The sequence below is a fragment of the Roseibium sp. genome (genome assembly GCF_048260565.1).
Classification (GTDB): domain Bacteria; phylum Pseudomonadota; class Alphaproteobacteria; order Rhizobiales; family Stappiaceae; genus Roseibium.
The window spans coordinates 627,658-685,328 of record NZ_JBLXGP010000002.1; the positions used below are offsets into that span (position 1 = coordinate 627,658).

General features: G+C 62.0%; 42 protein-coding genes (2 of these 42 only partly in view). 19 read left to right on the top strand and 23 right to left on the bottom strand.

Features of this window, described 5'->3' with window-relative positions; genetic code table 11:
• Both ACN0SO_RS07310 and ACN0SO_RS07315 read right to left on the bottom strand, forming a co-directional pair.
• Positions 1-1,737, bottom strand: partial view of a YbcC family protein gene (locus tag ACN0SO_RS07310; protein ID WP_417676054.1) — the 5' portion only. It extends 639 nt beyond the left edge of the window; only the first 1,737 of its 2,376 coding nucleotides appear in the window; the start codon lies at positions 1,735-1,737; its stop codon lies off the left edge, out of view.
• 14 nt (positions 1,738-1,751) lie between these two features.
• Complete coding sequence (locus ACN0SO_RS07315) at positions 1,752-3,338, bottom strand: proton-conducting transporter membrane subunit (RefSeq protein ID WP_417676056.1); 1,587 nt, start codon at positions 3,336-3,338, stop codon at positions 1,752-1,754.
• A gap of 288 nt (positions 3,339-3,626) precedes the next feature.
• Here ACN0SO_RS07315 and ACN0SO_RS07320 point away from each other — a divergent pair, with 288 nt between their 5' ends.
• Positions 3,627-4,523 (top strand): LysR family transcriptional regulator, encoded by an 897-nt coding sequence (locus tag ACN0SO_RS07320; protein WP_417676058.1) that lies wholly within the window; start codon positions 3,627-3,629, stop codon positions 4,521-4,523.
• A 58-nt stretch (positions 4,524-4,581) separates the two neighbouring features.
• Here ACN0SO_RS07320 and ACN0SO_RS07325 read toward each other — a convergent pair whose 3' ends face one another.
• Complete coding sequence (locus ACN0SO_RS07325) at positions 4,582-5,610, bottom strand: GlxA family transcriptional regulator (RefSeq protein WP_417676060.1); 1,029 nt, start codon at positions 5,608-5,610, stop codon at positions 4,582-4,584.
• Between the two features lie 109 nt (positions 5,611-5,719).
• Here ACN0SO_RS07325 and ACN0SO_RS07330 point away from each other — a divergent pair, with 109 nt between their 5' ends.
• Positions 5,720-6,976, top strand: a complete 1,257-nt coding sequence (locus tag ACN0SO_RS07330; protein ID WP_417676062.1) for a flavin-containing monooxygenase — start codon at positions 5,720-5,722, stop codon at positions 6,974-6,976.
• Positions 6,973-8,043, top strand: a complete 1,071-nt coding sequence (locus tag ACN0SO_RS07335) for a class I SAM-dependent methyltransferase (protein ID WP_417676064.1) — start codon at positions 6,973-6,975, stop codon at positions 8,041-8,043. Before ACN0SO_RS07330 ends, ACN0SO_RS07335 begins: the two co-directional genes overlap by 4 nt.
• 209 nt (positions 8,044-8,252) lie before the next feature.
• Here ACN0SO_RS07335 and ACN0SO_RS07340 read toward each other — a convergent pair whose 3' ends face one another.
• The 4 genes from ACN0SO_RS07340 to ACN0SO_RS07355 all read right to left on the bottom strand — a co-directional run bounded on the left by ACN0SO_RS07340 (position 8,253) and on the right by ACN0SO_RS07355 (position 17,628).
• Positions 8,253-11,612 (bottom strand): autotransporter outer membrane beta-barrel domain-containing protein, encoded by a 3,360-nt coding sequence (locus ACN0SO_RS07340; protein WP_417676066.1) that lies wholly within the window; start codon positions 11,610-11,612, stop codon positions 8,253-8,255.
• Positions 11,613-11,960: 348 nt separating this feature from the next.
• A complete protein-coding gene (locus ACN0SO_RS07345) occupies positions 11,961-15,746 on the bottom strand; it encodes an autotransporter domain-containing protein (RefSeq protein WP_417676068.1) in 3,786 nt (1,261 codons plus the stop codon).
• 350 nt (positions 15,747-16,096) lie between these two features.
• Positions 16,097-16,900 carry a helix-turn-helix transcriptional regulator gene (locus ACN0SO_RS07350; RefSeq protein WP_417676069.1) on the bottom strand — a complete coding sequence of 268 codons (804 nt, stop codon included), beginning with the start codon at positions 16,898-16,900 and terminating at the stop codon, positions 16,097-16,099.
• A gap of 398 nt (positions 16,901-17,298) precedes the next feature.
• The gene (locus ACN0SO_RS07355; RefSeq protein WP_417676070.1) at positions 17,299-17,628 is read right to left on the bottom strand and encodes an ArsR/SmtB family transcription factor; all 330 of its coding nucleotides are present in this window, start codon (positions 17,626-17,628) and stop codon (positions 17,299-17,301) included.
• Between the two features lie 79 nt (positions 17,629-17,707).
• Here ACN0SO_RS07355 and ACN0SO_RS07360 point away from each other — a divergent pair, with 79 nt between their 5' ends.
• Positions 17,708-18,904 (top strand): MFS transporter, encoded by a 1,197-nt coding sequence (locus ACN0SO_RS07360; RefSeq protein WP_417676072.1) that lies wholly within the window; start codon positions 17,708-17,710, stop codon positions 18,902-18,904.
• Positions 18,905-19,592: 688 nt separating this feature from the next.
• Here ACN0SO_RS07360 and ACN0SO_RS07365 read toward each other — a convergent pair.
• Positions 19,593-20,312 carry a spermidine synthase gene (locus tag ACN0SO_RS07365; RefSeq protein ID WP_417676074.1) on the bottom strand — a complete coding sequence of 240 codons (720 nt, stop codon included), beginning with the start codon at positions 20,310-20,312 and terminating at the stop codon, positions 19,593-19,595.
• A 78-nt stretch (positions 20,313-20,390) separates the two neighbouring features.
• Positions 20,391-20,948, bottom strand: a complete 558-nt coding sequence (gene moaB, locus ACN0SO_RS07370) for a molybdenum cofactor biosynthesis protein B (protein ID WP_417676076.1) — start codon at positions 20,946-20,948, stop codon at positions 20,391-20,393.
• 184 nt (positions 20,949-21,132) lie between these two features.
• On the opposite strand from moaB, the gene ACN0SO_RS07375 reads away from it, so the two are divergent.
• The 3 genes from ACN0SO_RS07375 (at position 21,133) to ACN0SO_RS07385 (ending at position 25,432) form a co-directional block, all read left to right on the top strand.
• Positions 21,133-22,353, top strand: a complete 1,221-nt coding sequence (locus tag ACN0SO_RS07375; protein WP_417676078.1) for a PLP-dependent aminotransferase family protein — start codon at positions 21,133-21,135, stop codon at positions 22,351-22,353.
• 42 nt (positions 22,354-22,395) lie between these two features.
• A complete protein-coding gene (locus ACN0SO_RS07380; protein WP_417676080.1) occupies positions 22,396-23,046 on the top strand; it encodes a ceramidase domain-containing protein in 651 nt (216 codons plus the stop codon).
• 91 nt (positions 23,047-23,137) lie between these two features.
• Positions 23,138-25,432, top strand: a complete 2,295-nt coding sequence (locus ACN0SO_RS07385) for an NADP-dependent malic enzyme (RefSeq protein ID WP_417676082.1) — start codon at positions 23,138-23,140, stop codon at positions 25,430-25,432.
• A 50-nt stretch (positions 25,433-25,482) separates the two neighbouring features.
• Here ACN0SO_RS07385 and ACN0SO_RS07390 read toward each other — a convergent pair whose 3' ends face one another.
• Positions 25,483-27,051 carry a putative bifunctional diguanylate cyclase/phosphodiesterase gene (locus tag ACN0SO_RS07390; RefSeq protein WP_417676084.1) on the bottom strand — a complete coding sequence of 523 codons (1,569 nt, stop codon included), beginning with the start codon at positions 27,049-27,051 and terminating at the stop codon, positions 25,483-25,485.
• Positions 27,052-27,529: 478 nt separating this feature from the next.
• Between ACN0SO_RS07390 and ACN0SO_RS07395 the strand changes: the two genes are divergently transcribed.
• Positions 27,530-28,888: a DEAD/DEAH box helicase gene (locus ACN0SO_RS07395; RefSeq protein WP_417676086.1), complete on the top strand. Its 1,359-nt coding sequence runs from the start codon at positions 27,530-27,532 to the stop codon at positions 28,886-28,888.
• A 671-nt stretch (positions 28,889-29,559) separates the two neighbouring features.
• Here ACN0SO_RS07395 and ACN0SO_RS07400 read toward each other — a convergent pair.
• Positions 29,560-31,242, bottom strand: a complete 1,683-nt coding sequence (locus tag ACN0SO_RS07400; RefSeq protein ID WP_417676088.1) for an electron transfer flavoprotein-ubiquinone oxidoreductase — start codon at positions 31,240-31,242, stop codon at positions 29,560-29,562.
• A gap of 332 nt (positions 31,243-31,574) precedes the next feature.
• On the opposite strand from ACN0SO_RS07400, the gene ACN0SO_RS07405 reads away from it, so the two are divergent.
• The 4 genes from ACN0SO_RS07405 to ACN0SO_RS07420 all read left to right on the top strand — a co-directional run bounded on the left by ACN0SO_RS07405 (position 31,575) and on the right by ACN0SO_RS07420 (position 34,676).
• Positions 31,575-32,513 carry a uracil-DNA glycosylase gene (locus tag ACN0SO_RS07405; RefSeq protein WP_417676412.1) on the top strand — a complete coding sequence of 313 codons (939 nt, stop codon included), beginning with the start codon at positions 31,575-31,577 and terminating at the stop codon, positions 32,511-32,513.
• A gap of 147 nt (positions 32,514-32,660) precedes the next feature.
• Positions 32,661-33,431, top strand: a complete 771-nt coding sequence (locus ACN0SO_RS07410; protein WP_417676090.1) for a PilZ domain-containing protein — start codon at positions 32,661-32,663, stop codon at positions 33,429-33,431.
• 159 nt (positions 33,432-33,590) lie between these two features.
• Entirely contained in the window at positions 33,591-34,448 is an 858-nt protein-coding gene (locus tag ACN0SO_RS07415; RefSeq protein WP_417676092.1) for a S49 family peptidase, read from the top strand.
• 36 nt (positions 34,449-34,484) lie between these two features.
• Entirely contained in the window at positions 34,485-34,676 is a 192-nt protein-coding gene (locus tag ACN0SO_RS07420; protein ID WP_346915501.1) for a hypothetical protein, read from the top strand.
• Positions 34,677-34,703: 27 nt separating this feature from the next.
• On the opposite strand, the gene glyS is transcribed toward ACN0SO_RS07420, so the two are convergent.
• Positions 34,704-36,845 carry a glycine--tRNA ligase subunit beta gene (gene glyS / locus ACN0SO_RS07425; RefSeq protein WP_417676095.1) on the bottom strand — a complete coding sequence of 714 codons (2,142 nt, stop codon included), beginning with the start codon at positions 36,843-36,845 and terminating at the stop codon, positions 34,704-34,706.
• A 363-nt stretch (positions 36,846-37,208) separates the two neighbouring features.
• Between glyS and ACN0SO_RS07430 the strand changes: the two genes are divergently transcribed.
• Entirely contained in the window at positions 37,209-38,720 is a 1,512-nt protein-coding gene (locus ACN0SO_RS07430) for a putative bifunctional diguanylate cyclase/phosphodiesterase (protein WP_417676097.1), read from the top strand.
• Here the strand turns inward: ACN0SO_RS07430 and gltS are convergent.
• From gltS to ACN0SO_RS07455, 5 genes are all read right to left on the bottom strand, one after another.
• On the bottom strand, positions 38,717-39,931 hold the full coding sequence (gltS, locus tag ACN0SO_RS07435; RefSeq protein WP_417676099.1) for a sodium/glutamate symporter: 1,215 nt from the start codon (positions 39,929-39,931) through the stop codon (positions 38,717-38,719). The two genes, ACN0SO_RS07430 and gltS, sit on opposite strands and share 4 nt — an antisense overlap.
• Before the next feature lie 67 nt (positions 39,932-39,998).
• Positions 39,999-41,957: a DUF2207 domain-containing protein gene (locus ACN0SO_RS07440; protein ID WP_417676101.1), complete on the bottom strand. Its 1,959-nt coding sequence runs from the start codon at positions 41,955-41,957 to the stop codon at positions 39,999-40,001.
• Positions 41,958-41,968: 11 nt separating this feature from the next.
• The gene (locus ACN0SO_RS07445) at positions 41,969-42,526 is read right to left on the bottom strand and encodes a LemA family protein (protein WP_417676103.1); all 558 of its coding nucleotides are present in this window, start codon (positions 42,524-42,526) and stop codon (positions 41,969-41,971) included.
• A gap of 96 nt (positions 42,527-42,622) precedes the next feature.
• The gene (locus tag ACN0SO_RS07450; protein ID WP_417676414.1) at positions 42,623-43,552 is read right to left on the bottom strand and encodes a glycine--tRNA ligase subunit alpha; all 930 of its coding nucleotides are present in this window, start codon (positions 43,550-43,552) and stop codon (positions 42,623-42,625) included.
• A gap of 145 nt (positions 43,553-43,697) precedes the next feature.
• Entirely contained in the window at positions 43,698-44,936 is a 1,239-nt protein-coding gene (locus ACN0SO_RS07455; RefSeq protein ID WP_417676105.1) for an MFS transporter, read from the bottom strand.
• Between the two features lie 394 nt (positions 44,937-45,330).
• Here ACN0SO_RS07455 and nadA point away from each other — a divergent pair, with 394 nt between their 5' ends.
• The 3 genes from nadA to nadC are packed head-to-tail and all read left to right on the top strand — an operon-like array spanning position 45,331 to position 48,954.
• On the top strand, positions 45,331-46,413 hold the full coding sequence (nadA, locus tag ACN0SO_RS07460) for a quinolinate synthase NadA (protein ID WP_417676107.1): 1,083 nt from the start codon (positions 45,331-45,333) through the stop codon (positions 46,411-46,413).
• Positions 46,414-46,455: 42 nt separating this feature from the next.
• Positions 46,456-48,066 (top strand): L-aspartate oxidase, encoded by a 1,611-nt coding sequence (locus ACN0SO_RS07465; protein ID WP_417676109.1) that lies wholly within the window; start codon positions 46,456-46,458, stop codon positions 48,064-48,066.
• A gap of 27 nt (positions 48,067-48,093) precedes the next feature.
• Positions 48,094-48,954 (top strand): carboxylating nicotinate-nucleotide diphosphorylase, encoded by an 861-nt coding sequence (nadC, locus tag ACN0SO_RS07470; RefSeq protein WP_417676111.1) that lies wholly within the window; start codon positions 48,094-48,096, stop codon positions 48,952-48,954.
• Positions 48,955-49,016: 62 nt separating this feature from the next.
• On the opposite strand, the gene ACN0SO_RS07475 is transcribed toward nadC, so the two are convergent.
• A complete protein-coding gene (locus ACN0SO_RS07475; RefSeq protein WP_417676113.1) occupies positions 49,017-50,189 on the bottom strand; it encodes a cell wall hydrolase in 1,173 nt (390 codons plus the stop codon).
• Positions 50,190-50,482: 293 nt separating this feature from the next.
• On the bottom strand, positions 50,483-51,379 hold the full coding sequence (locus tag ACN0SO_RS07480; protein ID WP_417676115.1) for a DMT family transporter: 897 nt from the start codon (positions 51,377-51,379) through the stop codon (positions 50,483-50,485).
• A gap of 148 nt (positions 51,380-51,527) precedes the next feature.
• Between ACN0SO_RS07480 and ACN0SO_RS07485 the strand changes: the two genes are divergently transcribed.
• Complete coding sequence (locus ACN0SO_RS07485) at positions 51,528-51,815, top strand: winged helix-turn-helix transcriptional regulator (protein ID WP_417676117.1); 288 nt, start codon at positions 51,528-51,530, stop codon at positions 51,813-51,815.
• A gap of 24 nt (positions 51,816-51,839) precedes the next feature.
• On the opposite strand, the gene ACN0SO_RS07490 is transcribed toward ACN0SO_RS07485, so the two are convergent.
• From ACN0SO_RS07490 to ACN0SO_RS07505, 4 genes are all read right to left on the bottom strand, one after another.
• Entirely contained in the window at positions 51,840-52,823 is a 984-nt protein-coding gene (locus tag ACN0SO_RS07490; protein ID WP_417676119.1) for an NUDIX hydrolase, read from the bottom strand.
• A gap of 32 nt (positions 52,824-52,855) precedes the next feature.
• The gene (locus ACN0SO_RS07495) at positions 52,856-53,362 is read right to left on the bottom strand and encodes a tyrosine phosphatase family protein (protein WP_417676121.1); all 507 of its coding nucleotides are present in this window, start codon (positions 53,360-53,362) and stop codon (positions 52,856-52,858) included.
• 61 nt (positions 53,363-53,423) lie between these two features.
• Complete coding sequence (locus ACN0SO_RS07500) at positions 53,424-54,098, bottom strand: YfbR-like 5'-deoxynucleotidase (protein WP_417676123.1); 675 nt, start codon at positions 54,096-54,098, stop codon at positions 53,424-53,426.
• A 24-nt stretch (positions 54,099-54,122) separates the two neighbouring features.
• Positions 54,123-55,040: a YgfZ/GcvT domain-containing protein gene (locus tag ACN0SO_RS07505; protein WP_417676125.1), complete on the bottom strand. Its 918-nt coding sequence runs from the start codon at positions 55,038-55,040 to the stop codon at positions 54,123-54,125.
• A 161-nt stretch (positions 55,041-55,201) separates the two neighbouring features.
• Between ACN0SO_RS07505 and ACN0SO_RS07510 the strand changes: the two genes are divergently transcribed.
• On the top strand, positions 55,202-56,536 hold the full coding sequence (locus tag ACN0SO_RS07510) for a dihydroorotase (protein ID WP_417676127.1): 1,335 nt from the start codon (positions 55,202-55,204) through the stop codon (positions 56,534-56,536).
• Positions 56,537-56,823: 287 nt separating this feature from the next.
• On the top strand, positions 56,824-57,671 hold the 5' portion of the coding sequence (locus ACN0SO_RS07515) for a L,D-transpeptidase (RefSeq protein WP_417676129.1). The gene runs 385 nt beyond the window's last position; only the first 848 of its 1,233 coding nucleotides appear in the window; the start codon lies at positions 56,824-56,826; its stop codon lies beyond the right edge, outside the window.

Genomic DNA, 57,671 nt, shown 5'->3' on the forward strand with positions numbered 1-57,671 from the left:
CAACCACGTCTTCACAAGGCCGATGTCGCCGCCGCTGGTGCCCGTGTCCTCGTCGAAGAGCGATATTTCATCCGTCGTCGTATCGTGCAGACCGGCCATGAAGCAGGTGTCGGACGGGACCTCGATGCCGTGCTCGACAAGCCCGGCGCGCGTTTCCGGATCGTTGAGCAGCGCCGCAAGCAGCCGGGCCGACACCTCGCCGGAATAGCCGCCGCAGGCGCCGCAATGGTACGCGCTTTCATGCGGGTTGTTGGTCACATGGGCGCCATGGCCGACAAGAAGCACGATCGGGGCATGGCCTTGGGTGAGGCCCATCGCCTTGAGGACCGTTGCGGCCGTTTCCGCCTTCGTCTCCGCGCTCAGGGCGGGGTCGAGACGCGGCGCGAACGAGACCCGAGTCCTTTTGCCGGACAGGCCAAAGGCGTCCCGGATCAGCTTCAGCCCGTAAAACGGCCCGGCCGCCTCGACAAAGGCGAAGGAGGAAACCGCGGCCTGGCGGAACCGGTCCAGCGCCCGAACCGCCCGTTTGCCGATGCGGGTCGCGTGCTCCTTGCCGGCCGCGCAGCGGCTTGTCGACGACAGGCCGGGTTTCAGCAGGACGGGCAGATGGTTTTCGACGACGTCCGAGCCATGGTCCGTATGAGCGACGGGCAGGCCGAAGAACCCGGCGAACCCGAGGGTTTCGACTGACGGGCTCTGGCTTTCGAGGGCGCGCCGGATGACTTCCGAGCGAACATCGATGCAAAAGGCCGCCTGGACGGCGGGGCGGACTTCCCGCCGGGGCGAAGCGCTCAGTTTCCGGCCAAGATCCCTTTGGAAGGCCCGTTCGGCCGCGTCCTGCAAGATGGCATCGACCGCCTGGTCGGGCGATGGAGCGACAGGCGCCGCGTGTGCTGCGACCGTTTCACGCCAGCTTTCGCCGGTCTCCGGAACATGGGTCAACAGGGCTTCCTCCCAGATCAGCCGGATCGCCAGCAGATCGGCAAGCGTGCTGTCGGTCCTGCCGTCCAGTTCGGCCTGCCACAGCAGCCAGCGGGCGTGTTGCGCCCATCCGCCGAGATCCATAAGCAGCCGGTGGAACAGGGTCTCGGCCGCCTCAAGACTGACACCGAGCCGGTCCGTCGACCTCAGGACCGCCTGTTCGAAGGTGTCCGGGGCCGAGGCCACATGCGCGCAGAAGCCCGACAGCCCGGCAATTTCCGGCGTCAGGTCGCAGCTCGCCCAGGACCGCCACGCGGCATAGGCGTTTACGCCCGGCTTTGGCGCCCAGAGGGCCTGTCCCCGATCGAAGAAGCCTGCGGCCCAAAGTCCGACCGATTTCTCGATGACCGAAGGCCAGTCGATTCCCGTGGCGGATGCGGCCAGGTCGGCGATGGTCGGCAAGGGCTCCGGGGCAGGGGCCGCCACGGACGCAAGCTCCTTGAGCTGACTGAGGCTCGAAGGCGTTAGCGGCGACGGGTGTGCCTCAAGGGCCGCGCCAAGGTCCGCATCGGTGATGCGACCCGCAGCGATATCTTCCGCATAGGATGTCCGGGGCCGGGTGATGCTGGCGCCTGCGACGCGCGCGAGCCGGGCCGAGGCCGTCGCGAGGTCTTCGCCGGTCTGGCCGAGAAAGGGATTGACCGCGACCGTCGCATCGAGCGGGAAGGCCGGAGGGATGGCGCGGATGGCCGCGGCGGCGGCCTCGAGAATGCCGGAGATCCGTGCCGCTTCGAACTGGGTGTGTTTGATGAACATCGAAGATCCCTCGCTTACTTGGATTTGGCGACCCGGTATCCGCCGATGAAGCGGTCGAGGAGCGCGTTGAGGTAAAGCCCGTTTGCCACGTGCACCCGAAGGCCGGCGGTCGCCGGATGGTGCGCCCACAGCGGAAACAGGGATTGGGCGAAGGCGACGAGACCGAAGGAGAAGACCGTCAGCACGATCAGCGCCCATTCGAGCGGTCCCGCAACCGGCGTTTCCGGCAGGGCCGCACCCCAGATCCGGTGGGCAACCTGCTGAAACGTGAAATAGGCCAGCGCGACGGCTCCGGCAGAAACGGAGGTGCGGTAGGTCAGGTCGGCCGGCGCCGTATCCGCAAGGCCCTGTGCCACCAGATAGGCCACACCGAAAACAAGCACGGCGCCGAGGGCGAGGGCCTGCGGTGTCTTGGGACCGGCGACGACGGAGAATGCGACCGAAACCGCGGCGTAAAGAACCAGGGCAATTGCGAAGGACTTCGCCACATTGGCAAGGCTGGGCACGGCGATCGGGCCGGGTCTGCGCAGGCCGGCGACGGCTTCGACAGCACCGCCGGAGGACAGGAAGGCGTGGGCCTTGTAGAGGGAATGCGCAACGATGTGCAGCAGCGCCAGCGGCCACAGGCCGAGCCCGCACTGGAGCAGCATGAACCCCATCTGGGAGATGGTGGACCAGGCGAGCGCGGTCTTGACCGCGCTTTGGGTCAGCATCACCACGGCGCCGAAAAGAGCGGTCAGACCGCCGATGGCGACGAGTGTGCCCATTGCGCCGGGGCTTGCCTGAACGAGATCCGCCGTCCGGATCAGAAGGAAGCCGCCTGCATTGATGATGCCCGCATGCAGAAGGGCGGAGACCGGCGTCGGCGCCTCCATGACTTCCGTCAGCCAACCGTGCAGCGGGAACGCCGCTGTTTTCAACACGGCTGCGAGCACGAGAAAGACGACTGCCAGATGCGCGGGAAGCGTGAGGTGGGGGTTGGCGAGCTCGGTCAGCCGGGTAAACTCTCCTGTACCCAAAGCCGCCGCAAACAGGATGGTGCTGAGAGCAAGCGCAAGATCGCCGGTGTGCCACACGAGGGCGAATTTGGTCGAGGCCCGCCGTGCGGCGGCCCGCTCCGGGTAGAACAGAAGCAGCCTTCGCACGCAAAGCCCGATGCTGACGAACCCGAGCACCAGAACCGTCATGCTTCCCGACTGGACCAGGACCAGGACGGCGGCGAGCGCGGCCAGCATCAATCCGTGAAACGCGCCTTCCCGTGCTTCGCCGTCGAGGTAGCTGCGGGAATAGCGCAGGACGATCCAGCCGATGAAGGCGACGAGCATCGTCATGGTCGTGCTGATGGCGTCGAGACAGAAGACAATCGGAAACGGACCATCGAGCAGGGAAAGGCGGGTCGGCCCCGCGACGAGCAATTGCACCGTTCCGGTTGCCGCAAGCACCAGCGCCAGAAGTGCTGCCCCTTCGGACAGCCGGGGCAAGGCGGCCGGGCGACGGCCGCTGCGAACCGCCGCGACAAGGGATGTCGCTATAAGCACGACAGGCGCCAGGAGGGCCAGAGGGAAGAGCTGGAGGAGGAGCGGGGAGAGGAGGGGCGACATGGAAGCCTCGCGGTCGGTTCGTGGATCGCCGTGGATATATCGTCTCGCTTTTATCTATAAAAATACATATTATCTTCGATATCGTTCTATATTTTAGAAGAGTGAATGTGCTGAACGAGGTCGACAACAAACCCTGATTTCGTCATCCCGGACGAAGCGCGAGCGTAGATCCGGGACCGGAGAGCCTCGGCTTTGATTATGTAATGTATTGAAAACGAGAGGCTTTTGCCTCGCCGACCCCGGCTCGCGCTTTCGCTTGGCCGGGGTGACAGTGGAGAGGAGAGAGCTTTGTCGGCGGTCTGGCTGAACCTTCATCACCTGAGACTGTTCCGCGCGGTCGCCCGCGACAGCACGCTGACCGGCGCGGCGCGCACACTGAACCTGTCGCAGTCGGCGCTGTCCTCCCAGATCAAAACGCTGGAAGCCTCGCTCGGTCACGATCTCTTCGAACGCCGGGGGCGCGGGCTGGTCCTCACGGAAGCCGGCCGGATTGCCCTCGACCACGCCGAAGCGATCTTTCGCACCGCGGACGATCTGACGGCGACCTTGAGCAACGCCGGCTCCGGGCGCAAGGCGCTCCGGGTCGGGGCGCTGGCAACGCTTTCGCGGAACTTCCAGATCGGCTTCCTGGAGCCGCTGATCGGGCGTTCCGATGTGGAAGTGGTCCTCCGCTCCGGAGCGCAGGCGGACCTGCTGCGCGCGCTGGAAGCGCTTTCGGTCGACGTTGTCCTGACGAATCTCGTCCCGGCCCGCGACGCATCGAGCCCCTATCTCGTCCATTCCCTTTCCGAACAACCGGTCAGCCTGATCGGCCTGCCGCCCGCCTCGGGATCGGCGGACCGGCCCCTAGCGGAGCTGCTTGCCGACGAACCGCTGATCCTGCCGACCCCGGAATCCGCCTTGCGGGCCTCTTTCGATGCGCTGGTGGAGCAAATGGGCATTCCTGCGAAAATCGCGGCGGAAGCCGACGACATGGCCATGCTCCGCCTCCTGGCCCGTGCGGGGGCCGGTATTGCCGTCATTCCCCCGATTGTCGTCAGAGACGAGCTGTCGACGGGAATGCTGGTTGAACTGGGACGGCTTGGAGGGATAAAGGAGGAATTCTTCGCCGTAACCCTGCACCGGCGCTTCCCGAATCCGCTCGTTGCAGAGCTGCTGCAGACGTTCAGGAACAGGACGGATTGAAGGTCCGGGCCTCCGGGAAACGACGGGGCAGCCGGAATTCAGGGCGCCCTTTACGGTTTCAAACAGTTCCAACCGCAGACACAGAGCGCCACTTCCGGCGATAGACGGAAGCGGATACGCCGACCCGTTTTCGAAAGGCTGACCGGAAGCTGGACGGTTCCGAATAACCGACCTCCGCCGAAATATCCTCGACCGACATGTCGGTCGTCTCGAGCAACTGTTTGGCTTCCTCGACCCGCAGGCTTTGAACATAGTCGGCCGGCGACTGGCCGGTTGCCCGGCGGAACCGGCGCAGAAAACTCCGTTCCGACAGGCCGCTGCGCGAAGCCATCTCCGTCACCGGCATGGGGCAGGCGTAATTGTCCGCCGCCCAAAGCTGGGCTTCGCACACAATCCGGTCCTCGGTCTGGCGTCCGGCGGTGAGCGATGCATAAGTCATTTGCCCGTCGCCATGCGGTTCGATCAGGTGAAGCTTGGCTATGCGACGCGCCGTTTCGGCGCCCGCGAACCGGCCGATCAGATAGAGCAGCAGATCTTCCCACGCCGATGCACCGCCTGCGGTGATCACCCGGTGCCCTTCGCCGGCCGGCACAAGGATGCGCTCGCGCCGGACTTTGACCAGAGGGTAGTCGCGGGCGAGCATGTCTGCGAATGCCCAATGGGTCGTTGCTTCGTTGCCGTCGAGCAGACCGGCCTCGGCCAGCAGCAATGCCCCCGAACAGACCGAAGCCACCGTCGCGCCGTCCTCGTAAGCCGTGGCGATCCATCGGGACAGGGCGACGAGATCCTCGGGCAACGGCAGGCTCGGATCGAATAGCAGTTCCGGCACGATGACAAGATCGGGCTTCGGATGCTCGTCCAGGGTCGCGTCGGGCGTGATCCGGCGACCGTTGATGTCCCAATAGGGCGCCCCGTTCGCAGTGATGTAACTGACTGTGAAGGTCGCAGGTGACGGGGGGGTGCCGTGCAGGGCCTCCCAGTCCCGCCCGACGGAAGCCAGGACGTCGAGGATGGAAAAAACGGTCGCGGTTCCGGCACAGGATGCGCCGATGATAACCGAAACAAGCGGATTTTTATGATCAGGCATAGGAATCTTGTCCGATAATCACCGGTTCCTTCGTTTCTTCTTCTATCGAATTTCGCCCCCGTCGTCCATCTCCTTGGCCCTCGAACGGGTCATCAGAAGGAGATCTCCCATGAAACCGACAAGCGAAACCCCGGTCATCGTGATCGGCGCGGGCGTATCCGGGCTTGTCTGCGCGAAAACCCTCGCCGACCGGGGTGTTCCGGTCACGGTGCTTGAAGCACGGCAACGGATAGGCGAGCCATGGCGGTCCCGTCATCCCGCGCTCCGCCTGAACATCCATCGCCGCTTTGCCCGACTGCCGGGTCAGGACGCGCCACGCTGCGACGGCCCCTTCCTGAGGCGCGATACCGTCGTCGCGCATCTGGAACGCTATGCGGACCGGCTTGGCGCGGAAATCCGCTTCGGCACGGACGTGACCGCCCTAGCCCGCGAGGGTGGTACGTGGCGCATCGAGACGAATGTCGGCGAATTTCATGCCGCGCATGTCGTCATTGCGACCGGACGCGACCGGTTTCCCCACATCCCCGACTGGCCGGGGCGCGCCGGCTTTACAGGCGCATTCCTGCACGCGGCCGACATTGGCGATGTGTCCCGGTTCAACGGGAAGCGGGTGCTGGTGATCGGGGCCGGAAATTCCGGTTCGGATGTGCTCAACCACCTGTCGCGGCATGCACCGGCGGAAGTCCTGGTTTCGGTCAGGCATGGCCCGGCGATCGTTCCCCCGCGCATCTTCGGCTTTCCGCTGCACCGGATGGCCCGTCTGTTCGCGGCCATGCCCCTGAGCCTCGTCGACCCGGCCTTCCGGCTCACGCAGCGCTTGTTTCTGGGCAATCTCGCCCGCTACGGCCTGAAGAGCCATCCGGAAGGCGGCGGCACGCGGCTTTTACGGGACGGTGTTGCCTTCGCCATCGATGACGGCTTCGTCTCGGAGCTGAAAAGCGGGCGGATGCAGGTGGTCTCCGAGGTCGTCCGCTTCGACCGGGGGCGTGTGATCCTGGCAGGCGGCGGCGAATGCTCTCCGGACGTGGTGATCGCCGCGACGGGCTATCGCTCCGGGCTGGAGACGCTGCTCGGTCCGCTTGGTGTCCTGGATGCCGACGGTCAGCCGACCCATCCGATGGGGGAGCCGGATCCTGCCAATCCCGGGCTCTGGTTCGCCGGTTTCCAGCCGATCTTTACCGGCTATTTCGACGCAGCCCGTATCGCCGCCGACCGGATCACCGGCGCCATTCTGGCGCAGAGATCGCCAACGGGAGCGCGATCCAAAAGACACACCGGGCAGCGCGCCGCCTTTTCCCAACCGCAACCCGCATTCGGGGGCGGAGAGGCCCGGTCCGATTATCTGAAAACAGGAGAAACGAAATGAACAAGATGACGATTACCGACACACATCCCGAAGCCTTCGCCGAACACATCGGCACGCTTCTGAATGCGGGCGCCGTGGCGACAATGCTGTCGGTCGGCCACCGCGCGGGTCTCTTCACGGCCCTGTCGGGGCAGCCTCCGGCCACGAGCGACGAGATTGCAGAGCGCACCGGTCTGGCCGAGCGATATGTCCGCGAATGGCTGGCCGTGATGGTGACCGGCCGTATTATCGAATACGACCCCGCGGACAGAACCTACGCGCTGCCCGACGCCCACGCCGCCTGCCTGGTTCCCGGTGGCGCGCTCGGGAACCTGGCGGTCTATGCGCAGCACGTTGCCCTCCTCGGCAAGCTCGAAGACCGGATCCTGCACTGTCTCAAGACAGGGGAAGGCACCGGATATTCCGATTATCCCTGCTTTCACCAGATCATGGCCGAAGACAGCGACCAGACCGTGAAGGATGGCCTGTTCGAGGCGATCCTGCCGCTCATTGACGGTATCGACGTGCGTCTTGAGGAAGGTATCGACGTCCTGGATGCGGGCTGCGGCCGGGGCCATGTGCTGATTGCTCTGGCCGAGCGCTTTCCGGCAAGCCGGTTCACCGGCTACGACCTCTGCGCGGATGCGATCGACCATGCCCGCAATCGGGCACACAGCGCCGGGTTATCGAATGTGGTCTTCGAGCAGCGCGACCTCACCGGTTATTCAGAACCCGGACGGTTCGACCTCGTCATGTCCTTTGACGCGGTGCACGACCAGAAGGATCCCGAAGGTCTGATCAACGGCCTGAGGGCCTCGCTCAAACCCGGTGGCATCTATCTGATGCAGGATATCGGCGGCTCGGCCTATCTTGAACAGAACCTGGACTTCCCGATGGCATCGCTGCTCTACGCCGTCTCCTGTGCCCATTGCACACCGGTTTCGATCGGCCAGGGCGGCGACGGACTCGGCACCATGTGGGGCTGGGAAACGGCACAACGGATGCTGGAGGACGCGGGCTTTGCCGCAGTCACCCGCCACGTCCTGCCGCACGACCCGATGAATGTCTGGTTCGTCAGCCGGATTTGACGCTTAGCCGCGGCATGGTTTCCCTGAAATTGCCGGGGGCCATGCCGCTGCTCCATCCGCCCGCTCAAGACGCATCCAGAATCGCATGTAGCAGGCCCGGAAAGCGTCGGTCCAGCTCCTCGCCCCTCTTGGCCCCTTGATCAACCGCACCAGACGGCAGCTATCAGGACGAAAGTTTCGGATCGCAAACGGCCGAAACGGGACGCTTGTCAGAACTTGATGTTGACCCTTGCGTTTGCGCCCTGGTCGCTTGCCTTTTCTCCGAAGGCTCCCTGGTAGGAGAGGCCGAGGGTGGCGCGGTCGGAGAGGTTCAGGGCAACGCCTGCCTCGATGAGGGCCGTGTCGCGGTCGAGAGGCACGCCCTGGACCGTGAAGGGGCCAAGACCGGAAAGCGCCATGCGCTGATCGAACGTCAGATCGCCTATGGCGTGGCGCCAGCCGAGGGTGCCGGTCAGAGCCGCAGAGACACCGTCTGCGGTGGCGAGGGTTTTCGACATGCGAAGGCCGAGCGTGCTTGAACCGAGAAACTGGCTGGAGCCATCCCCGGTCAGCGCCAGGGCCGCGGAGCCCCGCTCCTTGAAGGCGTCGGTCTGCTGATGCAGGAGCGCCAGTCCGGCGAAGGGGGAGACCTGCAGCCAGGGTGTTTCCAGGGAATAGGAGACTTCGCCGAAGACCTGGGCGGTACGGGACCAATAGTCTGCGGTGAGCGTGTCCCGCAGGCTGCCGACGGCGACGGCGCGTTCGCTTGTCACATCGTGCCAGCTGTAGGCCGCGCCGAAGGTGAGACCGAGGTCGGCGAGCCGCACCCCGCCATAGGCCCCGAGGGTGTAGCTGTCCGTATCCGCGGATGAGGCGCGCGCGGAGACGCTGGCCTGGTTCTGGCCGAGACCGGCCAGCACACCGAAGCGGGCCCGGGGCCAGGCGGTTGCCTCCAGGCCGATGAGGGCGCCGCCGGTGCTGCGCGACAGCGTGGCTGCGTTGGGATCGCCGGCGAGCCGGCCATAGGCCCCGTAGGCGCTGCCCCAGGTGCTGAGGTTGAAGCCCGACCCGGCGCCCATACCCGGATCCCCCATGCCGGCCGGACCATGGAAGGCGATCTCGGGTCCCTCCGAAAAGCCGGCAAAGGCATCGTGAATGCGGCTGGTCGCCGTGTCGCGCAGCCGGGCACTGTCGTTGAGGAACATGGCCGGCAGAGAGGCGTGGATCTCCCCGGACAGGCTGTCGAAAGCCGCCCTGGCGCCGTCGGCGCTGAGCCCGACGACTGCGTCGAAAACCCCGTTGCCGGTGGCCCCGCTGCTCACGGCATTGGCGACCGCCCGCTGGTTTGCCGTCCTGCCGACCGAGGCAAAGGACGAGGCATTGCGGGTCAGCGTCAGGGTCACGGCCTTGGCCTCGTATCCAAGCGCAGCATCGAGGAAAGCGAAGTCCTCGCTGACAGCGCCAAACATGCCGGACCGCCCCGTGTCCGAAGTTATGATCGTGTATGTGGTGGACGGAGCATAGCCGGAGCCATCGTCCGTGCCGTTTTCCGCCAGGATCCTGACTGTGGCGCCACCGTCGATGCTCACGCTGCCGGTGGCGTCGATCCTGTCGGAGTTCCCGGCGGCGTCGACTTCCACGTCATAGGTCGAGCCAGCGGCGAAGGAAACGTTGCCGGCGACATTGAGGGTGCCGATGGAATTGCCAGGCGCGATCGTGCTGCCGGCACTCGCGGTCACTCCGCCAATTGTGCCTGACCCTCCGAGGCTGCCGCCAGACAGGGTCACCGCGCCGATGCCGCCGTTGACCACGAGCTTGCCGCCGGAAACCGTGGTGCCGCCGGTGTGTGTGTTCGCCCCGGTCAGGGTCAACGTGCCCGCGCCGGATTTGGTCAGCGAACCGGTGCCGCTGATTGCCCCGCTATATGTAAGCGCGTCACTACGGTTGAAGATGAGAGCTGCATTGTTGGTGATATTACCGGTAAGGCTACCGCTGGTGCCGCCACTCCCAATTTGCAGCGTGCCGGCGGAAATCGTTGTGCCGCCGGAATGTGTGTTCGTCCCGGTCAGGGTCAACGTGCCCGCACCGGTTTTGCTCAGCGAACCGGTTCCGCTGATCGCCCCGCCATATGTCAGGGCGTCACTACGGTTGAAGATGAGAGCCGCGTTGTTGGTGACATCGCCGGTCAGGCTACCGCTGGTACCCCCATTGCCGATTTGCAGCGTGCCGGCGGAAACCGTTGTGCCACCGGTATGTGTGTTCGTCCCGGTCAGCGTCAACGTGCCGGCACCCGATTTGGTCAGCGAACCGGCGCCGCTGATCAAACCGCCATAAGTGGTGCTGCCCGACTGGTTCACCGTCAGCCCCGCACTTCCGAGCGAGACAGTACCGCCGGTACCGGAAAGCGCCGACATCGTGAGATCGTGCCCGTTGAGGTCGAGTGTGCCGCCATTGACCGTGTAGGCCGTGTTTGCTGCGAATGCGCCGGCCGAGCCGGCCCGCAAGGTCCCGGCCTCGACCAACGTGCCGCCGGCATGGGTGCTCGTGCCGGTCAGGGTCCATGTGGAGTTGCCTGTCTTCGAAAGGGCTTCGAAGCCGGTGTACTTGGTGCCGAATTCAGATGTATCGAAGCTCGCGTCCGGGCCGGTATCGCCTCCCAGAACAAGCGTGTCGCTGGTGCCGCCCGCGACGACATTGCCGGTGATCGTCGAACCGGCTCTCAGCTCCAGAATGTTGGTGCCGGAGGTGAATTCGATGGCATTGGCGCGGTTGCCTCCGCTGTGGGAGAGCCCGCCGGAAATCGTGCCGCTGTTGACGATGGTGAGGCCTGCGCCCCTGACGCCGGCGCCGCCTGCGGCGTTCGCCTGGCCGGAGCCGCCGTTGCCGCCCGTAATTGTGGACGATGTGGTGTTGATCACCCTCACGCCGGACACCGAGGTTGAGAGGCCGACCCCGCCGCCACCGCCAAAGCCGACGGATCCGGCGCTGCCTCCGGCGTTTCCGGCTCCGCGCTGACCGCCCTGACCGCCGGCGCCACCCGCGATGTCTGTGGTATTGGTGATCGTCACGGCGGCGTCCACGGCGACGCCATGGCCACCCTCGCCGCCGCCGCCGCCGCCGCCGCCACCACTGGTGTAGATCGTCGTGCCCGCCTCGCCATCGGTGCCATCGCCGCCGTCATTGCCCGTGGTGGCGCTTGTAATCGTTGTCGAAGTGGAGACCGTCTGCCCGTGCGTGCCGCCCGCCCCGCCATCGCCGCCAGCGCCTCCGGGGGCAACGCTGGCACCGGCTCCACCTGCAAAGCCGCCGGCACCGCCACCGCCGCCACCGCCATTGCCCGTAGTCGCTGTCGCGCTCGTCCCGTTGTGGCCGGCGCTCCCGGTCAAACCGCCGGCGCCGCCACGCCCGATGCTGGAAAACAAGACCGCGTCGCTGCCGCCGTTGCCACCCTGGCCGCCCCTGGCCTGAGCGGTTCCGGAACTCATGGCGGCTGCGGCGACCAGCGCCGTGCCGAGCAGAAGAGCGGTTCTGAGAGTGTGTGACGCGCGCGCTCGCGCGAGGCTTGTCGTCTTGCAAGACCTGCAAGACATTGTGTCGTTGATGTCCATCTATCCCCCTCGTCGCGGCGCAAGTTGAGTTAGCGACCGTCTTTTGGCGTGAGAGAGGGAGAGGAGCTATCCCCTGTTCAGGGGTTGTTGTTTGAAATCAAGCCCTTGCCAAGCCAGAGCGCCATCGGCGTCGAGCGGCTGGACACGCGGTATTTGCGGAAGATCCGCTTCACGTGGTCGTGGGTGGATGGGGGCTCTGGTTGTTCTGTTCGGCGATCTGCTTTTCTGTTCGGACCCATTAAACACTTCTTTCAGACGCCTGCCGCGGGGAGCATGGATATGATCCGCCCGATAGAGCGGATGACGCTTGTTCTCAGGGCTTCCTTCGGTTCAGAAGCGGATCGACAGCCGTGCATTCACACCGTGATTCTGCGTATCGCTCCCAAGTCGGCCGGAGTAGGAGAAGTCCAGATCCGCGTTTCCGCCAAGGTTTACGCCAAGGCCGGCATCGACTTGGGCCGTGTCTCTTGAGAAAGGCGCTCCATTGACCGTGAAACTGTCACCGCCCGAGGCGAATGCCTGATTGAAGGCAACGGTTTCTGCGCTTGCGTGCTGCCAGGCAACGCTTGCCTTTGCGGTTGCTTTTGCGCCGAACAGATCGAAAGCCGCCGCGGTTCTCATTCCGACCCACAGGAAGCCGGTGTCGTCGCCCTGACCGGCGGCGGTCAACGCGGCCGAACCGCCCTCCTCGGTAAATCCGCTGCTTGCCAGGTGAAGCCGGGCGACACCGGCGAAAGGCTCCAGGGTGACGCCGCGAACGTCGAATTCATAGCCGGCTTCGGCAAACACTTGCGTGGAATAGATCTGCTGATCGGATGTGAGCGACTGCGAAAGCGTGCTCGTGGCTCTCACGTCACGGCTCACATCGGCATCGTTGTAGGCCGCCGCGACACCGCCTTTGTAGGTCCATCCGTTCCAGGCGCCGCCGGCATAGAGGCCGAGATGAAAGCTGTCGGCTTCGGCCCTGGAATTCAGTTGATCCACCGACACGTCGGTACGGGTGTAGCCGGCCATCACGCCCAGCGTAAGGGCATGAGAGACGGTATGGTCATAGCCGAAGAGGAAACCGCCCGTTGTGCTGTCGGCCTCGTAGGTTCCCTCGTTCCAGCCGTAGTGCCCCCAGTTTCCGATCGCGTTGCCCCACAAACCCGAGCCCGAGGAACCACTGTCCCGGAGCCGGGCCAGCGCCATGTCCCTGGTTAAATCGCTGTCGCTCACCAGCACCGAGCGCAAGGTTGCGTTGATTTCACCGGAGAGGCTGTCGAACGCAACCCGGGCCGCGTTTTCGTCGCCAACAGTTGTCACCACGGACAGATAGACCGGATTTGTGTTTCCCAACGAATCGATCGCCACCGCCGTTGCGGTCTGGTTGACCGTTTGTGCGGCGGCAACCATGTCGATTTCATTGCGAAACAGCGTCAACTGCACGTCATTGCCCGTTCCGGCTGTGTAGTTCAACGAAGCATCCAGGAACAGCAGGTTATCGTTGACGTCCGCGAACGGCCCCACAACGGCGTCATTGCCATCGTTCTCGATAATGGTAAACGGGCCCGTGGGTCCATAGGACCAGTGCGCCGCATCGGTCGGAGACAGCACGAGATCCAGGGTCATGGCGCTGACGTCAACGCCCCCATTGACGATGAGCTTGTCGGCGCTTGGCGTTCCGGACGTGTTTCCGTCGACCTCGATATCGAGTGTACCCGAACCGGACAGATCGCCATTGATCGTCAGGGTGCCGATGGAGTTGCCCGGTGCAATCCGGCCGTTGTTCGTCACGGCTCCCGTTATCGCGCCATGTCCTCCCAGGATCGCATCTTTCAATACCGATACATCGGCGGCAAGACTTGCGGTCTTCCTGGCGGAGGCCGTTCCGACGATCAGCGAACCGTTTTGCAAGGTAACGCCGCCGCCAAGACTGTTTCCGGCCTGATCGAGATTGAGGGTACCGGTACCGATCAGCGACAAATGCTGAGTGCTGTTGATGGTCTGCGTAACAGCCAGACTCCCCCCATTCAGCTTGAGGGAGCCCGAAGATCCAACCTTCAATTCGTGGATGGTCTTGGCGCCGCTGCCGGATATCGTCAAAGCTCCACCGGTCAGATTAAACGAGCTGGAGGAGTTGAGATAAGCGCCGCCGATCAGCAGTTCACCTCCCGACACCTTCGTTTCACCCGTGAAAGAATACGCACCGGTTAAAGAAAGAGAGCCCGCACCAAATTTCTCCAAGGCCCCGGACCCGGAAATTCCTCCGGAAAAACTGCTGTCCGTATCCTGGTCGAAGCGCATCGTCGCACCGGACCCAATGTCGATATCTCCGAGAATGGAAGTCGTGTCGGCGATCAAGGTCCCAGCCTTGATCGCGGTGCCGCCCGAATAGGTGTTGGCACCCGTCAGGGTCAGCATGCCGCTCCCCGACTTCCGCAACATTCCCGCGCCGGAAATCACGTTGGCGTTGGTGACATCGGAGGCTTCGTTGAAGTCCACCGCTGCTCCGTAGGAGACTGCGATGTTGCCCCGGATGGCGGAGCTGGAACCGAACAGGATCCCGCCTTCGATGGCCGTTCCACCCGAATAGGTGTTGGCGCCCGTCAGGCTCAGTGTCCCGCTGCCCGACTTCTGCAACCGGCCGGCACCGGAAATCACATTGGCGTTGGTGATATCGGACGTTTCCTTAAAGTCCAAAACCGCTCCGGAGGAAACCGCAACGTTGCCTCGGATGGAGGAGCTTGAACCGGACAGGATCCCGCCTTCGATGGCCGTTCCACCCGAATAGGTATTCGCACCCGTCAGCGTCAGCGAGCCGCTGCCGGTTTTTTTCAGACCGCCCGCTCCTTCGATCGTGGCGGCATGGGTCGTATCGGCGGTCTGGTCGAATTGCAGGGTCGCCCCGCTCGAGATGGTGGTTGCGCCGGCAATGCCGCCGCCTTCGAGCTTCAGAACACCCGAGGACACGGTCCATGCCTTTGTCGACGTCGTATTGCCGGTTAACGTCCAGGTCGCGGTTCCGGTCTTTTCATAATTGCCGAAACCACTGAACGTTCCGCCGAGGCCTGACAGAGCGAAATCGGCATCGTTGCCCCCTCCAAGTTTCAGAACGTCGTTAGATCCACTATGGGAGATGCCGCCTGTGAGCGTGGCGACCGATCCGCTCGAGGTGGCCTGAAGTTCAAGCGAATTGGTGCCACCTGTAAACGCGATCGCCCTTCCATCCGAGCCAGCGCGCCCCTTATCTGGAACATCTGGAGTGCTCCCTCGCGCACCGCCCGTCCCCCCGGCAATTGTGACTCCGCCGGTCAGGACAACATTGATATTGGTGCCTTTCACCCCGTTGCCCGCATTTCCGCCGTCCGAATCGTAAAGTTCTGCTATGTCGCCGCCGTCTCCGCCATCGCCACCGGAGACGTCGCCCTGGATAACAACGGTGACAGGCGATGAATGACCCGTTACCAGGATGCCGTCTCCACCATCTCCACCGTCGTTATCTCGGCCGTATTTACTGTCTCCGCCCTTGCCACCATCACCACCGGTGACGGTCGCACCGATCGTGTGGGTGCCGCTGGTGTTGTTCAGGGCGAGACCGTAACCGCCGCTCCCTCCGCCTCCGGCGTATTTGCTAAAATTGTCTCCTCCCGCGCCGCCCGCCCCACCGGCAATGCTGCCGCTTGTCACGTTCAAGGAAGAAGAGCCGGTCGCAACGGCGCCAAATCCGCCCCCTCCGCCGCCGCCAGCGCCGTAATTGGAATTCGTATCGGTGCCATCGCCACCATTCGTCCCCTGCATGGAAAGCGGACCGCTTTCCAGCGCGGCGCCGTTGCCGCTATAGCCATGCACGCCGCCATCGCCCCCGTCGCGATCTCCTTTGAGGGAGGCGCCGACGCCGCCAGTGACGCCGGCACCGCCGCCGCCACTGCCTTTTACGACGCTATCAGGAACGATCGCGTTGCCGCCGGCACCTGTTAGTGACGCGGTCCCCGGCAGCTCGCTGGAATGAGCAAAGCCACCTTTGCCACCGTCACCGGGGGCGGCCATGGCGGAAGACACGAGTGCGGAAGACACCAGTGCGGAAGAAAGCAACAGAGCGTTGCGTAGTCGCGAAGGGAGGGTCCGAGTGAACATTGATTTTGTCTCTGAGTGCGTGGCGCGAAGGGCGGACCGGACAGACACGCGGGGACCTCAGCCTTTGCTTCGAAAGGTCGTAAGGCGCTGCATGTTTTTGATTGTCCGGGAGGCAGAGACGAAAGCGGGCGGAGAAAGGGGAAGAGGCCCAGACGGCGTAGCGCTTCAGGCTCGCTGGAGCTGAGGGGGAGGCAAAACGGGGCATGGGGCCTCCCTGGTGGCTTCAGGTGGAACCATGCGGATGCAAAGGGGTTGTTGCTGTCCACACCGGCCCCGCGATTGCCGTTCATCGCGAGGCATGGTCCGAAACAGCTTTGTGCCGTTGCTGGAGGTGAGGCGCTATCCCCTGTTTAGGGGTTATTATTCGAGATCAATCCCTTGCCGAGCCAGAGCGCCATCAGCGCCGAGCGGCTGGACACGCCGTATTTACGGAAGATCCGCTTCACGTGGTCGTGGGTGGTATGGGGGCTCTGGTTGTTCTGTTCGGCGATCTGCTTTTCAGTCAGGCCAAGCAGCAGGCCTTGCAATACCTGCTGCTCGACCGGGGTCAGCGGGGCGCTTGCCACGCCAACGCCTTCTCCCAGCATCTGATGCTTGAAGAACCAGCGAATACCTCGCAACGCGTGGGAGACGATTTCCTGTTCGTCCGGAGTGAAGGGCTCACTGGCGAAGCTGCGATGAAAGCCGATCTGGATTTCCGCATCCGCATTGAGCGGGATGCCGGCCCAAAGGGAATCCTGCCGGTCGAGCGCCTTGTAGTAATTTCTGTAGGAAGGCCCTTCGAACCACTCCGGGGTGGCCAGTTCCTTCAGGCTGAGGACCCGGAAGGTCCCGGCCAGCTCCACGTTGCGCGTGGTGGTGATATCCGGTTCGCCCTTGTCCATTTCCTTAAAAGCCGCGTCGATCGCCGCGCTGGTGTGGTCGCAGGGGGTCAGGGTGAAGAGCGTGCGCGGGCGCCAGCCTTTCATCGGATCGCGCGTCCGGGGCGAGTTCAATCGCACACAGCCGATCCAGTCCGCGTTCTGCGCGTCAATCAGGCCGCAGACCGTCTCCAGCAGGAACCGGCGGGAGGCATGGATGTCACCGACGTCGTAGTCGGCCAGATTGTCCCAAAGCGAATAGATACGTTCGAGCGACATCGGCGTAATCGGCATGAGCTTTCCAAGCGAGACAGAACAGGTCAGTTGCAACGTGTCTGGATACCCCCCATCACCAGCAATAAAAAGCGCCGCATGGATCCTTCCCAAGGTTTTAGATTGGAAAGCACGGCTCTGGAGTTCAGCCGGTCGTGAGCCCTGTTTACGGGTGAATTCCCGGAGCACCTTTTCCCGGTCCCATAGAGCGCACGGATTTGTTCCGCGCGGACGTCGACTTTCCAACTTCCGAACGACCGCTTTCGATCGCCGCGCCCAGGGTTCCCGAGGTCCGAAGTGGGGACGCAAAGCGATCATAGAAGTTAAGGGCAACGCACGTCCGCTTCGTCGAATACGCTCCCAATCCCTCAGACTTCGCTAAGCCCGCTTTCTTCCAACGCGCGCCGGAGACAGCCCGCTCAAGACGCATCCAGGATCGCATCCAGCAGGCCCGGAAAGCGCCGGTCCAGCTCTTCGCGGCGCAGGGACAGGAGCCGGCCGCGGCCTCTGGGTTCGTTGCGGATGACGCCGGCTTCGCGCAGGACCTTCATCTGATGCGATTTCGTCGACTTCGGCAGCGAGGGATCCTGAAGGTGGCAGCGGGCCGCTTCCAGAGGCGCGTCCTTCAACTGCCGGACAAGCTCCAGCCGGGCAGGATCGCTCAGCGCGAAAAGAACCTTCGAAAGGTCGATTTCGTCTTCCGGCGGATGCTCGAGCCGTTCGGGGGCGGATTTTTCTGTCTTGCTCACGGTTCGAATATAGTTGAACCTTTGGCGGTACGGAAGTATGTAATGGTTCGAATAATTTCGAACCATTGAGAGGTTCCCCATGTCCTATGCGGTTTCCGCCGCCCTGCCGCAGAGCCGGACCGGCTTTCTGGTTACGACCCTGGGGTCGTTGGCGATGATGGCGAGCGCCAGTGCGCCGTCGCCCTTCTATCCGGTGTTGCGCGCCGAAATCGGGTTCTCGCCCGCGCTCATGACCGTCGTCTTCGCGGTCTACGCCCTGGCGCTTCTGTCCGCGCTGCTGGTCGCGGGATCGGCATCGGATCATGTGGGGCGGCGACCGGTCCTGAGCCTCGGCTTCGCACTGCTCGCACTTGCCCTTTACGTCTTCGATCAGGCGACGAGCGTGTCCGGGCTGATCCTCGCCCGCATTCTGCAGGGGGCGGCCTGCGGACTGCTGGTGTCCACTCTGCCGGCCACGATCACAGACTTCGAGCCGCGCTCCCGGCCGGGGCTGGCGGCTGTGATCAACACCGTCGTCCCGTTGCTGGGACTGGCGCTCGGGGCGCTGATCTCCGGCTTTTTCCTCGACCTCACGGCAAGGCCCCAGGTTTTCGTCTTCGGCGGGTTCGTGGCGGTCAGCGTCGTCTTTGCCCTGGCGATCTGGCTGTTTCCGGAAACAGCCCCGCGCCATGACGGTTTTCTGGCCTCGCTCAAGCCGCGGGTCGGCGTGCCGCCAAGCTCGCGCAAGGTGTTCTGGGGCAGCGCGCCGGCGCTGTTTGCCAGCTGGGCGACCGGCGGCCTCTACCTGTCGCTCGGCGCTTCGATCGTGGCACAGGTGTTCGCCATCCACTCCGCCATCCTCCAGGGGCTGGTGATCACGCTGCTGGCCGGCATGGGGGCGCTTGCCTGCCTCGTCGCCCGCAACCGCTCGGGCCATGGCGTCATCCTCTACGGCACATTGGTGATGAGCCTCGGCACGGCCATTTGCCTCGTCGCGCTGTGGAGCGGCAGCCTGACGCTCTACCTGGCTGCTCTGGCCTTCGCCGGCACCGGCTTCGGCACCTGTTTCTTCGGCGTGCTGCGCACGGTCGTGCCGACAGCGGCGCCCGACGAGCGGGCGGAACTCTTCGCCTCGATCTTCACGCTCAGCTACCTCTCCTTCAGCGTGCCCTCCGTCATCGCGGGGATTCTCGTTCCGGTTATCGGGCTGAAGGTCACGGTGACGCTTTATGGCGCCGTCGTTATCGCGGGGGCAGGCACGGCCGGTTTTCTGCGTTGGAGCCGGGGTGAGGCGTAAAGGTCATATGACCGGCTCCAACGAGCGGCGACTGGCAACTCAATAATGTTTTAGAGCAAAAGGTTGAACGATAAACCTATATCTTCAACCTTCTAAATATTTCAAATGAAAAGAGAAGGAAGAAAGCCAGGAAATTGATGATTGAAAATTCCGAAACGCCTTCATTCCGTCCCAAGAATAGAAATAGTCCATCGAATGCCGAAATAACCGTAGGCATGCAAATAAAGAATGTCACCTGATCCTCCAAATGTTCCTTATCCATGGGATAGGGAGACTTGTCAGGATCGTATTTCTGATAATTAAATATACTCCATCCTTGGGAGTTTAGTGCATTTGCAAAAATAATATCGTTCTTGTAGCGCAAGATAAATAATCTGTATGCGGAGAATATCAAAATGGAAATCAGCAATATTACATCTTTTGTAATGTTGTTCGAGTAGAAATTATAGATCAGGTAAATATTTATTATAGTAATCGTTAGATAAAATATTGCCTTGAAAATCCATCTGGGGTTCAATTTATTCATCCTGAACATGTTCTATAATCGTCAGATTTTACACCTTATCAGCAGTCGGGGCTGTGTCCAGAAGTCCAGGTTGAAGAGGGTATTCACACTCCCCAGCATTGTGGCCGTCGCGGGCACGGCCGGTCTTCTGCGCTGGTGCCGGGGCTATGTGGTCCTGGCCTGTTAGGCCTTTCGGCCAAGATACACCGCCTGCGTGACCTCGCGCGCGTCCTGCAAGGGATTGGCAAAGACGACAGGCGCGGCCCAGGTCTCGGCAAAGGCCGTGCCGAGGAGGGCGATGATGGCCTCGTCCGGCGGTTCGTCGGACCACAGACCGACAACCCCGCCGGGTTTCAAGAACCGCTGCAAGCCGCGCAAGCCGTCGGCCGTGTAAAACCCTTTCGACCCGCCATGCAGCAATCGCTCCGGCGTGTGGTCGATGTCGATCAGGATGGCATCGTATTGACGGCCGGGCCGGTCGGCATCGAAGCCGGTCTCGGAGGCCGCCAGGGCAAAGAAGTCCCCTTGCACCAACCGACAGCGCGGGTCCTCGACGAGTTCGGTTTTCATGGGCACGAGGCCTTCCCGGTGCCAGCGGATCACCGGTTCCAGAAGATCGACCACCGTGAGAGCGGCAACGGTTTCATGGGCCAGTGCGGCCTGGGCGGTGTAGCCGAGGCCGAGCCCGCCCACCAGCACGTCCAGCCCGTCGCCGGTCAAGGCGGCAAGCCCTTCGTCGGCCAACGCCACTTCGGATGCGGTAAACAGGCTCGACATCAGATGCTCGTCGCCGAGCAGGATTTCAAAGACATCCGTGTCAAGGGCGAGGATGCGACGACGGCGCAGGGAGATCGCGCCGATGGGCGTGGGGGCGTAGTCTAGTTCTTCGAATAAGGCGCTCATTCCCGCACCATGGCCGCAAACAGGCGAGGGGGGAAGGGCGGAACCTTAATTAGATGGGTAAGGAATCCCTGTTGCTCCTTACGCTTCCCGGAGCTTGCCCCGCTTCAGGTGCTCGTCCAGTCGCGGCATGATCTCCACGAAATTGCAGGGCATGTGCCGGTAGTCGAGCTGCCATTTCAGGATGCCGTCCCAGGCGTCCTTGCAGGCACCGGGCGAGCCCGGCAGGACGAACAGATAGGTGGCATTCGCCACGCCGCCGGTTGCCCGCGACTGGATCGTCGAGGTGCCGATCTTCTCGTAGGAGATCTGGTGAAACACGGTCGAAAAGCCGTCCATGCGCTTTTCGAACAGCGGTTCGACCGCCTCCGGCGTCACGTCCCGTCCGGTAAAGCCGGTGCCGCCGGTGGAGATCACCACATCGATCGCCTCATCCGCGATCCACGCCTTCACCACGTCCCGGATGGCGGGCACGTCATCGGTGACGATCTTGCGGTCGGCGAGGATATGGCCGTCGCGCGCGATCCGGTCGGCAAGGGTCGCGCCGGAGCGGTCCTCGTCCAGTGAGCGTGTGTCCGACACGGTCAGCACGGCGATCTTGAGCGGAATGAACGGGCGGCTTTCGTCGATACGGGACATGAAAATTCTCCTCTTTAGAAGACATAGCGAAGGAAACGGGTTTGTTCCAGAGGTGCGTTGGTGAATTCTGATATGCATGAAAATTACAAAAAATAGCTCTTGAAAGACACAAACGAAAAGATTAGGTAAGTGTCATTGACCTATAATATCAAGCACAAGGTCGTCCTAAAAAGACGAAAACACCATGCAGGACTGGAGCCACTTGTTTGCCACGCGGTCGTCGCGGATGGCCGCATCCGAAATTCGCGAATTGCTGAAGCTGCTGGATCGGCCGGACATGATTTCCTTCGCCGGCGGTATTCCCGATCCGGCGCTGTTCCCGGCCGCGGCCTTCAGCGACGCCTATGGGGAGCTGTTCGCCTCCGAGACCTGCCAGACGGCCCTGCAGTATTCGGTGAGCGAGGGCTATCCGCCGCTGCGCCGCTGGATCGCGGACCGGATGGCAGAGCTGGGCATCCCCTGCGGCATCGACAACATCATGATCACCTCCGGTTCGCAGCAGGCGCTGGACTATTTGGGCAAGCTGTTCCTGTCGCCCGGCGACACGGCGCTGGTCGGATGGCCGACCTATCTGGGCGCGCTTCAGGCCTTCAATGCATATGAACCGGCCTATGACCGTCTGTTGCCGGCGGCAAACCGGACCGCTCAGGACTACCGCGACACGGCGGCGGAGAACGGTGGGGCGGTGAAATTCGCCTATGGCTCCGCCGATTTCGCCAATCCGACCGGCCTGACGCTGGATCTGTCCGAGCGCGAGCGGATCCTGGACTTGGCCACCGAGCTCGACATCGCCGTCATCGAGGATGCGGCCTATCAGTCCCTGCGCTACGACGGCGCGCCGTTGCCGCCGATCCTGGCGCTCGACATCGCCCGCAACGGCGGTATCGACAACACGCGGACGATCTACTGCGGCAGCTTCTCCAAGACCCTGTCCCCGGGCCTGCGTGTCGGCTGGGTCTGCGCGGCGGCACCGGTCATCCAGAAACTGGTTCTGATCAAGCAGGCCTCCGACCTGAACTCGTCGACCATCAACCAGATCGTGATGGCGACTGTCTCCGAACGTGCCTTCGACGCGCAGGTGACCCGGATTCGCACAGCTTACCGCGCCCGCCGCGACTGCATGCTGGACGCCCTTGATCAACACATGCCTGAGGGCGTGTCCTGGAGCCGGCCGGAAGGCGGCATGTTCATCTGGATGGAACTGCCGGCAGGCGTCAATTGTGCGGACCTGCTCGCCCGCTCCATCGCCGAGGCCAAGGTCGCCTTTGTTCCCGGTGGGGCGTTCTTCCCCGACGGGACCGGTGCCAACTGCATGCGTCTTAATTTCTCCGCGCCGAGCGAAGAGAAGATCAAGGATGGAATTGCCCGCCTTGGACGATTGATCAGGGAGACCATATGCCGATAGTCTGCGCCCGAATCCGCCGCGACCGCCGGCGGTAAACGGGAGATGAAATTGGACCTCGGCGCACAGGTTGATCGGTATTGCGAAAGGGTTGGTCCGGAGTTCTGGGCCGAACCGCTGAATGCGGTAACCAATGCCGCGTTTCTGATCGCGGCGATCGTCGCCTACTTCATGTGGCGGAAGAAGACGCCGGACGACAGGGTCGGGCTTCTGCTGATCGGCATCGTCTTCCTGACCGGGATCGGCTCCTTCCTGTTTCACACCTTCGCGACCCGGTGGGCCGGGATGGCCGACGTCATTCCTATCGTCGTGTTCATCCATCTCTATCTTCTGATTGCTCTGAAGCGGTTCCTGGGAATGTCCTGGGTTCTCGCCGGAGCGCTTGTCATCGGCTTCTTCGTGATGTCACCGGGCCTGGGCGAGGTCTGGGCGCCGATCCTCGGATCGTCCGCCTTCTATCTGCCGGCGCTGCTTGCGATCTTCGCGGTCGGGATCGCCTTCTGGCGGATCGACAACAGGCTTGGCCGGGATCTGCTGCTGACCGGTGTCCTGTTCGCCGTCTCCGTCACCTTCCGGGCGATGGACATGCCCTTGTGCGCCGACGTAACGGTTGGGACACATTTTCTATGGCATATCTTCAACAGTCTGGTGCTGTTTTCGCTTCTGCGGGTTCTCATTTTACACCGCAGCGGGTAATCCCTTTGTCTAATAAGGAACTTGGATTACGCGTCGGCAACGCACAGGCAGGCCGAATGCGATTTGGTATGATGGAAGAGAGGCGGCAGCCATGAGCGACGACAAGACCACCGGCAGCGACCTGACCGAAGCCGCCCTGTTCTATCACCAGCACCCAAGGCCCGGTAAACTCGAGATTCAGGCGACAAAGCCGCTCGGCAACCAGCGCGACCTGGCGCTGGCCTACTCTCCTGGCGTTGCCGCTCCCTGCCTGGAAATTGCCAAGGATCCGGCCAAGGCGGCCGATTATACCGCGCGGGGCAATCTGGTCGCCGTCATTTCCAACGGCACCGCCGTTCTGGGTCTCGGCGCCATCGGTCCGCTGGCCTCCAAGCCGGTTATGGAAGGCAAGGCGGTTCTGTTCAAGAAATTCGCCGGCATCGACGTTTTCGACATCGAGGTCGATGAACGCGACGTCGACCGGTTCGTCAATGCGGTCGCCGTGCTCGAACCCACCTTCGGCGGCATCAATCTGGAGGACATCAAGGCACCGGAATGCTTCCAGATCGAGGCCAGGTTGCGGGAGCGGATGAACATTCCCGTCTTCCATGACGACCAGCACGGTACGGCGATCATCGTCGGCGCCGCCGTCCGCAACGGTCTGGAACTGGCGGGCAAGAAGATCTCCGAGGCGAAGATCGTCGCATCTGGGGCAGGGGCGGCAGCCCTTGCCTGCCTCAACATGCTGGTGAGCCTGGGCGCGAAGCTGGAAAACATCTGGGTCACGGATATCGAGGGTGTCGTCTACGAGGGCCGCGAAGCGCTCATGGACGAATGGAAGGCGAAGTTCGCGCAAAAGACCGACAAGCGGACCCTTGAGGAGGTCATCGACGGCGCGGACGTCTTCCTCGGCCTGTCCGCCGCCGGCGTGCTGAAGCCCGACATGGTCGCGAAAATGGGCAAGGGCCCGCTGATCCTGGCGTTGGCCAATCCCAATCCCGAAATCATGCCGGAAGAAGCGCTGGCCGTGCGACCGGACGTGGTGATGTGTACCGGCCGGTCCGACTATCCGAACCAGGTCAACAACGTCCTGTGCTTCCCCTATATCTTCCGCGGCGCGCTCGATGTCGGCGCGACCACGATCAACGAGGAGATGAAGCGCGCGGCCGTCGAGGCGATCGCGGGTCTTGCCCGGGAAGAGCCGTCGGATGTGGCCGCCCGTGCCTATGGCGGAGCGACGGAAACTTTTGGACCGAACTACCTCATTCCCTCACCCTTCGATCAGCGCCTGATTTTGCGGATCGCGCCGGCCGTCGCCAAGGCGGCCATGGAAACCGGCGTCGCCACCCGGCCGATCGAGGATTTCACCGCCTATCTGGACCGGCTGAACCGCTTCGTCTTCCGCTCCGGCCTGATCATGAAGCCGATCATTCAGGCGGCGACCCAGGATCCGAAGCGGATCATCTACGCCGAGGGCGAGGACGAGCGGGTTCTGCGTGCCGCCCAGGTGCTGATGGAGGACAACATCGCCCGCCCGATCCTGGTGGGCCGGCCGGATGTCCTGCAGGCCAGGTGCGAGCGTTTCGGCCTGAAGATCCGGCCGGGAGAGGATTTCGAGTTCATCAATCCGCAGGACGATCCCCGATACCGCGATTATGTCGACGAGTATTTTTCCTGCGTCGGCCGAAAAGGCCTGCCGCCGGATGCGGCGCGTACGATCGTGCGCACCAATTCGACGGTCATCTCCGCGCTTGCTGTCCGCAGGGGCGATGCGGATGCGGTGATCTGCGGTCTCGAAGGCCGCTTTATCCGTCATCTGCGGGATATCCGCCAGGTCATCGGCATGCGCGACGGCGTCTGCGACCTGTCGGCGCTTTCGCTGTTGATCAGCAGCCGCGGCGCGGTGTTCCTGACCGATACCTTCGTGACGGAGGATCCCGGTGCGGAAGAACTGGCCGAAATGGCCCTGCTGGCGGCGGAAGAGATTCACCGCTTCGGCATCGAACCCAAGGCCGCCCTGCTGTCCTTGTCGAACTTCGGGTCGCGAGATACGGCATCCTCACGCAAGATGCGGGAGGCGCTGGAAATCCTCTGGCAGTCTCATCCGGATCTGGAAGTGGACGGCGAGATGCACGGCGACGCCGCGTTGAACGAGTTGCTGCGCGAGCGCGTGATGCCGAACGGCAAGCTGAAAGGCGAGGCGAACCTGCTGCTCTTCCCGAACCTGGATGCGGCCAATATCGCTCTCAACCTGCTAAAGGTTTCCACCCAGGCGCTTCACGTCGGACCGATCCTGCTCGGAACCGCGAAACCGGCGCACATCCTGACGCCGTCAGTCACGTCCCGCGGCGTGGTGAATATGTCGGCCCTGGCATGTGTGGAAGCCCAGAAGCTAGCCGGCGCCTGACGGAATCCGTTCGTCGCGCCGCACGCTGTGCGAGCCGTCGTCCTTGTGGATCAGGCAGACACCTGTCGGCTCGGCTCTGTACCGGATGCTGAGCCCGTATTCAGCAAGGCCAGGGCCTGCTCCGGCGGGACCGCCTTGCCGAACAGGTATCCCTGGCCGAAGCTGCAGCCCAACTGCTTGAGATAGTCGAGCTGGCTTTCCTGCTCGATGCCTTCTGCCGTCGTCGAGATGCCCAGGCCGCTCGCCAAAGCAACCGTGGTTCTGACGATCTTCGACTTCTTTTCGTCCTGCTCCAGGCCGGAGACGAAAATCCGGTCGATCTTGATCTTGTCGAATGTCAGGACGGAAAGCTGCGCCAGGCTGGAATAGCCGGTGCCGAAATCATCCAGAACGACGCGGATGCCTGCGCCGCGAAGATCTCTGATCATGGCCGCGGCCAGTTCGGTGTCGCGCACCAGGGCGCTTTCGGTGATCTCGATTTCCAACCGATGGGGGTTGAGGCCGGTTTCCCCCAGGATCTTGAATATTTTCAGGCCCAGGTAACGGTCTTCCAGCATTCGGGGTGAGATATTGAAGGCAAGACCCACCTGTTTCGGCCAATCCATGGCGTCCCTGCACGCCTGGCGGAGCAATTGTTCAGAGAGCTCCGAAATCAGGCCGGTCGTCTCGGCCATGCGGATGAACAGTTCCGGCGAGATGAAACCGTCCTCGGGCGTGTTCCATCGGGCGAGGGCTTCGAAGCCGACGATCGTGCCCCTCTTCAGATCGACGAGAGGCTGGTAAAAGGGAACGATGTCGCCATTTGCCACCGCGTCTCGCAACTGGCGCTCGATACGGGTACGGCGGGCGAGATCCTCGTTGATTTCCGGCTGAAACTCCACAAAGGAATTGCGTCCCTGCCGTTTGGCGACGCTCAGCGCCAGGATGGCCTGCTTGACGACGTCTTTCAGCCGGAGGCCATGTTCGGGGTAACTTGAAAGACCCACGCAGGCTCCGACGGAGATCTGCATCCCTTTGATATCGAAAGGCCTGTTCAGCAAGTTTATCAGGTCTTCGGCCAACTTGCGGGCCTGCTCGGGATCGGAGCAGTTCTGGCAGCGGTTCGTTGCCGTGCAGCCGGCGATGAGGAGAAATTCGTCGCTGCCGAGCCGGACGAGAATGGCCTCGGGCATAAAGGCGGAAAGTCTCCCGGCGAGATCGATCAGCAGCGTGTCTCCACCGTCAGGTCCCACCGTTTCATTGACCTTCTTGAAACCGTCCAGATCGAACGCCAGGACCCCGTAGCCTATCTTTCCGAAAGCCGTTTCGACGATATCGGGAGCCTTTTCCTTCAAGAACCGGCGGTTAGGCAACCGGGTGAGAAAGTCGTGATAGGTAATCCAGTCGGCTTTGGATTCCGCAAGCGTGCGTCGTCCCTGCTCGCGTCTGAGGTCGAGGATTTTGCGAAAGCCGAAGGCGTAGCCGGCGCATCCGACCAGAAGCGCACCGATAATGATGCCGTCGATATTGGAGTGTAGCTGCGCGTGCCAGCCCACCTGCAGAAGCTTGAGAACGCCGGCGGCCCATATCGCGGCAAATGCAACACAGACGAAAAATCCAGCCAGCAATCCGTAGCGCATGATTTTGCGCTTGTTGGGTATTTGGAATTCTTTTCGCATCAGGACGGCTCGGATAATTCCGAATAATTTTCAGGTGGTAATATTGACATTGCAATACTTTGGATTGTCTTAACGCTCAGAGCTGGCCCCCTCATTTTTAAAGGGGTGAGAGATAAGGTCCCTTGACTTTGCAGTGCACAAATCCCATAAAGTGATCATCGCATTCGACCGCCGCGTGAGCGGTCCGCACAAAAGCGCTGACTTTCTAGCGCTGAAATTTGTGCAAGATGCAGCCTCAATCGGTTTTTGTATAACCGGCAATTTCCCGAGTTCCCATTTCACGCGGGGTTCTGACGATCGGCGCGACCTGAGCGGACAATCCAGTCCCAGGTGAGTGTGCCAGTCGTAACCGCAATCTCAGACTCCACCGCCGATAGGTCGTGGGGATTTGGCGCATTTTGCCGCAATCCGGCGGAATGCAGTTCCAGAAGGGTATCACTTGACAGAATTTAAATCGCTTGGCCTCTCCGACCAACTTCTGAAGGCCATCGAGGCGAACGGCTATGAAACGCCGACGCCGATCCAGAAAGACGCAATCCCGCTTATCCTCAAAGGCGAAGACCTGATGGGTCTCGCGCAGACAGGGACCGGTAAAACCGCTGCCTTCGGTTTGCCTTTGGTTGAACGGCTTCTTGCCGATCCCAGAACGCCGGAGCCCAGGGGAGCGCAGGCGCTGATCCTTGCCCCGACACGCGAGCTGGTCAACCAGATCGCGAAGAACCTGGTGTCTTTCGTGCGCGGCACGCCGCTCAGGGTGACGTCCGTCGTCGGCGGCGTGTCCATCAACAGCCAGATCAAGCGCATGTCGCGCGGAACGGATATTCTTGTCGCGACGCCCGGGCGTCTGCTCGATCTCGTCGACCGGAATGCCGTGACCCTGAAGAGCGTTTCGTTCCTGGTTCTCGACGAGGCCGATCAGATGCTCGACCTCGGGTTCATCCATGCCCTGCGCAAGATCGCAGCGCTGGTTTCGAAGAAGCGCCAGACTCTCCTGTTCTCGGCAACCATGCCGAAGCAGATCAACGAACTGGCCCAGTCCTATCTCACCGATCCGGTCCGGGTCGAGGTCGCGCCCGTCGGCAAGACTGCGGACAAGGTCGGTCAATGCGTCCATTTCATGGACCAGAAGGCCAAGACGGACTTCCTCGTTTCGACGCTGTGCGAGCGGCCCGGTGACATGTCTCTCGTCTTCTGCCGCACCAAGCACGGTGCCGAACGGCTGATGCGCAAGATGGTCTCATCCGGCATCAAGGCAGGCTCCATTCACGGCAACAAGAGCCAGAGCCAGCGTGAGAAGGCCATCAAGGGTCTTCGCGAAGGGCAGATCAAGGTTCTCGTTGCGACAGATGTCGCGGCCCGCGGCATCGATATTCCGGGCGTCAGTCACGTCTATAATTTCGAGCTGCCGGAAGTCGCGGAAGCTTACGTCCACCGGATCGGCCGGACTGCGCGTGCCGGTGCGGATGGCGAAGCCGTGGCGTTGTGCAGCCCGGAAGAAATCGGCCTGTTCCGTCAGATCGAAAAGCTGATCGGCATTTCGATCGAAGTTGCCAGCGGCGAAGTTCCGCCTGCGAGCGCCGCCGTTTCCCCCGGCAAGGGCCGGGGCGGAAACCGCGGGCGCCAGAACAATGGTGGCCAGAACAACGGCGGCCGGAATAGGAACAATGGCGGCCGAAACAATGGCGGTCAGGGCAGAGGCGGACAGTCGTCTCGCTCCAATGACAACGACAATGCGGCGTTCAAGCCGCGTGGGGCGAAGCCGAGACGGCCTGCCCGCCGGCGCACGGAAGCTGCATAAGCAACAGCTTGGGGACGGTTCCTCGACCGGTGGCGGATAGCCGCCGGTCGCTGCTTCCACGCCGCAATTTTGTGCGGATAAGAAATCTCCATATTCATTCGAAAAAGCGTTTGACCGTTTTGTCACTTGTATGTATACAAACGAAAATGGTTGACGCAAGGGAACTTGCGGGTGTCTGCGGTGGCCGAATTGGTCGAACCGGACACTGATTGGTGAGGTGCATTTTACCGTCCGGTAAAGTCTGCCTTATCGTATATTGAGCTTCGGTAGCTTTAAAGCCGCGGAATACTGTGTATCAGAGTCAATTCAGTCCTCTTGTCCGTGCATACCCGGATGAGGCGCGGTCTGTATTGCTGTTTGTAATAGTGAGGGGACGGCCAGGTCGTCCGATCATGGAAGAATGCTCAGGTGAGGGGCGCCAAGTCTACACCTGAATGTATACAAAATATCTTGTGGTAGCGGGCAAAGCCCGGGTTCCGGTTCAACAAGACGAACAAGCAGTTCGCGGGAACCCATATGGCCTTTGACAACCGCGACCGGCTGCTCCGACTTCCATCGGCAGCCAGCCGGAAATGACCCATCGGCCACAAGCAAACGGCACCGGGATCCTCCCCGGTGCCGTTTTTGTTTGTCCGGTGCTTTGTTCTTGGGCCGTCCGGCAGGCGTTTGCCTTACATATTCGGATAGTTGGGGCCGCCGGTCCCTTCGGGAACCGTCCAGGTGATGTTGCCGTTCGGATCCTTGATATCGCAGGTCTTGCAGTGGACGCAGTTCTGCGCGTTGATCTGGAACCTCGGCGCGTCTTCGCCTTCTTCCACCCATTCGTAGACGCCTGCGGGGCAATACCGGTTCGAGGGGCCGGCGAAGATGTCGTGTTCCGAGGACTTCTGCAGCGCTTCGTCGCCCACCTTCAGATGGATCGGCTGATCCTCCTCGTGGTTGGTGTTCGACAGGAACACGGAGGAGAGCTTGTCGAAGGAGATCACGCCGTCCGGCTTCGGATAATCGATCTTCGGACAATCCTTGGCCGGCTTGAGGGTGGCCGCATCGGTCTTGCCGTGCTTCAGGGTGCCGAAGAAGGAGAAGCCGAACAGTTCGTTGGTCCACATGTCCATCCCGCCGAGCGCGATGCCAAGCACGGTGCCGAACTTCGACCAAAGCGGCTTCACGTTGCGAACCGTCTTCAGATCCTTGCCGATTTCGCTCGCCCGCCAGGCGGCGTCATAGCCGGTCAATTCCGTATTGGCTTCGCCCCGGCCGATGGCTGCCATGACCTCTTCCGCCGCCAGCATGCCGGACAGCATGGCGTTGTGGGAGCCCTTGATCCGGGGCACGTTCACGAACCCGGCCGAGCAGCCCATGATGAGACCGCCGGGGAAGGAGAGCTTGGGAACGGACTGGTAGCCGCCTTCGGTGATCGCCCGTGCGCCATAGGCTATGCGCTTGCCGCCCTCGAACGTGTCGCGAATGGCCGGGTGGGTCTTGAAGCGCTGGAACTCGTCGAAAGGCGACAGCCACGGATTTTCATAGTTCAGGTGCAGCACGAAGCCGACCGCCACCTGGTTGTCCTCCAGGTGGTACAGGAACGATCCGCCGCCGGTCTTGCCGTCGAGCGGCCAGCCGAAGGAATGCTGGACCAGTCCGGGCCGATGCTTCTCCGGGTCGATCTGCCACAGTTCCTTGAGGCCGATGCCGAACTTCGGAACGTCGCAGTCCCGGTCGAGGGCGAATTTCGCGATCAGTTCCTTGGCAAGCGAACCGCGCGCACCCTCGCCGATCAGCGTGTATTTCGCCCGCAGTTCCATGCCGCGGGTGAACTGGGCGTTCGGCTTGCCGTCGCGGCCGATGCCCATGTCACCAGTGGCAACACCGACGACGCGACCATTGTCGTCATAAAGGATTTCGGCGGCCGCGAAGCCCGGATAGATCTCGATACCGAGCGCCTCGGCCTTTTCCGCCAGCCAGCGGCAGACGTTGCCGAGCGAGACGATGTAATTGCCGTGATTGTTCATGAGTTTCGGCATGAACATGTTCGGCAGGCGCAGGGAACCGGCCGGACCGAGAACCAGGAAATGATCGGCGGTGACCGGCGTCTTGATCGGCGTGTCCTCGTCGCGCCATTCCGGCAGCAGTTTGTCCAGCCCGATCGGGTCGATGACGGCGCCGGACAGGATATGGGCGCCGACTTCGGAGCCTTTCTCCAGAACGACGATGCTCAGCTCTTCGCCCTTCTCATCGGCGATCTGCTTCAGCCGGATCGCGGCAGCCAGACCGGCCGGGCCGGCGCCGACGATAACGACGTCAACGTCCATGCTTTCGCGTTCGCCAAGCTCTGCCCCATCCTGTTCGGACATTGAGTTCTCCCTCGCTTGATATCCGGTCATGGCCGGATACTACCCCTTTTGCATCATCGGCCTTAAGTACGCACGACCCTACTGGCAGCCTTGCCCCGATCAAATGCGAATTTCGGCTTATGTCATCCGATTGGCACATAGACTGAAAAGTCGTTCCGTCGTCAAGTCCACGACTTACGCTTACGTAAGCGGAATTTTTAGTCCGGGTGAGGCGCGCGAAGGGAGTCAATCTGTTGGACAAGCGGTTTTACGCGGATAAAACATCCTGCCTTGGCTTTGTCACAGGACGCGGGAGCGAATAGAATACCTGCGGAGGCCATAAGGTGCAGTCGATGGATCAGGCAAACAGGGAACTTGAAGCGCTGCTGGATTTTTATCTGGCAAGCGGAATCGATTGCCTGTTGGAGACGGATCCGGTCGATCGTTTTGCCGAAACCGCAAGGCGCGCCGAAAGGCGGGCGGGCGAACAGATGTTCCGCCCCTCCGACCGTCAGGTTCAAGGGCCAGGCCCTGCCGCAGCCCAATCTCCCCTGTCCCGGATGCCGGGAGCGGATAGACCCTTGCCGCAAACGGCCCCGCACTCGATATCGTCTAACCCGGCAGCGCAGCCGCAGGGTGGCGAAGCTTCCGGGGGCGGGGCTTCGGCGGTTCTCCCGAACGCATCAGTCGTGGAATCCGCCCGCGATGCCGCCGGGAACGCTTCGACGCTCGAGGAGCTTCGCGCCTGCCTGGAAGGGTTTGACGGCTGCAATTTGCGTCTGACGGCCAAGAATCTCGTTTTTGCCGACGGCAACCCGCAGGCCCGGGTTATGTTCGTCGGCGAGGCTCCGGGCCGGGATGAGGATTTGCAGGGCAAGCCCTTTGTCGGCCGCTCCGGACAATTGCTCGACCGGATGCTGAACGCCATCGGCCTGGACCGGTCAGGCGCCTATATCGCCAATGTGGTGCCCTGGCGCCCCCCCGGAAACCGGACCCCGACACCGCAGGAAACGGAAATCTGCAAGCCGTTCATCATGCGCCAGATCGAACTCGTAAAACCGGATATTCTTGTTTTTCTTGGATCGGCATCCGCGAAAACCTTGCTGGGCACCCAGGAGGGCATCAGAAAATTGCGTGGGCGCTGGATGAATTTTTCCACCGGAAATGCAGAGATTGCGTGCGTTGCAACCTATCATCCTGCCTATCTTTTGCGCAGCTCGCTTGAGAAAAGGCAATCCTGGCAGGATTTTCTATCGATTAAGCAAAAGCTTGCAGAAAAACGGACTAACTAAAGTTAATATGGTTTAAGGCTGAATATATTTTTCCAATTAGATTTCGGACTCTTGAAAATACGCTATATGGAGAATTTTTACAGGGCCGTTAACCTGAAGTTTGCATTGGGCGGGTATTTCCTTACTGAGAAGTAAGGGAAACCACTCGTGACCGCTTTGGCCCAAAACATACCGGAAGGCGCAACGCTGGCCGTTCTGATCGTCGATCTGGAGCGCCTTCTTTGCATCGAGGGATCTGCGTCAGGGTTTTCCGGTTCCGGCTGCAGTATTCTTTCCCACCGCGTGAACGAACTGAACGAAATGATCGGTTTGCGCGTGGACGGCCTGGAAAAGATGATCAAAGGCCGGATCACCTACGTTTCGGACGGTGAAGCCAAGGTTCTCTTTGATTTCAGTGAATCCAGCAAGGACCAGGAAAAGCGGAAGGAGCAGCGCCGTCCCGTTCATATACCGGCGCGTGTCAGCGATCTGTCCGGAAACGCCTCGATCCATTGCATCATATCCAATGCCAGCAAGAACGGATGTCGTCTCGAGGGGAAGGGGGTCGGGCATCTGCCTGATGACATCTTTCTGCGCATAAACGGGCTGGACTTGCCCGTTCGCGGCAGCATTGCGTGGCGTGGACCCGAATGCGCCGGTGTCCGCCTATGTTGGCAGTTTACGTCCGGCAAGGAAATGAAGCCCGTGCTCAATGACATGAACCCCATGCACAAGGGTGTGGGGAGACGGGCGGCAGGCTTCGGGTCTGGCAAAAAGCGCGTGAATGCTGTCGGAAATGCCGGCGACGCAGAACAAACCGCCGAAGACATCGAAAAAGCTGCCGAAGAAATTACCCTTCGCGAACAGAAACGAGCCGAACGCAAGGCCCGCCGCGCGGAAGCTGGTGCGTTTGGAGCGCGCAAGGGCGCCCAGCTCTGATCCCGGTCGAGCGTTATTCCGGTATTTTCCGATACAAGAGAAGCGTCGCATCCTCCTGCGATCGGCGGACGTCGTTTCGAAATCGCGGACGACGGGTTATATTTGCGCCCACTTGGCACTATATGCCGTTAGATACCCTCTTCCGGAGCTCCCGCTTACGTGTTCGATAAATTGCGCAACTTGCTTCCCAAAGCCTTTCGTAACGACAAGACGATTATCCCGGTCGTCCGCCTTCAGGGTGCGATCGGAATGGTGACACCGCTCCGTCCGGGCCTTTCGCTTGCCTCCGTTTCCCAACCGCTGGAAAAGGCGTTCGCAATGAAAAAAGCGCCTGCCGTGGCGCTGATCGTGAATTCGCCGGGCGGGTCGCCGGTTCAGTCGCGCCTGATTTTCAAGCGGATCCGCGATCTCGCAGAGGAAAAGGAAAAGGACGTACTCGTCTTCGTGGAAGATGTGGCAGCGTCCGGTGGCTATATGATCGCCCTTGCCGGCAACGAGATCTACGCGGACCCGTCCTCCATCGTGGGGTCCATCGGCGTGGTTGCGGCCGGTTTCGGCTTTCCCGAACTTCTGAAGAAGATCGGTGTCGAACGCCGGGTCTATACCGCCGGCGAAAAGAAGGTGATCCTGGATCCGTTCAAGGAAGCCGATCCGGACGACATCGAGTTCCTCAAAGGACTGCAGCAGGAAATCCACGAGGTCTTCATCGATATGGTGAAGTCGCGCCGCGGTGACATTTTGTCCAATGACGAAGACCTCTTTTCAGGTAAGTTCTGGACCGGCGGAAAAGCCCGGGAACTGGGTCTGGTCGACGAGATCGGCGACCTGCGCGGTGTCCTGAAAAAACGGTTCGGCGACAAGGCGGAGCCCAAGCTGATTTCCGCACCGCGCGGACTGTTCGGCCGCAAGAGCGGGGTCGGTGTCGCGGCACGGTTCCTGGAAGGCGAAGGCGGGCTTGCCGACGAGATGATATCTTCGCTTGAAGCGCGCGCATTATGGCAGCGTTACGGGCTTTGAGGCTTCAGACCGGGCAGGGCCGGCGAGGGAGATGACATGACGGAATTACTCGGATTTGCAGCCCTCGCCGTCGGCGGTTACTGGGTCGTGAACCGCATGAAGAAGAAAATGGCCGAGGTCGAACGACGGCTGTCCGAGGCAGCCGCCGCGGCCAAAGGCCCCAACGGCGAGCCGGTTCGGACCCTGAAGCAGGATCCGGAGACGGGCCGCTACCGGCCCGAACAGTAACCCGGCTCACTCAGAAGAAGATCCGGCTTAGCCCGCCACCTTCGAGAAATCCGCAACCACATGGGTGGCGTTGCGGATTTCGGACAGGAGACGCAGCCGGTTGAGACGGATTTCCGCCTCTTCCGCATTGACCAGGATGTCCTCGAAGAACCGGTCCACCGGCGCGCGCAGCTTCGACAGCGCTTCCATGGCGCCCGCAAAATCTTCTCGCTCCACCGCATTCTCAGCATCGGCACGCGCAGTGTCGATCGCCGCGGCGAGATCGACTTCCGCCTGTTCCTTGAAGTGGTCAGCCTGCGGCCGGCCCTCGACAGGTGCGCCGTCCTTCTTTTCTTCCGCCTTGAGGATGTTGACCGCACGCTTGTAGCCGGCGAGCAGATTGGCGCCGTCCTCGGTCTCCAGGAACTTGCCGAGCGCCTCGACCCGCCTGACCACCATCAGCAGATCGTCCTGGCCTTCCATGGCGAAGACCGCATCGATCAGGTCGTGGCGCGCGCCTTCGTCCTTCAGATAGACCTTGAGCCGGTCGGCCAGGAAGGCGAGGAGGTCCTCATTCTTTGATGGATACTCAGCACCTGCCCAAGTGACGGGGATATCTGCTTCGATCTCAAAGCGAGGATTGTTCTCGTCAAGCGTCGCTAGAAGCGTATGAGCATCCTTAAAAAGTGGCATCAATCGCAGGCGCAGACTGTTCTCCAGAATGATCCGGATCACGCCGAGCGCGGCGCGGCGCAGCGCATAGGGGTCCTTCGACCCGGTCGGCTTTTCGTCGATCGCCCAGAAGCCGGCCAGAAGGTCCAGCTTGTCGGCAAGGGCAACGGCGATGGCGACCGGATCGGTCGGCACGCTGTCCGAAGGCCCTTGCGGACGGTAATGATCCTCGATGGCCGTTGCGACGGAGGCATCCTCGCCCTGGGCCGTCGCATAGTAGCGGCCCATCAGCCCCTGGAGTTCCGGGAATTCGTAGACCATCGACGACACCAGATCCGCCTTCGCAAGCGTTGCCGCCCGTTTGGCCTTGGTCTTATCGGCGCCGATCAGAGAGGCGGTTTCGGCGGCAAGTGTCTCCAGCCGTTTAACCCGCTCGCCCTGGGAGCCGAGTTTCTCGTGGAAGACGATGCCGTCCAGTTTCGGCAGATTATCGGCGAGTTTGGTCTTCAGGTCGGTTTCCCAGAAGAAGCGCGCGTCCGAAAGCCGGGCACGGATGACCTTCTCGTTGCCGGCGACGATCTCCTTGCCACCATCGGAGGCTTCGATGTTGGAGGTCAGGACGAAACGGTTCGCCAGCTTTCCGGACTTCGGATCCTTGAGCACGAAGCACTTCTGATTGGCCCGGATGGTCAGCCGGATGCATTCGTCCGGGATCTCCAGGAACGCCTCCTCGAAGGTTCCCGTCAGCACCACCGGCCATTCGACCAGGCCGGCGACCTCTTCCAGCAGGCCTTCGTCCTCGACCAGCTCGAGACCGAGGGCAAAGGCGCGGTCGCGGGCATCATGGACGATGATGTCCTTGCGCCGGTCCGCGTCGAGCACGACCTTGTGCTTTTCGAGCGCCGGGGCGTAATCGTCGAAGCGGCGCACGGCGAAGGCCTCGTCCGCCAGGAAACGGTGGCCGCGGGTCGTCTTGCCGGACACGATGCCGTCCACCTCGAAGGGAACCACGTCCGGCTCCTCGGTTTCAGGACCGAAGGTCGCGATGATCGAATGCAGCGGCCGGACCCAGCGCATCTGGCCGGTACCCCAGCGCATGGATTTCGGCCAGGGGAAGCCACGGATGATGCCGGGCATGAAGTCGGCGATGATGTCGATGGCGTTCCGGCCGGGCTTTTCGATCACGGCGACGTAGAACTCGCCCTTCTTCGGGTCGCTCTGAATTTGCGCCTGATCGATCGATGTCAGACCCGCTCCGCGCAGAAACCCTTCGACTGCCTTTTCCGGCGCGCCGACGCGCGGGCCCTTGCGCTCTTCCCGGGTTGCCGCGGAGGCAACGGGAACACCGGCGACATGCAGGGCGAGCCGGCGCGGCGTCGCGAAGGCCTTGGCGCCTTCGTAAGTCAGGCCTGCCTCGACCAGGGCGTTGGTCACGAGCGACTTGAGATCATCGGCGGCGCGGCGCTGCATGCGCGCGGGGATTTCCTCGCTGAAAAGTTCAAGCAGGAGATCTGGCATCGGAATTACTAGCCTTCGGTAGAGCGGGATCCTTCGGATCGGTCGGCCCGTCCGTTAGCAAGTCCGCCCGGTCTTGTCACCCCCTCTCGGCGATGCGAGGGAAATTTGCCGCCGCCGGTTCCGTTTGCGCCCTAACCTTCAGGGAGACAAAGGAGGTTTCCAAATCGGGAATACTTTCAATGTCTTTGAAATTTCGGCATTAAAGCGTCAAATTTAGGTAATCGATTTCATTGTTCCTAAAGGAAAAGCGGCGAAAATCTAGGGTTCGAGCAATCGAATATCAGAGCGAAACGGCGCAAAGTGAAAAATCCCTTTAAAAGGCTCTCCCGGTCTCAATGGTTGGTGCTTTGCGCTGCGGGTTCGGTGCCTTTATTCGGATACCTGATCGCTCAACTTCACCCGCTTTCGTTCCTGCCCGCAGAAGGCAGTGCCCGGCATCATTTCGTGGAGGTGCTGGTCAGTGTTCTGGCGTGTCTGATCCTGTTCGGGCTTTTCCTGGGTGTCCGAGCGGTGTTCGGACTGCGGCGGGAATTGCGCGAGCGCAAGGCGGAGCAACAACGCACGCTTGAAATGGCGCAACATGATGCTCTGACCGGTTTGCCGAACCGGCGGAAATTTCAGGAAACCCTGATCGAACTGACCGCGTCTCTGGCGCCGGAGAAATACCGCGCCGTGATGATGCTGGACATGGACGGGTTCAAGACGATCAACGATGTCTACGGTCATGGTTTCGGCGATGCGCTGCTGACCAGCTTCGCCGAACGTCTGCGCAGAACGGTTGGCGAGGATGGCATCGTTGCCCGTCTAGGTGGCGATGAATTTGCGGTCGTCACCCCCGAGATCAGCGAAGTAAGCGAAGCGTCGGCTCTGGCGAACCGGATCCTCCAGCGCATTCAGGAAGTCTTCGTCCTGGAGTCCCGGCAGGTCACGATCGGCAGCGGCATCGGGATCTCCATTTTCCCGGATGATGGGTATTCGCCAGCCGAATTGCTTCGGCGCGCGGACATCGCCCTCTACCGAGCCAAGACCTCCGGCAGGTCGTCCTACTGCTTCTTCGAAGTCGATATGGACGCGACGATCCTGCACACGACATTGCTCGAGCAGCGGCTGCGCAACGCGATCGAAAACCGGTTGATCAAGGTCTACTACCAACCGATCCTCGATCTGGGAACACGGGAAATTGTCGGCTTTGAAGCCCTGGCGCGCTGGTCGGATCCGGATTTCGGACAGGTCTCGCCCGCCCAGTTCGTGCCGATTGCCGAGGACTGCGGCCTGATCGGAGAGATGACCGAAACTCTTCTGAGCGAAGCCTGCTCCGTCGCGAAAACCTGGCCCCGCTACATCGGCCTGAATTTCAACATATCTCCACTTCAGCTACAGGATCTGTCGTTCCCGCTGAAAATCATCTCGGTGCTGTCGCAGACTGGCTTGCAGCCGGATCGGCTGACCCTGGAAATCACCGAAACGGCGTTGATGCGCAACGCGGACACAGCGCAAGTCATTCTCCGGCAACTGTCCGATGCAGGGGTGAGAATAGCCTTGGACGATTTCGGAACCGGTCACTCAAGCCTGACCTATCTGCGCGATTTTCCGATCGACAGGGTGAAGATCGACAAATCCTTCACCATGCATCTGGCCGACAGCAAGGAATGCGAGGCCATAGTTGAATCGATTCTGGTGCTCTCCAGGGGGCTCGGCGTGGAAGCCGTTGCCGAAGGGATCGAGCAGCAGGAGGTCCTGCGGAAGCTGAGCGACAGCGGCTGTAACCTCGGACAGGGCTTCCTGTTCGGTGCCGCCCGGCCGCAGGAGAAACTTGCCGAGATGCTTCGACGCGCCGATGAGCCGGAAGCGGAGCGCGCCCGTCATTCGGCCTAACCCAGAAACAGCCAGATGATCGCGGCATTGCTGAGGTCGACGAAAAAGGCCGAGACCAGCGGCAGGATCAGCAGCGCCTGGGCGGCGGCGCCATATTGTTTCGTCACGGCGGACATGTTGGCAATGGCCGTCGGTGTCGCCCCCAGGGCAAAGCCGGCAAAGCCCGCCCCCAGGACCGCTGCGATATAATCCCTGCCCATGACGGGAAACAGCACGAAGACGATGAACAGCGCGGCGCAGGCGACCTGAACGGCCAGAATGACCATCATCGGCGCGGCAAGCTCCGCAACGACCCACAATTGCAGTCCCATCAGGGACATGGTCAGGAAGATGCCGAGCGCCAGATCGGAGATGACCGCCAGGGATTTCGATCTGGCGGGCCATTTCATGTTCGGGAACGCGAACGGCACGGTGTTCGACAGGACGATCCCGCAAAACAGGCAGACGACAAAGAGCGGCAGGTCCAGTCCGGTATTCGACAGGATCTCCTGAAAGGCGACCCCGAGCGCGATCGCGATATTCAGGACCAGAAGGCTGCGCATCAGGCCGGTGTGGGTGACTTCGGCAGTCGGCTCCGTATCCCGCTCCAGGCCGATGATCGGAATTTCCTCGTGAACGGACGGGTCCGGCTTCGCGCCCCTGCGATTGATCAGGTAATCGGCAACGGGACCGCCCAGAAGGCTGGCCGCGATCAGACCGAGTGTTGCGGTGGCGGCTCCGATCTCGACGGCGCCCGTCACGCCGTAGCTGTCTGCCAGGGTCGGGCCCCAGGCGATCGCCGTGCCATGGCCGCCGACGAGCGCGATGGTTCCGCCAATCAACCCGAAACCGGTCGGCTGGCCCATGGTCAGCGCGAGCCCGACGCCGATCCCGTTCTGCAGCACCATGTAGCACAGGGTCAGGAGCAGCAGTTTCAAAAGGGGGATGCCGCCGCGCGCCAGGTCTCCGAACCGGGCGTTCAGGCCAATGGCGGTGAAGAAGTAGAGCAGCAGGAAATCGCGGGTTTGAAGGGAGAAGGCGATTTCGCCGCCCGTGATCAGGTAGTAGCAAAGGGCGCAAACCGCCACGAGCAGCCCGCCTGAGACCGGTTCGGGGATGTTGTAGGCATTGAGAAACGGAATGGTCCGGTTGAGGCGCACGCCGAGGAAATAGACGATGATCGCAATATTGAAACTCGCGAACTCGCCGATCGTTACAGGACCCTGCGCCATGCCTGTTCTCCTGGTTGCCCGATCAAACGCCGCCGTTCATAACTTCCGGCTTCGGTCGGCGCGCCGGTTACCATCCACCGCCGCCGCCTCCGCCTCCTCCTCCGCCGGAGAAACCGCCTCCGCTGGAAAAGCCCGAACTCGATGACTTCGGCGCGGGCAGGGAGGTGCTGAAGCTTCCCGCCATCGCGCTGGTCACGTCGTTCATGGAGCCGGCAATGTTATGGCCGTCGAACACCTGCCCGGAATACCACGCCGGAGCATAGGATGCGGCGACCGCAGCCCCGGCCGCCGTCAGCAGCCACGCCTGGAAGGCGTTCGACCAGGGTTTTTCCACGCCGAGAGCAACCGCATAGGGCAACAGCGTTTCGAAATGGGAGGGGCTCATTTCCGGGGCGCCCTCCATGTTCATCCGGTCCTTCTCGGCAACCGTCAGATAAAGCTTCAGACCTTCGATCTCGTCGAGGACCTGACGGCCGGCAACGGTCGGCGCCCCCAGCAGGTAGTAGAACAGCAGGTTGGAGGCAACCAGGGCGACGGCAAGAGCCGGAAGCAGCGGTATTCCGAAGCTGCCGCTGAAGAGGATCGGAACCGCGCTGACAAGAATGGACATGCCGAAGCCGAAGATCATGAAAATGGCAGCGATCTTCGCGAAGATATTGCCGGAGCGCCGAAACAGCTTGCCGAAATTGACGGAGAAAACCGTTACGAAAACCCCGATAAAAAGGACCGGCATGAACAGCGCAATCTGATCTTCGGACAAGTTGCCGAAGACCACCAGCGCGATTGCGGCCAGAACGCTCAGGATCGCGCCGGGGATCACGTAACCCCAGTTCTTCTTGAAATACCGTGCCCGGCTTTCAGACTCGATCGCGGAGCGGAACTTGCGTCCGAGCGTCTGGACCGACTTGCCGTTGTCCTTGTTGATCGTGAGCGGGCTGCCGCGATTCCGCAGCCACCGGTTCACTGCGGATTCGCCCCTGGGAAGAGGATCGTCCCATGCATTTCTCGGATTGCCGTCCGGCTTCGGAACAAGCTTGACCGTATCGCCGGGCGCCTCCAGCACCAGCCGGCCTTTCACGGCGAGGTTCAGGCAGGCAGCCGACAGCGCCTTCCAGCCGCCGTCGCCGAAACCGCGGTTGGTGACGTAATTGGCAAGGGCCGGAGAAATCCCTTCCGGCGCCTTGAAGCGCGGGAAGATCACGCCTTTCGGCGGATCGCGGCCGACCTGCCACCAGGCAATCAGATAATAGGCAAGCACCAGAAGCACGCCGATGCTGCCGATGATCTCCGCCCGGTAATCCATCAGGAAATAGGCCGCTTCCTGTTCGCGCGTCGGCGGCGCGACGACACCTTTGGGCATCGCCACGACAACGGTCAAACCTTCCTGCGGCCCAAGTCCACGTGTTGTCTTGAAGAGAACGCTGTTGTCGCCGTCTTCGGATGTCACCGTGACGGCGGATTCCCTGGAGCCGTAACGCCCGGTAAAGGCGGTCCATCTGGTGGCCTTGTCGCCTTCGGGCAGGATCACCAGCGCTTGGGCCTGGTCGATCGGAAAGATCCATTCGTTGCCGGTGGCGTTCCAGTAAACCTCGTCATGGTCGTCGAAGAACCGGATCTGACGGGTCGTCTCGTAACGCAGCGTGTAAGTGTAAGTGCCGGGCCGGAGTAAGACGTCCTCCTTGCCGACATAAATGCGCACGCCGCCGTTGGCGCGCTTGACCGTATAGGAGTCCGGCCTGCCGTCGCGCAGAACTTCCAGGAGTTCGAACCCGGCTTTTTTCTCCCGGCCGTCCGCGTCCTCGAAGGTCAGGGGAATGTCCCTGTAGATGCCGCGCTTGATCTTGTTCCCTTCGGCCGTGACGGTGATCTTTTCCGTGACGGTCAGGGTGCCGTCATGGGCGACAGCGATGGTGGAGCCGAAATTCAGGATGCGTTCGTCGGCGAGAGCATGGGTCAGGGCCGCGAAGAAAGTGAGACAGCCAACGACAAACGCTGTCAGGCGGCGGGAAATACGGAAGCCCGGCATGGCCAGCCCCTTCAGAAACTGACTTTGGGAACGGCCCGGTCGGCGGCGTCCTCGATTTCGAAATACTCGCGTTTTTCGAATTTGAACTGCGAGGCGATCAGGTTGGAGGGGAAACTCTCGACCATGACGTTCAGGCCGCGTACGGCGCCGTTGTAATAGCGCCGCGCCATTTGCAGGGCGTCCTCGATCGAGTCGAGTGAGGCGTGGAGGTCCTGGAAATTCGCGCTGGCCTTCAGGTCGGGATAGGCCTCGGCCACGGCAAAAAGCCGACCGAGCGCCTGGGACAGCATGCCTTCCGCCTGGGCCCGACCCGCCACATCGCCGGAGGGGACATTGGCCGCCCGGGCGCGCATTTCGGTGACCTCTTCCAGTGCCCCGCGCTCGTGTTCCGCGTAGCCCTTCACGGTCTCGACAAGGTTGGGAATAAGATCGGCCCGGCGTTTCAGTTGGACATCGATGCCGCTCCAGCCTTCCTCCACCATCTGCCGTTTCGTGACGAGCTGATTGTAGAGGTAGATGACATAAAGGCCGATCAGAACCAGTAGGCCGAGGATGATCCAGGTCGTCATGAGGGCGTGCTCCGCAATCGATTTTCGCGAAGGCTAGCCCCTCAGCGTAAAAAAGTCATCCGTAAGGGTAACGAGTTGCGCCCGATCAGGGACGGTTCAGCCCTCGTAGCCGACGCCGCCGGCTTCCGTTTCCAGGAAGGCCGCGCCGCAGGCTTTCGCCAGCTCGCGGACCCGCAGGATATAGCTCTGGCGCTCGGTCACCGAGATGACGCCGCGCGCGTCCAGCAGATTGAAGGCATGGCTGGCCTTGATGCACTGGTCGTAGGCCGGCAGCACCACCTGATGCACCGGTGCGCCGGCGTCTTCACGGGCCTTGGCACCGGCGGCAAGCAGCGCCTTGCATTCGTTTTCCGCGTCCTTGAAGTGGCGGAACAGCATGTCCGTGTCGGCATGTTCGAAATTGTGCCGGGAATATTCCTGTTCGGCCTGCAGGAAGACGTCGCCATAGGTGACCTTCTCGTCGCCCTCGCGGCCGTTGTAGTTCAGGTCGTAGACGTTATCGACGCCCTGGATATACATGGCGATGCGTTCCAGGCCGTAGGTGAGTTCGCCGGAAACCGGTGAGCATTCGAAGCCCGCCACCTGCTGGAAGTAGGTGAACTGGGACACTTCCATGCCGTCGCACCAGCACTCCCAGCCAAGGCCCCAGGCGCCAAGCGTCGGGCTTTCCCAATCGTCTTCCACGAAGCGGATGTCGTGGACCTTTGGGTCGAGGCCGATGGCGTAGAGCGACTTCAGGTAAAGGTCCTGCAGGTCGGCGGGCGACGGCTTCAGGATCACCTGGAACTGGTAATAGTGCTGCAGGCGGTTCGGATTTTCGCCGTAGCGCCCGTCGGTCGGCCGGCGCGACGGCTGCACATAGGCCGCCTTCCATGGACGCGGTCCGAGCGAGCGCAGGGTGGTGGCAGGGTGAAAGGTACCTGCACCCACTTCCATGTCATAGGGCTGAAGCACGACGCATCCCTGATCGGCCCAGAACCGCTGCAGGGTCAGGATCAGGCCTTGAAAGGAGTTCTGGGGGCGCATGTGCGCCGGGATGGCGTCGTTCGACATGAGAAGCTTTTCCGCGTGGATATAGGCAGGGCCGTTATTCGGCGCGACAGGTGCCACGGCGGGGGCGGAAGGTCAAGCACCGGAGAGCCGATGCATTCCCTCAAGTCCGGGTCTGCTCTTATTGCGCCGGTTGTCCGGCAAGCCGGGCGACGGGTTGCTCCTTGATCGGCCAGTGAATGACCGCGGCAAAGAGGCCGAGCGCGATGCCCATCCACCAGATGGCGTCATAGGATCCGGTGGTGTCGTAGAGATAACCGCCCAGCCAAACGCCGAGGAAGGATCCGATCTGGTGAGAGAAGAAAACGAAGCCGAACAGGGTTGCCATGTAGCGCGGGCCGAACATGACGGCGACAAGTCCCGATGTCGGCGGCACCGTGGACAGCCATAGGAAGCCCATCGCGGCAGCGAACACCAGAACCGTCAGCGGGGATGCCGGAACCAGAATGAACACCGTGATGACGATCGCCCGGGCGAAATAGATCAGCGACAGGAAATGCGACTTGGAATAGCGCCCGCCGATATAGCCGGAAACCAGCGAGCCAACGATGTTGCACAGGCCGATCAGAGCGATCGCGATCGCGCCCCACGACGGGTCCAGGCCGAGATCGGCGATATAGGGCGGCAGATGGACGGTGATGAAGGCAACGTGAAAGCCGCAGACGAAGAAACCCAGGGTCAGCAGAAGGAAACTGCGGGTGCCGAAGGCTTCCGCCATGGCCTGTGTGAGACTTTGGTCCGGACCCAGGCCCATGCTTGCCGGTGCGTGCGGACGGCCCCTGAGCGCGATGGCCAGCAGCGGGATCGCCATGAGCAGGCCGGAAAACACGATCAGCGTTTCCTGCCAGCCGAAGCCCTCGATCAGGGAATTGCCGAGCGGGGCGAAGACGAACTGTCCGAGCGATCCGGAAGCCGTCCCGATGCCGAAGGCGATCGACCGCTGTTCGGGGGTCACCACCCGTCCGAAGGCGGCGATCACGAGAGAAAACGAGGAAAAGGCGATGCCCAGGCCAATCAGGACACCGCCGGACAGGTGCAACGCCATCGGCGTTTCGGCATTCGCCATCAGAAGCAGGCCGGCTGCGTAGAGAACAGCGCCCAGGCTCATGGTCTTCCAGGTCCCGTAGCGATCGGCCATCATGCCGGCCACCGGCTGGGCCGCACCCCAGATCAGGTTCTGTATGGCAATGGCAAGCGCGAAGATTTCCCGGCTCCAGTCATGGGCCTCGGTCATCGGCTGAAAGAAGAAGCCCATGGCCGAACGCGGGCCGAAGGACAACAACGCGATCACGCAGCCGCAGACGATCACAAGGGGAACGTTCGGACCGCTTTTGGCAGGGTAGAAAGTATCGTCGGACATGAGATCCCGCAGCTGCGGCCTTGGCCGCTGTTATTCATCGTTACCTTACGATAAACGCGCTAACGGATAGGAGAAAGCGATTTTTTCTGATCGATCCATAAATGTTTGGAATGAATTAGGGGATGGATCCGGACCGGCAGATACAGGGGCAATTCGTCGGCTGGAGCGGCGGTCGTCCAGCCCCCTTTAGGGTTTGACTGTCTCTGGAAATTATCTAAGGCTTTGAAAAGATTGATGATGTTCCAAGAAGGAAAAATTAGGCGACGAACCCGGTAGATTTCAGGGGAGGAACCGCCTATATAAACTCAATCAGAGCAAAAGACGGCAGAGGGCCCTTGGCCCGTTTTCTTTTGTCATTGATATACTCAAATTGAGTATATATAGGGAGGTCCCCATGACCATAGCCAGGAATGCAGCGGCACCGCGTGCAGGGTCCCATTCGGCAGAGCGTGCCATCGACCGGTTCGGGAGGATCGAACGCCCGGCGCTCGACTATACGCCCGAGGTGGCGGAAGCGACCGCGCCGATCTACGAAAAGGTCAGGCACATCGTCCCGGCGATCGAATGGCCGGTGCTGGCTCCCACGATCCATGCCATCAACCGGCTGAAGAAGGAGCGCAACGCGGTCGTCCTGGCGCACAACTACATGACGCCGGACATCTTCCATGGCGTCGCGGACATCGTCGGCGACAGCCTGCAGCTTGCCATCGAGGCGACACGCACCGATGCGGACATCATCATCCAGTGCGGCGTCCACTTCATGGCCGAGACGTCGAAGATCCTGAGCCCGGAAAAGACCGTTCTGATCCCGGATATGCACGCCGGTTGTTCGCTGGCGGAATCGATTACCGCCGAAGACGTTCGCGGTCTCAGGCAACGCAATCCCGGCGTGCCGATCATCACCTATGTGAACACGTCGGCCGATGTGAAGGCGGAATGCGATATCTGCTGCACCTCCTCCAACGCCCTTCAGGTGGTCGAGAGTTTCGGCGCCGACCGGGTGTTCCTGATCCCGGACAAGTATCTGGCCGCCAATGTCGGCAACAAGACCGATGTGGAGGTCCTGGTCTGGGACGGCGCCTGCGAGGTCCATGAACGCTTCACCGCCGAGGAGCTGCGCGACTATCGCAGGATCGATCCGGGCGTGAAGATCATCGCGCACCCCGAATGCCCGCCCGAGGTGGTCGCGGAAGCCGACTTTGCCGGATCCACCGCACATATGATCGACTGGGTGAAGACCGAGCAACCGAAGAAGGTGATGATGATCACGGAATGCTCCATGGCCGACAACGTGGCGAGTGAGACGCCGGATGTGGAGTTTGTCCGGCCGTGCAATCTCTGTCCGCACATGAAGCGGATCACCCTGACCAAGATCCTCGACTCTCTGGTCGAAATGAAGGAAGAAGTGACGGTCGATCCGGTGGTGGCCGAAAAGGCTCGCGTTGCGGTCGAACGTATGATCAATCTGAAAAGCTGACCGGCCACTCGCCCTGAATCGGCTTGTCTTGGGAAGTATTCCATGAGCGTATCGCTTGAGGATTTCGCGCCTGCGCGGGCAGGCAAGGATGTCGATGACGTCGTCATTCTGGGCGGCGGCCTTACGGGCCTCTTCTGCGCCTTGAAACTGGCGCCGAGACCGGTGACGGTGATCACCAATGCGCCGATCGGCAAGGGCGCTTCGTCCGCCTGGGCCCAGGGCGGGATCGCTGCCGCCGTCTCCGAACACGACAGCGCGGAAAAGCACCGGGACGACACGCTCGCTGCCGGCGATGGCCTGTGCGAGGAAAAGATCGTCGAGCAGATGACCCGCGAAGCGGGCGAACGGATCCGCGACCTCTTGTCCTACGGGGTGCCGTTCGACAAGGACCTGGAAGGGCGCCTGCAGCTCTCCCGCGAAGCGGCGCACTCGGAAAACCGCGTCGTGCGCGTCCGCGGCGACATGGCCGGCAAGGCCATCATGGATGCCCTTGTCGCAGCCGTTCATAACACGCCGTCCATCCGGGTCATGGAAGGCTATATGGGCGAAAGCCTGATGGTCGAAGGCCGCTATGTCACCGGCGTTCTCGCCCGCAAGCGCGGCGGCCTGGAGCGCATGGCGTTTCCGGCAAAGGCGGTTGTGCTTGCCTCAGGCGGGATCGGCCATCTTTATGCGGTGACCACCAATCCCGGCGAGGCGAACGGCCATGGCCTTGCCCTCGCCGCCCGGGCCGGGGCTGTCATCGCCGATGCGGAATTCGTCCAGTTTCACCCGACCGCGTTGGATGTCGGCAAGGACCCGGCGCCACTTGCGACCGAAGCCCTGCGCGGCGACGGCGCTACGCTGATCAATGCCGCCGGCGAGCGTTTCATGGCGAAGATCCACGCGGCCGCGGAACTCGCGCCGCGCGACATCGTCGCCCGGGCGATCCACCGCGAGCGCGTGGCCGGACGCGGTGCGTTCCTGGATTGCCGGACGGCCATTGGCGCGAAGTTCAAGGACCGCTATCCGACCGTCTTTGCCGCTTGTGCGGAAGCCGGCATCGATCCGGTGGCGCAGCCGATCCCGGTCACCCCGGCCCAGCACTATCACATGGGAGGCATCCTGACCGATGCGAACGGGCGTACCTCCCTCGACAACCTGTGGGCCGCCGGCGAAGTCGCCTCGACCGGCGCTCACGGCGCAAACCGGCTGGCATCGAATTCCCTGCTCGAGGCCGTCGTCTTTGCCGCGAGGATCGCAGAGGATATCCAGGGACTGATGCCGACCCCGCGCAGCGCATACTGGAATGCGCTCGACAGCGAACCGGGTCTGCCCAGCCAGCGCAACATGGAAGAACGCGACGCCATCACGGTGCTGCGCGATACCATGAGCAATCTGGTCGGCGTGGAGCGGGATGCGGCCGGTCTGAAACAGGCGCTTGCCACCATCACCAGTGTCGAGCAGGCCTGTACCCGGATCTCCATCCGCAACATGATGATTGCCGGCAAGATCATCGCCGCTTCAGCTCTCAAACGCACCGAAAGCCGTGGCGGGCATTTCCGCTCCGACTTCCCCGACGCCGATCCGGTACAGGCCAGACGGTCCTTCACCACATTGAGTGAGGTCGATGAGATCGCGAAGGCGGCCTGTGAGGAAATCGCCACAGCCTGACCGTAACAACCAGAAACGGACCGATCCATGACCGCCCAGCTTCCCGTTCTTCCCCGTCTGATCGTCGAGGAGGCCGTCAAGGCCGCCCTTCTGGAAGACTGGGGCCGGGCGGGAGATCTCACCAGCCAGGCGACGATCCCGGCCGAAGCCACAGCCACGGCAGTCATTGCCGCCCGCAAGCCGGGGGTCCTTGCCGGACTGGCGCTGGCCGAAAGCGCCTTTCGCCTGACCGACGACGCGATCAACTTCGAGACCGTTGCCGCAGACGGCGACCGGTTGGAAAAGGGAACGGTCGTTGCCCGCATTTCGGGGCCGGCCCGCGCCATCCTGTCGGCGGAACGGGTCGCGCTGAATTTCCTCGGACATCTGTCGGGTGTGGCAACGGCGACCGCCCGGTTCGCCGATCTGATCGCCCATACCAGCGCCGATATCGTCTGCACCCGCAAGACGACGCCGGGGCTCAGGACTTTCGAGAAATACGCCGTGCGTTGCGGCGGCGGATCGAACCACCGCTTCGGCCTCGACGATGCGATCCTGATCAAGGACAACCATATCGCCGTCGCCGGCGGCGTGACTCAGGCGATCGAGGCGGCCAAGGCCTTCAAGGGCCATCTGGTGAAGCTCGAGGTCGAAGTCGATACGCTGGAACAGCTGAAGGAAGCCCTGGCCTGCGGGCCGGATGTGATCCTGCTCGACAACTTTGATCCGGACCGTCTGAGAGAAGCCGTTGCGATCACCGCGGGCCGGGTTCCGCTGGAAGCCTCCGGTGGCATCGAGGCCGATACAGTCAAGGCGATCGCCGAATCCGGCGTCGACCTGATTTCCTCCGGCTGGATCACCCATTCGTCCCCGGTACTCGATCTCGGGCTTGATATCGAAATCGGCTAGGACAAATGAAAAAGGCGTGCCCGATCGGCACGCCCTTCTCAATTTTCTGGCGTTTGTTCCAGCTAGTTCCAGCTGCCGCCATAGGTCTTGTAGAAAATATGCTCGCCGATCTTGCCGCGCTTGACCATGGCCTTGGCCCAGCGGGGCTTGACGTAGGTGGCGTGGTAGTGGGTCGAGGCATCGACCATTTTCAGATACTGCTTGCCGCCGATGACGTCCTTGGCGATTTTCTCTGCGGTTTTCCAGGCGCCGGGCTGTGAAATCCGGTCCGCAATGCCGTCACAGGCAAAGGAGAACTGACAGCGGTTGCGCCTGTGCTTGTTCTGATAGACCACGCCGCAGATCGAATCCGGATAGGCCGGGTTCTTGACCCGGTTCAGCACCACCTGGCCGACGGCTACCTGGCCTTCCTCGCTTTCGCCGCGCGCTTCGAAATAAATCGCTTCCGCCAGGCAACGCTCTTGCTTCGACTCCCACACGGATTGGGGCAGGGGGCGCTGTGCCCACCAGTGCGGATTGTCCGGATCTTCCGGCGGCGGCATGTCCTGTTCGTATTTGGCGGCCCCGAAGAGCGCGTCGAACGGCTCCTTGGTGTCCTGGACGGATTCGGGCGCATAGGCCGAAACGAGGGAGAAACTCGCGGCGGCCGCGTTGCGGGCCATCATGACCTTCTGAAGGTCGATCGGGCCGTTTGAGCTTCCTCTCCTGGCCGCATTGTCGGCAATCGCGCTCGATTGCGACTTGCTCAGTGGCTGAGCCTTGACGAAGGCCACGCGCGGCATTCCCGCCTTTTTCTCGCCGTCGATCAGGCTCGGCATGGCAAAGACGGTGCCGGACGCCTGTTCGACCATCTGCCGGTCCGGCGCCATCGTGATCAGGCGGTTGCCTTTTCCGGCCCGGTTGACGGCCATGACATCCGGTATTTCCGTGGGACGGGTGTCGCGGACGATGTCGTCGAGGCCGCCGATCGTGGTTCCCGGGTCGTTCCCGATCCCGGAAGCCAGCCGGAACTGAGGACCGGAAGCCGGCGCTGGTGGACGGACGTCCTTCAGGGAAAGCGTCGGCTTCAGGGTTGTCATGAAGTTCGCCGGCTCCAGCGCCATGGTCCAGCGAGGCGCTTCCGCCTTTTCCGCCGCAATCAGCGCGATGATGTCCTGTTCGCCGGTGGCCTCCGTCAGGAAGGCGAAGGCGAAGAAACTGGCGATGGACAGATGTTTCAACCGCCGCCAGGACATGCGGCTTGCGCGTTTTCTCGAAGAAATCGGGGAAGAGGACCGCCGGCTCGGGCGGTGACGACGGCCAGACATACGCAGCCAACTCCAACTCGTTACGCGTGTCCGACCTATGCGGACTTGAACTCACTAACGGGGCATGAATGCCCAACCTGAAATTGAGATTGGCCGCTTAACCTTGAAAGACCGTTAATAAGCGCGAAAATCGCGGAAATTCGCGCCGAGCCTCAGCAGAGTTGACAGGCTATGGTTAACCGTCCGGCTGCCGGTCGATTGTCCGGCTTTGTCTGATTACCCTATCCGGTAATCAGGATAGCGGTTCCTGCCGTAGTGACGACGGCCCCGACCCAGGCCGTCCACGGTATGGTTCCCGTACCTGTCAGCCAAAGCATCGGCAGCATGAGAACAGGCGCGGTCGCTCCGAGCACCGCGACGACGCCGGCATGGCCCTGACTGAAGGCAAACAACAGCAGGGAAACGGCACATACGTAGCCGAGCAGCCCCGGCAGGACGGCCCGCAGGATGAGAGACAGGCTTGCGACCGTCTCGGTTCTCGCGCCGCGAATGGGCAGGAAGCCAAGGAACACGATCAGAACCGCTGCTATGCCGGTTCGTAGAAAGGATGTGGCAAGGGGGGACATGCCGTCCGTCATGACCGGCTTCAAAAGGATAAACCCGACGGCTTGGCAGAAAGATGCGATCAGGCCGAAACCGATTACCGGCATCAACGAACCGCCCGGTTTTTCCAGTTTCGTGACCTGGATTTCCCGCTTTCGGAAGAAGATGGCGATGATGATCCCGAGCATCGTCACCACACATCCCGAGGCTTCGGTCAGTGAGATGTTCTCGCCCAGATAAAGGTTTGAAAGAACAAGGGCCCAAACCGGACTGAGTGCCATCAGGAGCTGCATGTAGCGGGGGCCACCGCGCCGCAAACAGGCCATCATGGCCAGATTGCCGAGAAGAACGCCCAGAAACGTGCTGCTCAAAAGCGCGGGCCAGTGAGACAGGGAAACCGTTCCCCATCCACCGGTCCAGCTGACCAGAAGAGCCAGCGGTGGTGCGGAACTGACAAGTTGAATGCGGGTAATGCGGAAACTGCCGAGTTCCCGGGACGGCCTCTCGGCGAGAATGGCGCCGACAGCCCAGCATCCGGAGGCGGCAAGGGCTGTTGTGGAAGCGAGAACCGACATTGCACTTTCCTGAACGCATGCTATTAAAAAAGTAGCATTTGAATATCATGCAGAGCGTTGGATCGCTATGAAAAAAGTAGCAAAAAAAGAGACTCGGATTCCGAAACCCGGTTCACCCGTACGCGGGTCCAGATCCGGCGAGCCCATCATGGCGGTGTTCGATCTGCTTGGACGGCGCTGGGCGATGGGGGTGCTATGGGTCCTGAACCGGAACGGTTCGTGCACGTTTCGCCAGCTGCAAGCGCATTGTGAGACCGTGTCGCCGTCGGTTTTGAACACACGGCTGAAAGAATTGCGCGAAGCCGGCCTGATCGAGCATTCAGGATCGGGATACGAAGCGACGGCCGAAGGCGTAAAGCTTTACGAGTTGCTGCGGCCTCTTGGCCAGTGGGCTCACGGATGGGCTGCTCGGCTCGACGAGGAAGGCCGGAGCTGAGCGCCTGGAGCGCATCGCTCTAACTCAACGCCCGCCGACACGAAGGCCAAGGGCCGGGCGTTCTGTCAGGATCTCGTGCCGGAACCGGAACAGGGCGGCGGGCCGGCCGCCGGTGGCGGTCGAAGTCGCGCCCGTCGGCTCGACCAGGTTGGCGTTTTCCACCAGCCTGCGGAAGTTCTGCTTGTGCAGATGACGGCCCGAAATCGCCTCGACCGACGTCTGCAGATCGGTCAGGGTGAAGGTTGCCGGCATCAGTTCGAACACCACCGGCCGGTATTTCAGTTTGGCACGCAGTCTCGAGATCGCGGTCGCCAGCACCCTGCGGTGATCGAACCGCATCGGCCGGCCGAAGGCGGGCAGGATATCCCGGTTCCGGGCCGCGGGCCGTCCGTCGCGCAGGGCTTCCGGGACCAGTCCGGCTTCATAAAGAAGCTCGTAACGGTCCAGCGTTCGCTCCTCGTCCCAGGCGGACGGATCGTTGCCGAAGGCAAGCCGCAGCCGTTCCGGCCGGCTCAGGGCCCGTGCCGGCGTATCCTTCGGGGGCGCTTCTCTGGACCATTCCTGAAGGGCGGGAAGAAGGTCGGCATCGAGCAGGGCCGGCCTGCCGTCGCGCCAGTCTTCCCAGGGAAAATAGTCGTACCAGGAGCGCCAGGCGGAGTGGTGCCGTGCCAGCATCGTCTCCGAATCCGGTGTTTGCCGGGTCAGCGCCAGATAGCCGACCGAGACCATGTGAGGGCCGGCATCGCCCATGTGCCTGTGCCGGCCCCGGTCGCCGAAGGTATAGAGTTGTTCGATATAGCCCAAGCGCAGGGCGGTCTGCTCTTCCACCCAGGTCCTCAGGCCGATTTCGAATGTACGGTGGTGCAGCGGGTCGAAGGGGCCGAACGGCAGGCTGTCAGGCTCCTTTCCCTCCGGGTCGTTGACTTCGACGATCTGGGGCATGCCGGAAGAAACGGCAACGATGACGGCGTTCAGTCCGATTTCGATCGCTGCTTTCTGGTCTGGCATTCGCTCTCCCGGCGTCCTTGAAGCGGCGTCGTTCAGTCCATGGGCATCAGGAAGGGCGTACCTTCGAAGGCGGAGGCGCCGCGTCCGATCTCCCGGATCGCATCGATCATCCGCCCGTCCCGGTTCAGGATCTTGTCCGCCATGGCAACCAGACGGCTGTTCGGCGTCGCCGACGGTGCGCGCTCGCGCAGGCGGCTTGCAAGATTGTATTCGTCGGCCTCAGGGTTGAGCGCGCAGGCGGTGATATAGGCGCCTGCCGTGGATCGGCTTATGCCGGCCCAGCAATGGATCACCAGGGGGCCTTCACGCTCCCAGCTCCGGACGAACTCCAGCAGACGGACGACATGGACCTCCGCCGGCGGCGTCAGGCCTTCGACCGCATCGACGATGTCGTTGAAGCCAAGAAACAGGTGCCGGTCCGGATCGATGCCCGGAGGGGTCGGGACCGGCGTGTCCGCGTTGATCAGGGTCACGAGATGGGTCGCGCCCGTCTTTTCGACGGTTTCAGGAAGGCGCGAAAGCGAGCACACATGGAGCATGGCGATCCATTGATTTGTTCTTTTGATGAATCGTACCTGTCTCCGGGAGCAAGGTCACCCGTCAGGTCGTCTTCTTTTTTCCGTTGTTCCCATTTTTAGCATTTGCGTCTGCCTGGCGGAGAGCCTCAATTTGCTCGAAACGCTCAAGGAACAGGCTCTGCGCCTTGGCGACGGGCATGGGGGAGAGACCGAGTCCGGACGCCTTGCCGCCTTCCGGCGCGAATCCGCGCGGGCGGCCGAAAATCTTCGCCGCCTCCTTTTCATCGAATCCCGCAAGCTCGATGGCCTCGTAATAGGCACAGATGATGTCCGCTCGCTTGGCAAGCTTCTTGATGGTCTGGGGAAGTTCCGCCGGCAGGCCGAACCGCAAGTGGATCGCGGCCTGCAAGCGGCTCTCGACCGCCTTGTAGGCGCCGCCCATGACCGCCTTGAAGGGCGAGATCATGTCGCCGATCACATATTCCGGGGCATCGTGCAGCAGAACCGCCTGGCGCCAGTCGGGCGTGAGGTCCGGCTTCAGCTTCAGGGCGATATCTTCCACGATCAGCGAATGTTCGGCGACCGAAAAGGCATGCTGGCCCCGTGTCTGCCCGTTCCAGCGGGCAACGCGGGCGAGACCGTGGGCGATATCGGAGATCTCCACGTCGAGGGGAGACGGGTCCAGAAGGTCGAGCCGGCGTCCGGACAACATCCTCTGCCAGGCTCTGGGCGGCTGGTCCGAACGGTCTGCGGCCATGAAAGATCTTCCCTGGAAACGGTGTCAGTCGTCCCCGGCAGTCTCCTCCGGCCAGCCGAAGCCGGCCCATTCGGGCAGGCTCAACGTGACCTGGTTGGAACCGCATTGGAACGGGGTGCCGTTCTTAAGCGCGGCGGCCGCCTTGTCAAGACGGACAAGAGCAAGCCCCAGCGTTCCGCCGGTGCCCGAAGCGCTTAAATCAGGGGCAATGGAGCCGAGCGTTCCCACAACCTTGCCGTCCGCCGTGATCTCGGTACCGGATGCAGGCAGGGCCGCGTCGCTCGATACCCGGATTATCCTCTTGCGCGCCGTGCCGCGGTGATGGACGCGCGAAACCACCTCCTGTCCGACGTAGCAGCCCTTGGAAAAGGAGACGCCGCCGAGCTGATCCATGTCGGCGTCATGGGGAAAGACGTCCGAGTAGGCGTAGTCAGCAATGCCTTCCGGAACGCCGAGCGCGATCCGGTGTGCGGCATAATCGGCGTCGCTGGCTTCCGCAAAACCGCTCGCCTCGAATGCGGTTTTGACCGACCCGACTTCGCCGATGACGCGCCAGCCGAGGGCGCCAAGCCGGGGGTCTTCTGCCTGAACCCCGGGCAGGTCTGTCGGGGGCGTGCCATTCCAGCAGGCAAAGACGCAGAGATCCGTACTTGCATCCGCGATCTCGACCTTGGAACGCAGCCTGTAGAAGGTCAGCCGCTTGGCAAGGTCGGCCAACGTCTCTGCCGGCGTGTCCAGCAGGTAAGCATCACCGTCCTTCAGGATCAGGAAATCAAACAGGATCTTGCCCTGCGGCGTCAGCAGCGCCCCGAAGCCGGCACCCTTCTTGTCGATCTCCTCCATGTCGGCGGTGATCAGGTTCTGCAGGAAATGGTGGGCGTCGGCACCGGAGACACGGATCACGCCGCGGCTCGGCAGTTCGGCAAACTGCGGTTTCGTCATCGGGCAATGTCCTGTGTGAAAAGATCCATCTCTCATGGGAGATAGTCGCCCATATGAAACTGGGCAAGACCGGAAAAGCGGTGTGTGCAACACTGGTCCTTAAACGCTGAAGCGCGTATAAGCCCGTTCATTACAAATTGGCTGCTCCAGGAGACCCGAAATTGACCGAGACCTATGACCTGATCCTCAAGGGCGGAACCGTGGTCAATCAGGACGGCGAGGGCGTTCGCGATGTCGCCATCCGCGGCAACCGGATTGCCGGTCTCGGGAGTTTCGACAGGACACAGGCAGGCGAGACCATCGATTGCACCGGTCTTCATATCCTTCCCGGCGTGATCGACAGCCAGGTGCATTTCCGCGAGCCGGGACTGGATCACAAGGAGGATCTGGAATCGGGATCGCGCGCCGCCGTCATGGGCGGGGTCACGGCGGTCTTCGAAATGCCGAACACCAATCCGCTGACCACCTCCGAGGCGGCGCTTGCCGACAAGGTGAAGCGCGGCCATCACCGCATGCATTGCGACTTTGCCTTCTGGGTCGGCGGCACACGCGAAAACGTTGACGAGATTCCCGACCTGGAACGCCTGCCGGGTGCCGCGGGCATCAAGATGTTCATGGGCTCCTCGACCGGCGATCTCCTCGTGGAGGACGATGCGGGCGTGCGCGCGGTCCTCGCCAAGACCCGCCGCCGGACTGCGTTCCATTCCGAGGACGAATACCGTTTGCGCGAGCGCAAGGACCTGCGCGTCGAGAACGATCCGACGTCCCATCCGGTCTGGCGCGACGAGATTGCCGCCCTCCAGTGCACCCAGCGCCTGGTACGGATCGCGCGCGAAGTCGGTGCCAAGATCCACATCCTGCACCTGTCCACGGCGGAAGAGGTCGACTTCCTGATCGACCACAAGGATATCGCCTCCATCGAGGTGACGCCCCATCACCTCACCCTGACCGACGAGGCGTACAAGACCCTCGGCACGCTGGTGCAGATGAACCCGCCGGTGCGCGCGGCACGCCACGGGGAACGCCTGTGGTGGGGGCTGGAGCAGGGCATCCTCGACATTTTCGGGTCCGACCACGCGCCGCATCTTCTGGAAGAAAAGCAGAAGCCCTATCCCGCCTCGCCGTCGGGCATGACCGGCGTGCAGACGTTGGTGCCGATCATGCTCGACCACGTGAATGCCGGACGCCTGAGCCTTGCCCGGTTCGTGGACATGACGAGCGCCGGTCCGGCCCGCCTGTTCCAGACGGCCCGCAAGGGCCGGATTGCGGTCGGCTACGATGCCGACTTCACCATCGTCGACATGAAGAAGCGCGAGACCATCCGCAACGAATGGATCGCTTCCAAATGCGGCTGGACGCCATATGACGGCAAGGAGGTCACCGGCTGGCCGGTCGGTACCTTCGTGCGCGGCAACAAGGTCATGTGGGACGGAGACCTGACGGCGCCGTCAGCCGGTGAAGCGGTCCTCTTCCAGGACGGGTTGCCGCGCGGCTGAAACAGTGGTCAGCGTTGCCTGACCAATTCGACCAAGCGTTCCGGCCCCACTCAGAGGGGGGGGGAGTGTTGCCTTCCGGGCACGCCTGAAGGCCGGATTGCCCCTCGAGACCCAAAACAAACTCCTGTGATGTTTATTACAGTTTCCCATGCGGCATTATGGGAGTCTTGGGGCACGACAAGGTTTGGATACGGTTTAATAACCTTATCTCATAACGTAAAATACACAGGTCGCCTTTAAAAGTTCATTCGGGCTTTTAAGAGTTTTGCGTAAGAGGGCTCAAAGGGATGATTGGTTTTGTAAATTCATTTGCCGCACAACGCGCGACCGCGCGTTTCGCGGGTATGGCCACCGCGGCGTTGTTGGCGGTTTCGGTTTCAGGCGCGGCTTTGGCGCGCGACGCCGAAGATGCCAGACAGGTCGAAGCCGTTGGCCCGGAAGTGCCGCTGCAGATGCTGGTTTCGCTGAAAGAGCAGAAGATCAATGTCTACCGCGGGACGGAGCTGATCCGCTCGGCGCCGATTTCCTCCGGCAGTCCCGGGCGCAGCACGCCGTCCGGCGTGTTTTCGATCCTGGAAAAGCGCCGTAAGCACTTTTCCAACCTCTATAACAATGCGCCGATGCCGTATATGCAACGCCTGACCTGGTCCGGTGTGGCCATGCATCAGGGGCGCTTGCCGGGGTATCCGGCTTCCCATGGCTGCATCCGCCTGCCGCGCGACTTCGCCAGGGATCTGTTCGGAATTACCGAGCGCGGCCTCCACGTCGTGGTCACCCAGGAGCCGGCTCAGCCGGAACCGATCCGACACGCCATGCTGCCGCAGCCTCTGCAAGCCGGCACCTCGGTCGCGAGCCTGTCTTCCGGAACCATCGCCGCCGATCCGGCTTTGCGCGGAACCGTTGCCGCAACAGACGCGGACCGCGAACTGGCGCTCACTCCGGAAAATCCGGATTTCGACAAGCCCCTGCGCATGATCATCACGCCGCGCCAGGAGCCGAACCAGATGAAGACCCTGCAGAGCCTGCTGAACAAGATGGGCTATGACGCCGGTCCGGTTGACGGCGTGGTCGGCCGCAAGACCCGTGCCGCCATCAGCCTGTTCCAGGAAGGGGCGGATCTGCCCGTAACCGGGAA

Coding starts and splice junctions, on each gene's coding strand:
- nadA (WP_417676107.1), top strand. CDS start 45,331: ATGACCATAGCCAGGAATGCAGCGGCACCGCGTGCAGGGTCCCATTCG.
- ACN0SO_RS07400 (WP_417676088.1), bottom strand. CDS start 31,242: ATGTCCGAACAGGATGGGGCAGAGCTTGGCGAACGCGAAAGCATGGAC.
- ACN0SO_RS07385 (WP_417676082.1), top strand. CDS start 23,138: ATGAGCGACGACAAGACCACCGGCAGCGACCTGACCGAAGCCGCCCTG.
- ACN0SO_RS07350 (WP_417676069.1), bottom strand. CDS start 16,900: ATGCCGATTACGCCGATGTCGCTCGAACGTATCTATTCGCTTTGGGAC.
- ACN0SO_RS07465 (WP_417676109.1), top strand. CDS start 46,456: ATGAGCGTATCGCTTGAGGATTTCGCGCCTGCGCGGGCAGGCAAGGAT.
- ACN0SO_RS07345 (WP_417676068.1), bottom strand. CDS start 15,746: ATGTTCACTCGGACCCTCCCTTCGCGACTACGCAACGCTCTGTTGCTT.
- ACN0SO_RS07340 (WP_417676066.1), bottom strand. CDS start 11,612: ATGTCTTGCAGGTCTTGCAAGACGACAAGCCTCGCGCGAGCGCGCGCG.
- ACN0SO_RS07455 (WP_417676105.1), bottom strand. CDS start 44,936: ATGTCCGACGATACTTTCTACCCTGCCAAAAGCGGTCCGAACGTTCCC.
- ACN0SO_RS07325 (WP_417676060.1), bottom strand. CDS start 5,610: ATGCCTGATCATAAAAATCCGCTTGTTTCGGTTATCATCGGCGCATCC.
- nadC (WP_417676111.1), top strand. CDS start 48,094: ATGACCGCCCAGCTTCCCGTTCTTCCCCGTCTGATCGTCGAGGAGGCC.
- ACN0SO_RS07440 (WP_417676101.1), bottom strand. CDS start 41,957: ATGCCGGGCTTCCGTATTTCCCGCCGCCTGACAGCGTTTGTCGTTGGC.
- ACN0SO_RS07315 (WP_417676056.1), bottom strand. CDS start 3,338: ATGTCGCCCCTCCTCTCCCCGCTCCTCCTCCAGCTCTTCCCTCTGGCC.
- ACN0SO_RS07480 (WP_417676115.1), bottom strand. CDS start 51,379: ATGTCGGTTCTCGCTTCCACAACAGCCCTTGCCGCCTCCGGATGCTGG.
- ACN0SO_RS07445 (WP_417676103.1), bottom strand. CDS start 42,526: ATGACGACCTGGATCATCCTCGGCCTACTGGTTCTGATCGGCCTTTAT.
- ACN0SO_RS07505 (WP_417676125.1), bottom strand. CDS start 55,040: ATGACGAAACCGCAGTTTGCCGAACTGCCGAGCCGCGGCGTGATCCGT.
- ACN0SO_RS07380 (WP_417676080.1), top strand. CDS start 22,396: ATGAAATTGGACCTCGGCGCACAGGTTGATCGGTATTGCGAAAGGGTT.
- ACN0SO_RS07330 (WP_417676062.1), top strand. CDS start 5,720: ATGAAACCGACAAGCGAAACCCCGGTCATCGTGATCGGCGCGGGCGTA.
- ACN0SO_RS07375 (WP_417676078.1), top strand. CDS start 21,133: ATGCAGGACTGGAGCCACTTGTTTGCCACGCGGTCGTCGCGGATGGCC.
- ACN0SO_RS07405 (WP_417676412.1), top strand. CDS start 31,575: ATGGATCAGGCAAACAGGGAACTTGAAGCGCTGCTGGATTTTTATCTG.
- ACN0SO_RS07475 (WP_417676113.1), bottom strand. CDS start 50,189: ATGTCCTGGCGGCGGTTGAAACATCTGTCCATCGCCAGTTTCTTCGCC.
- ACN0SO_RS07450 (WP_417676414.1), bottom strand. CDS start 43,552: ATGCGCCCCCAGAACTCCTTTCAAGGCCTGATCCTGACCCTGCAGCGG.
- ACN0SO_RS07495 (WP_417676121.1), bottom strand. CDS start 53,362: ATGCTCCATGTGTGCTCGCTTTCGCGCCTTCCTGAAACCGTCGAAAAG.
- gltS (WP_417676099.1), bottom strand. CDS start 39,931: ATGGCGCAGGGTCCTGTAACGATCGGCGAGTTCGCGAGTTTCAATATT.
- ACN0SO_RS07365 (WP_417676074.1), bottom strand. CDS start 20,312: ATGAGCGCCTTATTCGAAGAACTAGACTACGCCCCCACGCCCATCGGC.
- ACN0SO_RS07390 (WP_417676084.1), bottom strand. CDS start 27,051: ATGCGCTACGGATTGCTGGCTGGATTTTTCGTCTGTGTTGCATTTGCC.
- ACN0SO_RS07360 (WP_417676072.1), top strand. CDS start 17,708: ATGTCCTATGCGGTTTCCGCCGCCCTGCCGCAGAGCCGGACCGGCTTT.
- ACN0SO_RS07490 (WP_417676119.1), bottom strand. CDS start 52,823: ATGCCAGACCAGAAAGCAGCGATCGAAATCGGACTGAACGCCGTCATC.
- ACN0SO_RS07485 (WP_417676117.1), top strand. CDS start 51,528: ATGGCGGTGTTCGATCTGCTTGGACGGCGCTGGGCGATGGGGGTGCTA.
- ACN0SO_RS07335 (WP_417676064.1), top strand. CDS start 6,973: ATGAACAAGATGACGATTACCGACACACATCCCGAAGCCTTCGCCGAA.
- glyS (WP_417676095.1), bottom strand. CDS start 36,845: ATGCCAGATCTCCTGCTTGAACTTTTCAGCGAGGAAATCCCCGCGCGC.
- ACN0SO_RS07420 (WP_346915501.1), top strand. CDS start 34,485: ATGACGGAATTACTCGGATTTGCAGCCCTCGCCGTCGGCGGTTACTGG.
- moaB (WP_417676076.1), bottom strand. CDS start 20,948: ATGTCCCGTATCGACGAAAGCCGCCCGTTCATTCCGCTCAAGATCGCC.
- ACN0SO_RS07500 (WP_417676123.1), bottom strand. CDS start 54,098: ATGGCCGCAGACCGTTCGGACCAGCCGCCCAGAGCCTGGCAGAGGATG.